Origin of the sequence: Kitasatospora sp. NPDC057965 (genome assembly GCF_042887135.1) — a bacterium.
In the GTDB taxonomy this organism is placed as follows: Bacteria; Actinomycetota; Actinomycetes; order Streptomycetales; family Streptomycetaceae; genus Kitasatospora.
This window is the reverse complement of record NZ_JBHVPZ010000005.1, coordinates 346,030-403,700: the sequence shown is the minus strand read 5'-3', so window position 1 is coordinate 403,700 and position 57,671 is coordinate 346,030. Positions and strand designations below refer to the sequence as shown.

General features: G+C 75.7%; 9 protein-coding genes (2 of these 9 only partly in view). All 9 read left to right on the top strand.

The features are described 5' to 3' along the window. Positions 1-2,167 carry the 3' portion of a LuxR C-terminal-related transcriptional regulator gene (locus ACFVVU_RS08915; RefSeq protein WP_387788851.1) on the top strand. 734 nt of this gene lie to the left of the window's left edge, so only the last 2,167 of its 2,901 coding nucleotides appear in the window; its start codon lies off the left edge, out of view; it ends in the stop codon at positions 2,165-2,167. A 9-nt stretch (positions 2,168-2,176) separates the two neighbouring features. Then, positions 2,177-5,122, top strand: coding sequence for an AAA family ATPase (locus ACFVVU_RS08910; RefSeq protein ID WP_387788850.1), 2,946 nt, complete (start codon positions 2,177-2,179; stop codon positions 5,120-5,122). Beyond that, positions 5,094-7,832, top strand: coding sequence for an ATP-binding protein (locus tag ACFVVU_RS08905; RefSeq protein ID WP_387788849.1), 2,739 nt, complete (start codon positions 5,094-5,096; stop codon positions 7,830-7,832). Before ACFVVU_RS08910 ends, ACFVVU_RS08905 begins: the two co-directional genes overlap by 29 nt. Before the next feature lie 425 nt (positions 7,833-8,257). After that, a complete protein-coding gene (locus tag ACFVVU_RS08900) occupies positions 8,258-9,352 on the top strand; it encodes a cytochrome P450 (RefSeq protein WP_380687439.1) in 1,095 nt (364 codons plus the stop codon). An 8-nt stretch (positions 9,353-9,360) separates the two neighbouring features. Continuing rightward, the gene (locus ACFVVU_RS08895; protein WP_380687441.1) at positions 9,361-9,561 is read left to right on the top strand and encodes a ferredoxin; all 201 of its coding nucleotides are present in this window, start codon (positions 9,361-9,363) and stop codon (positions 9,559-9,561) included. Between the two features lie 119 nt (positions 9,562-9,680). Continuing rightward, on the top strand, positions 9,681-11,285 hold the full coding sequence (locus tag ACFVVU_RS08890; protein ID WP_380687445.1) for a GMC oxidoreductase: 1,605 nt from the start codon (positions 9,681-9,683) through the stop codon (positions 11,283-11,285). Positions 11,286-11,384: 99 nt separating this feature from the next. Next, positions 11,385-34,349 (top strand): type I polyketide synthase, encoded by a 22,965-nt coding sequence (locus ACFVVU_RS08885; RefSeq protein ID WP_387788848.1) that lies wholly within the window; start codon positions 11,385-11,387, stop codon positions 34,347-34,349. A 90-nt stretch (positions 34,350-34,439) separates the two neighbouring features. Continuing rightward, on the top strand, positions 34,440-45,242 hold the full coding sequence (locus ACFVVU_RS08880; RefSeq protein ID WP_387788847.1) for an SDR family NAD(P)-dependent oxidoreductase: 10,803 nt from the start codon (positions 34,440-34,442) through the stop codon (positions 45,240-45,242). Positions 45,243-45,266: 24 nt separating this feature from the next. After that, a protein-coding gene (locus ACFVVU_RS08875) for a type I polyketide synthase (RefSeq protein WP_387788846.1) crosses the window boundary here: on the top strand, positions 45,267-57,671 show its 5' portion. Its footprint extends 2,550 nt past the window's final position; the window shows 12,405 of its 14,955 coding nt (coding positions 1-12,405); it begins with the start codon at positions 45,267-45,269; the stop codon falls past the right edge of the window.

The following is a 57,671-nucleotide window of genomic DNA, read 5'->3' as shown; positions in this document are numbered from 1 at the left end:
GCTGGAACGGCTGCTCGGCAGGCTGCGCGCGGCCGGGGTGCGCCCCGACGAGCGCGGGCTGCACCGGCTGCGCGTGCTGGGCGAGGCGGTCGGCGTCGACGCGGCCCGCACCGCGCTGGCCGCCGAGCCGCGCCAGGTGCGCCAGGTGGCCGTGGCGCTGGCGGTCCTCGGCGGCGCCGACCCCGATCTGCTCGGGTCGCTCTGCGGGGTCGGCGGCAGCCGGCTGGCCCTCGCGCTGGACGGGCTGCGGCGCCTCGGGGTGATCGGGCCCGGTCCGGGGGCGCCGATGGCCGAGGCGGTGCGGGCGGCGGTGCTGGCCGAGCTGCCGGGCCCGGAGCTGGAGCGGCTGCGCCTGCGCGCGGCCCGGGTGCTCAACGACGCCGGGCGCCCGGCGGCCGAGGTGGCGGACCAGCTGGCCCTGCTGTCCGACCTGCCGGAGCCGTGGATGCTCACCGTGCTGCGTGAGGCGGCCGCCCAGTCGCCCGGTGGGGCGACCGCCCGGGCGGCGGCGCGTTACCTGCGCGGGGCGCTGGCCGCCGAGCTCGGCGGGACCGAGCGCCGCAACGTGCGGATCGAACTGGCGAGGGCCTCGGCCCGGGTGGCGCCGGCCGCCGCCCTGGAACAGCTGCGGCACGCCCTGCGGGAGAGCGACGGGGTGCGGGAGCGGGCGTCGATCGCCCTGGAGTACGGGCGGGCCGCCCTCGGCTCGCGCGACGTCCCCGAGGCGGTCCGGGTGCTCGGCGCGGCGCTCGTCGACCTGCGCCGGCAGCTGGGCGCCGACCCGCTCCCGGCCGACCGGGAGCTGCGGACCTCGCTGGAGTCCGCCCTGCTGGTTGCCGCCGTCAACGGGAGGTCGACGATGGCGCCGGTCGGGGCGCTGGTCGGCGGCTGGCCGGTGCCCCGCGGCGACAGTCCGGCCGAGCGTCAGCTGCTCTCCGGCATGAGCGTGTTCGCCGCGCTGACCGGCCGTCCGGCCCGGCAGGCCGTGGCGCTGGCCCGGCGGGCCCTGCGGGTGGAGGAGACCGTGCCCGCCGGGTGGGAGGCGCTCGCCTCCTCGCTGGTCCTCGGTCTGGCGGACGAGGTCGAGGAGGCCCTGGGGGCGCTGTCCCGCTCGCTGTCCAACGGCATCGCCCTGCACGAGCCCTGGATGCGGCTGTCCGTCCTGGCCGGGCGCGCCCACACCCTGCACGGAGTGGGCGACCTCGCCGGGGCGCAGACGGTCGCCCGCACGGCGGTCGCCCTCGCGGAGCGGGACGACCGGGCCACGGTCTGGCCGCTGCCCGCCGTCGAGCTGGGCAGTGTGCTGCTCTCGCGCGGCGAGGTCGCGGAGGCCGCCGCCGTGCTCGACCGGATCCGCCCGGCCGGCCTGGAACAGCAGATCTGGGAGTGGCACCAGTACCTGTACGTCGGCGGCAGGCTGCGGCGCGCGCTGGGCGACCTCGACGGCGCGGTGGAGCTGTGGCGGCGGTGCGGCCGGAGCCTGGCGGAGGCCGGGGTCGCCAATCCGGTGCTGGCGCCGTGGTGGCTGGCCGCCGCGACCACGCTGGCCGGCCAGGGCCGTACCGCGGCGGCGGCCGGGATCGTCGCCCAGGTCCAGGAGGCGGTGGACGGCTGGGACACCGCGCGCGCCCGCGGGCTCGGCCTGGTGGCCGCGGGCGTGATCGCCACCGGCGCGGCCCGCACCGAGCTGCTCGCCGAGGCCGTGGAGGTGCTCGAACAGTCCCCGGCCCGCCTCGTGCAGGCCGAGGCGCGCTACCGGCTCGGCCGCGAGCTGCTGCTGCGCGACGACCTGCCGGGCGCCCGCCGGCACCTGCGGCAGGCGATCGAGACGGCCACCCGGTGCGGCTACCACCTGCTCAGCGCCGCCGCGCGCCGGCTGCTCGCCGACGCGGGCGGCCGGATGCCGCAGGTCGCCGTCTCCCCGCTCGACACCCTCACCCGCAGCGAGCGGCGGATCGCCACCCTCGTCAGGACCGGCGTCAGCAACCGGGAGATCGCCGAGCAGCTGTTCATCACCCCCCGGACGGTGGAGATGCACCTCACCAACATCTATCGGAAGCTCGACGTGCGGGGCCGGACCGACCTGGTCCCGGCGACGGGATCCGGCGCGGCCCCCAGACATCGCCCGAGGAGCGTGGCGGAGCACGTCCGCGTACCGAGTCGCTAGGGGCGGGCAGTGGTCAAGGGGAGGACCGAAGAAGCGGCGCGCGGGACATCGGCCGGCACCTGCGGGCCGAGCGGGCGGCTGGTCGAGCGGGAACGGGAGCAGCGGCTGCTGGACGACCTGCTCTCCGGGCTGCGGGGCGGGCGCTCGGCGCTGGTCGAGGTGCGGGGCGTGCCCGGTGCCGGACGCAGCGCGCTGCTGCGCCGGGCCGAGGAGCTGGCCGTCGCGGCCGGGGTACGGGTCGCCGGCGCACAGGCGTGCTGGGAGGAGACCGGGGTGCGCCACGCGGTGGCGGCCCAGCTGCACGCGGCGATCGCGCCGCGGGACTCGCCACTGGCGCGGGAGCTGCTGCGGCCCGGCGCGGCGCCGGACGCAGCCGTGTCCGGGCGGCTCTGCCGCGCCTTCCTCGCGGCGGCCCGTGACCGGCCGCTGCTGGTCGTGGTCGACGACGTGCAGTGGGCCGACGTGGAGTCGCTGCGCCTCCTCCAAGCGCTGGCGCGGCGGCTGGCCGGTGCCCCGCTCCTGCTGCTGACCGCGCGCAGCGACGCGCTGCCGCCGGGGCCCGGCGAGCGGATCGAGCTGTGCCCGCTCGCCGACCCGGGGACCGTCGCCGCCCACACCCTCGTGCTCGACCCGCTGTCGGCGGCCGGGGCGGGCGAGCTGCTGGCCAGGGCGCTCGGGGGGCCGGTCGAGCCGGAGCTCGCCGAGGCCGCGGCGCTCGCCGTGGACGGCAACCCCGCCGTGCTGCGGGTGGTCGCCGACCTGCTCGCCCGGCCCGACCGCGACGCCGGGCCGGGCCGGGCGGCGGCGCCCGACCGGGTGGCGCGGCTGCGCGGGTACGCGGCGGAGGCGGTCCGCGACCGTGCGGTCCGCACCCTCGGCGTCCTGCCCGAGGGCGTACTGGACGTGCTGCGGGCGATCGCGGTGTGCGGGCCCGACGGCACCCCGGAGATGATCGCCGCCCTGATGTGGCCGCGGTCGGTGGACACCGCGCGGGCCCTGGAGTTCCTCTCCGGGACCGGCCTGCTGGCGCCGGGGGAGCGTCCGGCGTTCCGGTCCGAGCGGGCCGCCGAGGCCGCGCTGGCCGGCCTCGGCGCCGAGCGGCGCGAGGAACTGTTCGCCCGCGCGGCCGAGTTGGCGAACCGGGCGGCCCTCCCGGACGGCACGCCGGCCGGGATGCTGCTCGGCGCCCGGGTGATCGGCGCGCCCTGGGCGGTGGAGGTGCTGCGCCGGGAGGCGGCGCGGCTGCGGGTCGCCGGCGATCAGGAGGCCTCGGTCCGGCTGTTGCGGCGCGCGCTGCGCGAACCCGTGGGCCCGCGGCTGCGGGTGGAGATCCTCACCGAGCTGAGCGTTCTGGTGCTTCCCGCCGCGCCGGAGGGCAGCGACCGCTTCCTGCAGCAGGCGCTGCTCGACCCGGTGGACGCGAGCGCCGGGCCCGCCTGGGTGCGCGCGGCCGACCTGCTGGTGGCCCGGGGCGACTTCGCCTCGGCGGTGCCGCTGATCGCCGGCGTCTGCGCCGTCCCGGGCCTCGGAGGCCGTGCCCGCGCCGGGTTGCGGGCGCTGTTCTGGATCGCCCGGCACGGCCAGGACGGCGCGGTGCGGGAGCCGCACCGCCCGACGGTGGCCGAGCTGCCCCGCCGGCCCGTCGAGCCCGCCGAGGCGGGGGCCGCCGCCTGGCTGGCCGCGCTGCGCGGGCGGGACCTCACCCGGACCAGGGAGCTGGCCCGCGCCGCGCTGTCCCCGGCGGCGCTGGACGGCACGCCGCTGAGCGTCCAGGCGGCGGCCTGCCACGCGCTCGTGCTCACCGAGGACGTGGCCGAGGCACAGCTGGGCCTGGACGCCGTGCTGGCCCGCGCGCACCGCTCCAACGCCCGGGCGGTGGCCGCCCTGGCGCTGCTGATCAAGGCGCTGGCGACGCTGGGCGAGGACCGCGCCGAGGAGGCCGCGGCCCTGCTGGACCGGGCCGAGGAGGTTCTGCCGGCGCGCTGCGCGCACCCGCTGCTGGCCCCGGCACTGCCCGCCCTGCGGACGATGGCGCACCTGGCGCGGGGCGACCTGGCCGGGGCCGAGCGCTCGGCCGCGGCGGCGCGGCCGGAGGACGCCGGGGGCGGCATGGCCCGCGCCTACCTCGCCTATGCCCGGGGCCGGGTGCGGCTGGCCGCGGCGGACGCCGAGGGGGCACTGGGCGACCTGCAGGAGTGCGGGCGGCTGCTGCTCGCCCGGCAGGTGGCCAACCCCGCGCTGCTGCCCTGGCGTTCGGCGGCCGCACGGGCCCGGGCGCTGCTCGCGGACGAGGCCGGGGCGGCCGGACTGATCGCCGAGGAGCGCCGCCTCGCCCTGGTCTGGGGCGCGCCGCGCACGCTCGCGCGGGCGCTGCGGGCCGCGGGTGCCGTCGAGCGGGAGCCGGGCCGGGGCCCCGGCCCGGCGGCGCCCGGGCGGGCGCGTACGGCGGATCCCGGGGCCGGGCACCCGGCCGGGGGCGAACCCGCGAGCTGGCAGTACCGGCAGGCGCTGGTCGCGATGGGGGTGGCGGCGGTGTCCGGACCGGGGAGCATCGACGGTCTGCTGAGGAGCGGTCGCGCGCCGGCGGGTCCGGTTGCTCGGGCGGGGCGGACGGGGCGGCCCGCGCCGGGGGCCGCGGTGCCCCCGGCAGCCGGCCGGCCGCGGCCGCGACCCGGAGCAGAACCGGATGCGGAGGCGCGGCCGGGCCGGCCGGCGCTGACCACCGCCGAGCGGCGCGTCGCCGCGCTCGCCGCCGAAGGACTGGCCAACCGCGCCATCGCCGCCGAACTCTCGGTGACGCTTCGCACCGTCGAACTTCATCTGACCAAGGCCTACCGCAAGTTGGGCATCTCCGGGCGGCCGGAGCTGGCCCCGGCACTGGCCTCGGAGCCGGCCCCGGTGCCGGGACGCGACGAAAGGACCGAGGATGGCGCGCCTGTTCGGCCGGCGGCGTGAACTCGCCGCACTCACCGCGGCGATGGAGGCGGCCGGGCGGGGCCGGGGCTCGCTGCTCGTCGTCACCGGCGGGATCGGGACCGGCCGGACGGCGCTGCTGAGGGCGCTGCCGCCGCTCGCGCGCCGGCGCGGTCTGCGGGTGCTCAGCGCCAGCGGGGCCGTCCTGGAACGCGAGCTGCCCCTCGGGGTGGTGGACCAGCTGCTGGAGCCGCTGCTGCCCGGGGCGGCCCTGGAACCGCCGCACGACGCCCGGTTCTTCGCGGAACTGCTCGCCTCGGTGGCCGGGTTCAGCGCCCGCGAGCCGCTGCTGCTCCTGGTGGACGACCTCCAGTGGGCCGACGCCGACTCGCTGCGCTGGTTCGGCCGGCTGGCGCGGCGGCTGGCGAGCCTGGGCATCCTGCTCGTCGTCGCCGTCCGCGACGGCGATCCGGACGCGGAGCAGCCGCGGATCCACGCGCTGTCCGACAGCGCCTCGCAGGTCCTGCGGCTGGAACCGCTCCTCGCGGCGGACACGGCGGCGCTGGTGGCCGAGCGGCTGGACCGGCTGGCGGACCCGGCGCTGGCCACCGCCTGCCACGAGGCCTGCGCCGGCAACCCGATGCTGCTGACCGCCGTGCTGGCCGAACTGGTCGAGGCGGGCGGTGTGTTCGCCGACCCGGTGGAGGCGGTCGCGGGGCTGCGGCTGCCGGCCGTGCGCGAGCGGCTGCTCGTCGCGCTGGCGGCCCAGCCCGCACCCGTGGGAGCCCTGGCGAAGGCGCTCGCCGTGCTCGGCGAGGACGCGGACCCGGAACTCGCGGGCCGGCTGGCCGGGCTCGACGGCACCGGCTGCTCCGAGGCGGTCGGGGTGCTGTGCCGCCTCGGCCTGCTGAGCCGCGGCCGGACGCTGAACTTCGTCCACCGGTACGTCCGGGAGACGGTCGAGGAGTCGATGGCCCCGGCGGAGCAGGAGGACAGCCGCCGTCGCGCCGCCGTCCTGCTCCACGAAGCGGGCTACCCGGTCGAGCGGGCGGCGGCCCAGCTGCTGGCCACCACCTGGTGCCAGGACGGCTGGGCGGCCGAGGTCCTGCGCTCGGCCGCGGTGGCGGCGGTGCGCCGGGCCGCGCCGGCGGAGGCCGCGCGCTACCTGCGGCGGGTGCTGCTGGACGGGGCGGCGACCGGACCGGAGCGGGCCGCCCTGCTGCTGGACCTGGCCGCCATCGAACGGACCTTCGATCCGGCGGCGGCCATGCGGCACGTCGTACAGGCCCTGCTGCTGCTCCCGTCGGCCGAGCAACGGGCCCTGGCGGTACGGTGGCTGCCTCCCGCGCTGCTCGGCGGCTGCCCGCCGCCCAGCGTCGAACTGGTCGCGAAGGCGGCCGAGGAGCTGGCCGGGGCGCCCGCGCCGGCCGACGGCGACCGCGAACCGGCCCTGCGGATCGAGGCGCGGCTGCGGCACGTGACGGTGGCCGGCCCCGGACTGCTCGCCGGCTCCGTCGAGCGGCTGCGCGCGCTCGGCCCCACGCCGCCGCTGGAGACGGCGGCCGAGCGCGAGCTGGTCACCGTCCTGCTGCACGGCGCCACCGTGGCCCAGCGGCTGACCGCCGCGGAGGTCGCCCCGCTGGCGAACCGGATCCTGTGCTACGAGCCCGCCTCGCCGGCCCATGTGTACACCACTCTGCCGCTGCTGACCGACACCCTGATCGCGGCGGACTCGATCGAGACCCTCGGCCCCTGGCTGGAGGCCGCCGGGGAGGCGGCCCGCCGCGAGCGGGCCCCCGTGCCGCAGGCGCTCATCGGCCTGGAGCTCACCCAACTGCTGCTGGCTCAGGGCCTGTTCGCCCGGGCCCGGGCGCAGGCGCGCGAGGTGCTGGAGCTGGGGGCGGCGCGGTGGGCGCCGATCCAGTCGATGGCCGCCGTGGTCCGGGCCGCCATCGAGACCACCGACGGCGAGCTGACGGAGCGCCTGCTGGAGGCCTACGGCGAGAGCATCGACCACGGCCACAGTCCCTCGATGCTGCAACTGGTGCGCGCCTCGGGCGCGGCGGCCCGCGGCGACCTGCCCACCGCGCTGGAGTACGTGCTGGACTGGGGGCGTTCGGTCGAGCGGGCCGACTGGCGCAACCCCGCGGTGGTCCCCTGGCGGACCTGGGCGGCCGGCCTGTGGCTGCGGATGGGCCAGGGCACCCGGGCCCACGAACTGGTCGACGAGGAACTGGCCCGGGCACTGGCCTGGGGCGCGCCCGGGCCGATCGGACGGGCGCAGCGGGTCAAGGGCGAACTGACCGAGGGTGAGGGCGGCATCGAACTGCTGCGGGCCTCGCTGGCCACCCTGGAAGGGGCGGTCAACGGCATGGAACGGGCCAGGACCGGCGTGCTGCTCGGCCGGCGGCTGCGGGCGCAGGGGCAGCCGGAGGCCGAGGCGCACCTGCGCCGGGGCCGGGAGCAGGCGCTGGCCGGTGGCGCGCCCCGGCTGGCGGACCTGGCCGCGCGTGAACTGCGTGAGCTGGCCGAGTCGCTGGGGCCGGCCACGCTGACCCGGGCCGAGCGCCGGGTCGCCGCGCTCGCCGCCCAGGGGGTGTCCAACAAGGAGATCGCCGGCCGGCTGGAGGTGAGCACGCGGGCGGTCGAGAAGCACCTGACCCAGGCCTACCGCAAGCTGGACGTCGCGGGGCGGGCCGAACTCGCCGGGGTGGCGCACCTGCTGCCGAGTGACGCGGGGCCGCCGGCCTGAGCCGGTGGGACCCCGGTCACCCCGGGGCCGTACCGAACCGAAGCGCGCCGGGCCGCCCCGCGGCCGACCGTACCGAACCGAAGCGGCCCAGGTCACACCGTCCACCGACCGTACCGAACCGAACCGAAGTCCCCGCCGAACCCCCGGGTAACCGAACCCCGGCGCCGCCTCCACAGGGTTAGTGCCGCGGGTATTGGATTTCGTTGACAGTCTTCCTTTCGCCTTCATAGTGTCATGACCGCGGCTGACACGGCACATTGCGGCACGGGGTGAGGCGGCCCCCGTGCCCGTGCGAATCTTCGGGAACTCCTGGAAGGCGAAACATGACCGCGGCACAGCCCACGACTTTCACGACGGTCCGCGAGGGATTCTTCAATCCGCCGGCCGAGATCCGGAAACTGCGGGAAGCGGCCCCGATATCCCGGATGGCATTCGCGGACGGCCACCTCGGCTGGCTGGTGACCGGATATTCCACCGCCCGGGCGGTGCTCTCCGATTCCCGGTTCAGTGCCCGGGGCGAACTCAAGCACCCGCCGGTTCCGCGCTCCGCGGTGCTGGAGGAATCGCCGGCGGCCCCGCCCGGCATGTTCATCCAGCACGACGCCCCCGAGCACCAGCGCTACCGCAAGCTGCTCGTCGGCCAGTTCACCGTCCGCCGGATGCGCCTGCTCACCGAGTGGATCGAGCGGATCATCGAGGAGCGGCTGGACGAGATGGAGCGGATCGGCTCCCCGGCCGACCTCTTCGAGCACTTCGCGCTGGCGATCCCCACCCTGGTGATCACCGAACTGCTCGGCGTGCCCTACGAGGACCGCGCCAAGTTCCACCACGACGCCGAGGTGTGGAGCAGCTTCGGCGCCTCCATCGAGGACGTCACGGCGGCCTTCGGCAGCCTCGGCTCGTACCTGTACGGCCTGGTCCTGGCGAAGCGGGCCGAGCCCGGCGACGACCTGCTCAGCGGCCTGATCACCGGTGAGGGCGACCTCACCGACGAGGAGGTCACCTCGATCGCCTTCCTGCTGCTGGTCGCCGGCCACGAGACCACCGCCAACCAGATCGGTCTGAGCACCTTCGCCCTGCTCAACCACCCCGAGCAGCTGGCCGCGCTGCGCGCCGACCCCTCGCTCGTGGAGGGCGCGGTGGAGGAACTGCTGCGTTACCTGAGCATCGTGCACCACGGCCCGACGCGCGCCGCGCTGGAGGACGTCGAGATCGACGGCACCCTGATCAAGGCCGGCGAGGTGGTCATGATCTCCCTGGCGGCGGCCAACCGCGACCCCGAGCGGTACCCCGACCCCGAGGACCTGGACATCACCCGGGAGATGGCCAACCACCTCGCCTTCGGCCACGGCGTCCACCAGTGTCTGGGCCAGCAGCTCGCCCGGATCGAGCTGCGCTCCGGCCTGACCGCGCTGCTGCGCCGCTTCCCCGGGCTGCGCCTGGCCGTGCCGGCCGAGGAGGTCGGACTCCGCCACGACATGCAGGTCTACGGCGTCTACCGACTCCCGGTGGCCTGGTAGCCCGTCCGATGCGGATCGAGATCTCCGAGGACCTCTGCTGCAGCTCGGGCATGTGCACGCTGACCGCGCCCGAGGTGTTCGACCAGGACGACGCGGACGGCACCGTCGTCCTGCTCGACCCCGAGCCGCCCGCCGCCCTCCACCCCGCCGTCCGCGAGGCCGCGCACCGCTGCCCGTGCACGGCCATCACGGTGCACGAGAACGGCTGAACGCCGGCGGCCGAACGCCCAGACCCCGTTTCCACGAGGACCCGGTTCCCCGGGTCGGAAGGCCAGGTACCGAGAGCGTGTCCGAGAACCAGAGCCTGTCCCGTCGCCGCCTGCTCGGCATGGCAGCGCTGAGCGCCGCCGCCCTCAGCGGCACCACCACGATCGCCACCGGCCGGCGCGCCTTCGCCGCCCCGGCCTCCTCCTCCGGCACCGGCGCCACCTTCGTGCCGGCGGTGGTGATCGGCACCGGCTACGGTGCGGCGGTCTCCGCGCTGCGCCTCGGTGAGGCCGGTGTCCAGACGCTGATGCTGGAGATGGGCCAGCTGTGGAACCAGCCCGGCCCGGACGGCAACGTCCACTGCGGGATGCTCAGCCCGGACAAGCGCTCCAGCTGGTTCAAGACCCGCACCGAGGCCCCGCTGGGCTCCTTCCTCTGGCTCGACGTGGTCAACCGCGACATCGAGTCCTACGCCGGCGTGCTGGACCGGGTCGCCTACGACCAGATGTCCGTCTACGTGGGGCGCGGCGTCGGCGGCGGCTCGCTGGTCAACGGCGGCATGGCCGTGCAGCCGCGGCGCAGCTACTTCGAGGAGGTGCTCCCGCAGGTCGACGCCGCCGAGATGTACGCGCGGTACTTCCCGCGCGCCAACACCATGCTCAAGGTGAACCACATCCCGAAGGACTGGTTCGAGCAGACCGAGTGGTACCAGTACGCCAGGGTCTCGCGGGCGGCCGCCGCCCGGGCGGGCCTGGGCACCGTGTTCGTGCCCAACGTCTACGACTTCGGCCACATGCAGCAGGAGGCGGCCGGCACCGCGCCCAAGTCCGCGCTGGCCGGCGAGGTCATCTACGGCAACAACCACGGCAAGCAGAGCCTGGACAAGACCTACCTGGCCGCCGCGCTCGGCACCGGCAAGGTCACCATCCAGACCCTGCACCGGGTACGGACGATCACCCGGCAGGCGGACGGCACCTACCTGCTCGGCGTGGACCGGATCGACACCGCCGGGAAGGTCCTGGAGACCAGGCAGGTCTCCTGTCGCCACCTCTTCCTGGGTGCCGGCAGCCTCGGCTCCACCGAACTGCTGCTGCGCGCCCGCGACACCGGCACGCTGCCGAACCTCAACGCCGAGATCGGGGCCGGCTGGGGGCCCAACGGCAACATCATGACCGCGCGCGCCAACCACCTGTGGGACACCACCGGCGCCCGCCAGTCCTCGATCCCCGCGATGGGCATCGACGACTGGGACAACGCGGCCGCCCCGGTCTTCGCCGAGATCGCGCCGATGCCGGCCGGCCTGGAGACCTGGGTCAGCCTCTACCTGGCGATCACCAAGAACCCCCAGCGCGGCACCTTCGTCTACGACGCCGCCACCGACCGGGCGAAGCTCCAGTGGACCCGCGCCCAAAACGCGCCCGCCGTGGCCGCCGCCAAGTCGCTGTTCGACCGGATCAACGCGGCCAACGTCACGATGTACCGCTACGACCTCTTCGGCGGCTCGGCGAAGAACTTCGCCGACGACTTCTGCTACCACCCGCTCGGCGGCTGCGTGCTCGGAAAGGCGACCGACGCGTACGGCCGGGTCGCCGGTTACCAGAACCTCTACGTCACCGACGGTTCGCTGATTCCGGGATCGATCGGCGTCAATCCTTTCGTGACCATCACCGCGCTCGCCGAGCGCAATATCGAGCGCATCATCCAGCAGGACATCACGGTCGTCTAGGCCGGCCGGCCTCGGCGGATTTCCTCCCGGGCGCGGCGCTGCGTCCGTGCGGAAAAGCACGGTTCTGGCTGTCATTCATCAGGTCGATGGAGCATGGTAATGAGCGAGTTCGATTCGGTTGTGCCCGCGTCCGGAACGGCGACCGGGGAAGCGATCGCGGTCATCGGTGCGGCCCGTCGCCCGGCGCGGCCGTCGGGCGAGATCGATGCGGAGTTCTTCGGCCTGCCGTCCGCCGGGCCCGCGGTGGCGGGCCCGGGCCGGGCCGTGCTGCTGGAACCGCTCTGGGAGGCCCTGGAGGACGCCGGTGTCGTCCCCGCGACGGCGGCGGGCCAGGGCGTCGGTGTCTTCCTCGCCCTGCCGCCGGCGGTGAAGGACGAGTCCGAGGTGTCGGACTCCGACTCCGACGTCGCCTCTGTCCTCGCCTTCGCCGAGCTGGTGGGCACCGTGCTGCGTTTGGCCGACGGCGGCGCGGCCGTCACCGTCACACGGTCCGCGCGGGCGGCCGTGGACGCCGCCCGCGCGAGCCTGCGGGGCGGCGGGCGCGGTCTCGCGCTCGTCGCGGGCCCGGACCCGCTGCTCCCCGGGGCGGAGGAGCCGGACGGGTCGTCGGAACCCGGCGGCCACGCTGCCGTCCTGCTCAAACCGCTCGCCCGGGCGCTCGCCGACGGCGACCGGATCCACGCGGTGCTCCACGGGGACGGCCGCCTCGTGACGCCCGAGACCGACGCCACCGAGACCGGGGCCACCCAGATCGGGGCCATCGAGACCGAACCCGCGGCCGCCCCGGCCCCGGTGGCCTGGGTCGTCTCCGCGGCGGACCCCGAGGCGCTGCGCGCCCAGGCGCAGCGCCTCCACGAGCACCTGACGGCCCGTCCCGAGCTGCGCCCGGCCGACGTGGCCCACGCCCTCGCCACCACCCGCCACCGGTTCGCCCACCGCGCCGTCGTCCTCGGCGAGGACCGCGCTGAACTGCTCGCCGGACTGGCGGCCACGGCACACGGCGACCTCGCCGCCAACCTGGTCCGGGGCACCGCCGGCCCGGCGCGGACCGCCTTCGTGCTGCCGCCCCAGGGCGCGCAGTGGGTCGGCATGGGCGCCGGACTCCTCGACACCTGCGCCCCGTTCCGCGAGGCCGCCGAGGCGTGCCGGGAAGCCCTCGCCCCCCACCTGGACTTCGACGTGCTCGACGTGCTGCGCGACGCCCCCGGCGCGCGGCCCCTGGCGGGCGTGGACGTCATCCAGCCCGCGCTCTTCACCTTCCAGGTCGCCCTCGCCGAGACCTGGCGCGCCTGCGGAGTGCGGCCCGACGCCATCGCGGCGCACAGCCTCGGCGAGCCCGCCGCCGCCCACCTCGCGGGCGCGCTCACGCTGCCCGACGCGGCCCGGGTGATCGCCGTCTGGAGCCGCGCGGAGGCGACGCTGGCGGGCCGCGGCGCGATGGTCATGGTGCCGCTGTCCGAGGCGCAGCTGGCGCCCCGCCTGGCCCGGCACGACGGCCGCCTGGCGGTCAGCGCGTACAACGGCCCCACCTCCGTGGTGGTCTCCGGCGACACCGACGCCGCCCTCGACCTGCTCGCCGAGCTGAACGCCGAGGGGGTGCGCGCCCGGCAGGTGGCCGTGGACGTCGCCGCGCACTCACCCCACATCGAGGACCTCCGCGACCAGATGCTGGACGGCCTGGCCGACCTGCGCCCGCGCACCGCCCACACCCCCCTCTACTCCTCGCTGGACGGCGCCCGCATCGACGGCCGGGAGGCGGACGCCGCCCACTGGTACGCGCTGCTGCGCCGGCCCGTCCGCTTCGAGCGGACCACCGCCGCGCTGCTCGCCGACGGCCACGACCTGCTGATCGAGATCGGCCCGCACCCCTCACTGACCGCGGCGATGCAGGAGAGCGCCACCCTCGCCGACAGCCCGGCCGTCGCGCTCGGCTCGCTGCGCCGCGACCAGGGCGGGCCGCGCCGCCTGCACACCGCGCTCGCCGAGGCCCACGTCCGGGGCGCGGACGTCGACTGGACGGCGGCCTTCGACGCCCCGGCCCGGCGCCACGTCCCGCTGCCCACCTACGCCTTCCGCCGGCCCGGCGACGCTCCCGCCCCGGCGGCCGGGCGCCCGGGCCTGCGCGAGCGGCTGCTCGCCCTGCCCGCGAGCGAGCACGAGCGCGTCGCCACCGACCTGGTCCACGCCGTGACCGCCGCGCTGCTCGGCCGTGCCGCCGGCGGGGCCGGCGTCGACCGGACCTTCCGCGACCTCGGCCTCGACTCGGTCGGCGCCGTCGAACTGCGCAACCGGCTGGGCGAGGCCACCGGACTGACCCTCCCGCACACCGTGGTCTTCGAACACCCCACCCCCGGCTCCCTGGCGCGCCGCCTGGTGGCCGAGGCGCTCGGCCGGGGCGAGCGGACGGCCGACGACGAGACGGTGGCCGCCTGGGACGAGCCGATCGCGATCGTCGCGATGAGCTGCCGCCTGCCCGGCGGGATCGACACGCCCGAAGAGCTGTGGCGGGTGCTCAGCGCCGGCGAGGACACCGCCTCCGCCCTCCCGCGCGACCGCGGCTGGGACGTCGACGCGCTCTACGACCCCGAGCCTGGCCTGGCCGGGCACTACTACCAGCGCGAGGGCGGCTTCCTGCACGACGCCGCCGACTTCGACCCCGAGTTCTTCGGCATCTCGCCGCGCGAGGCGCTGGCCATGGAACCGCAGCAGCGCCTGCTGCTGGAGACCGCCTGGGAGACGTTCGAGCGGGCCGGCATCGTCCCGCGCAGCCTGCGCGGCAGCCGCACCGGCACCTTCGTCGGCGTCATGACCCCGGACTACGGCCCGCGCCTGCACCTGGCCGACGAGGAGCTCGGCGGCTACCTGCTGACCGGCAGCACCGCCAGCGTCGCCTCCGGACGCCTCGCCTACTCCTTCGGCCTGGAGGGGCCGGCGGTGACGGTGGACACCGCCTGCTCGTCCTCCCTGGTGGCGCTGCACCTGGCCGCGCAGTCGCTGCGCTCGGGCGAGTGCTCGCTGGCACTGGCCGGCGGCGCCACCGTCATGCCCACGGTGGGCATGTTCCTGGAGTTCAGCCGCCAGCGGGCGCTCGCGCCCGACGGCCGCTGCAAGGCCTTCTCGGACCGGGCGGACGGCTTCGGCCTCGCCGAGGGCACCGGCATGGTCCTGCTGGAGCGGCTGTCCGACGCCCGGCGCAACGGCCACCCCGTGCTGGCGGTGCTGCGCGCCACCGCGATCAACCAGGACGGCGCCAGCAACGGGCTGACCGCTCCCAGCGGCAGCGCCCAGCAGCGCGTCATCCGCCAGGCCCTGGCCGGGGCCGGGCTCACTCCGGCCGACGTCGACGCGGTGGAGGCGCACGGCACCGGCACCACGCTCGGCGACCCGATCGAGGCGCAGGCGCTGCTGGCGACGTACGGTCAGGACCGGCCCGGGGAACGTCCGCTGTGGCTCGGCTCGCTCAAGTCGAACATCGGCCACACCCAGGCCGCGGCGGGCGTCTCCGGCGTCATCAAGACGGTCCTGGCGCTGCAGCACGGAGTCCTGCCGAAGAGCCTGCACGCGGCCGAGCCCTCCACCCGGATCGACTGGGCGTCGGGCGCGGTGCGGCTGCTGGCCGAGCCGGTCGACTGGCCCTCCCTCGACCGCCCGCGCCGGGCCGGCGTCTCCTCGTTCGGCATCAGCGGCACCAACGCCCACGCCATCCTCGAACAGGCACCGCCGGCCGACCAGGACGACCAGGACGACCCGGACGAGCCCGCCGAGCTTGCCGAGCTTGCCGAGCCCAACGAGCCCTCGGCCGAGGACGGCCCGCGGAGCGCGGCGCAGCCCGTGCCGTGGCTGCTGTCCGCCCGCGGCCCCGAGGCGCTCGCCGCCCAGGCCCGCGCCCTGCTCGCGTTCGCCGACGCCCACCCCGGGCTGCGCCCCGACGAGGTCGGCCACGCCCTGGCCCGCACCCGCACCGCCTTCGAGCACCGCGCGGTGGTGGTCGGCGCCGGACACGCCGAACTGACCGCCGGACTGCGGGCGCTGGCCGACGGCGGCGACGCCCCGAACACCGCCCGGGGCCTGGCCGTCGAGGGACGGCGGGTGGTCTTCGTCTTCCCCGGCCAGGGCTCGCAGTGGGCCGGCATGGCGGTCGACCTGCTGGACGGCTCGGCGGTCTTCCGCGAGCGGATGCGCGCCTGCGCCACGGCGCTCGCCCCGTACGTGGACTGGTCGCTGGAGGACGTGCTGCGCGGCGCGCCGGGCGCGCCGACGCTGGAGGCCGCCGCCGTCGTGCAGCCCGTGCTGTGGGCCGTCATGGTGTCGCTGGCGGAGCTGTGGACCTCCTGCGGCGTCCGGCCCTCGGCCGTCGTCGGCCACTCCCAGGGCGAGATCGCCGCCGCCTGCGTGGCGGGCGCCCTGGACCTCGACGACGCGGCCCGGGTCGTCGCGCTGCGCAGCCAGGTGCTGGGCCGGCTCGCCGGACTCGGCGGCATGGTGGCCCTGCCGCAGTCGCTGCCGGAGGTCACCGAGCGGCTGGCCCGCTGGGAGGGGCGGATCGGCGTCGCCGCCGTGAACGGTCCCCGCTCGGTCGTGGTCTCCGGTGACGCGGACGCGCTGGACGAATTGATGGCGGGCTGCGAGCTCGACGGCGTACGGGCCCGGCGGGTGCCGGTGGACTACGCCTCGCACTGCGCCCACGTCGAGGCGATCGAGGACGAACTCGCCGAGGCCCTGGCGGGCATCACGCCGCGCGCCCCGCAGGTGCCGTTCTACTCCACCGTCACCGGCGAGCCGGTCGAGGCCGCGCTGCTGGACGCCGCCTACTGGTACCGCAACCTGCGCCGCACCGTACGGTTCGAGCCCGCCACCCGGCGGCTGCTGGACGACGGCCACCAGGTGTTCGTCGAGGTCAGCCCGCACCCGGTGCTCGCCATCGGCGTCCAGGAGAGCGCCGAGGCCGCCGGGACGCCCGTCGAGGTGGTGGGCTCGCTCAACCGTGGACAGGGCGGCCCGGACCGCTTCCTGCGGGCCCTGGGCGAGGCCCACGTCCGCGGGGTGGACGTCGACTGGCCGGCGGTCTTCCCCGGCAGTCCCGCCCGCACTCCCGCCCTGCCCACCTACCCGTTCCAGCGCCGGCGTCTGTGGCTGGACCCCGAGGCGCCCGCCAGCGCGGCCCCGGCGGTCCGCGACGCGGCCGAGACCCGCTTCTGGGAGGCCGTCGAGAGCGAGGACCTCCAGGCCCTGGCCGACACCCTGGCGCTGGACGCCGACGCCGCGCTCGCCGACCTGCTCGGCGGCCTGGCCGCCTGGCGCCGGCAGGCCGACGAGACCGCCACGGTCGACGGCTGGCGCTACCGGATCGACTGGCAGCGCCTGCCGCGCACCCCGGCGGCGGTGACCGGGAACTGGCTGGTCGTCGCCGCCGCGTCCGCGGACGAGCGGCCCCGGCTCACCGCGATCCGCGGTGCGCTGTCCGCGCACGGCGCGCGCAGCCACCTGCTGGCCGTCGAGGCGACCGAGGACCGCGGGCAGCTGGCGGCCCGGCTGGGCGCGCTGGACACCACCGGCTTCACCGGAGTGCTGTGCCTGCTGGCGGAGGAGGAGCACGAGCTGGCGGACCACCGGGTGACGGCCGGCCTCGCCGCGACCGTCGCCCTCGTCCAGGCGCTCGGCGACGCCGACCTCGGCGCCCCGCTCTGGTGCCTCACCTCGGGCGCCGTCTCCACCGGACCGGACAACCCGGTCCGCAGCCCGCTGCAGGCCCAGCTGTGGGGCCTCGGGCGGGTGGTGGGCGCCGAGTACCCGCACCGCTGGGGTGGGGTGATCGACCTGCCGGAGCAGCTGGACGACCGGGCGCTCGCCGTGCTGACCGGTGCCCTGGGCGGGTCGCGCGGCGAGGACGAGCTGGCGGTCCGCGACGGCGCCGCGCTCGGCCGGCGCCTGGTCAGGGCCGCCGCGAGCGCCGCCCCCGCCCGGGCCGGACTGCGCCCGCGCGGCACCGTCCTGCTCACCGGCGGCACCGGCACCCTCGGCGCCCACGTGGCCCGCTGGCTGGCGCACGAGGGGGCCGAACACCTGGTGCTGACCAGCCGCGCCGGTCAGGCCGCGCCGGGCGCCGCCGAACTGCGGGCCGAACTGGAGGCCGTCGGTACCCGCACCACGATCGTCGCCTGCGACGTCGCCGACCGGGAGCAGCTGCGCGAACTGCTCGACTCGCTCGCCGGGGAGCCGGGGGAGCACGGGGACCTGGCGGTTCCGCCCCTCACCGGCATCGTGCACGCCGCCGGCGTACTGGACGACGGCGTGCTCGACGCGCTGACCGTCGAGCGCCTGGAGCGGGTCCTGCGCCCCAAGGTGGACGCCGCCGTCAACCTGCACGAGCTCACCGCCGACCGCGACCTGGACTTCTTCGTCCTGTTCTCCTCCGTCGCCGGCGTCGTCGGCAACGCCGGCCAGGGCGGCTACGCCGCGGCCAACGCCTTCCTGGACGCGCTCGCCCACCGCCGCCGCGCCCAGGGCCTGCGCGCCACCGCCGTCTCCTGGGGCTCCTGGGGCACCGGCGGCATGATGGGCAGCGCCGTCGAACAGCACCTCAGCCGGCGCGGCATCGTCCCGATGCGGGCCGATCTCGGCATCGAGGCGCTGCGCCGCGCCATGGAGCACGACGACACCGCGGTCACCCTCGCCGACATCGCCTGGGACCGGTTCGTGGCGGCCTTCGCCGTCACCGGCCGCTACCCGCTGCTGGACGACCTGCCCGAGGCGCGCCGGCTGCTGGACGGCGGGCGGGCCGCGGCGGACGTCGACGGCGGCGCCGGGGCGGCGGGCGGCGCGGGCCGGCCGGGGCTCGCCCAGCGGCTGGCGGGCCTGTCCGAGGCCGAAGGGGCGCGTACGGTCCTGGACCTGGTGCGGGCCCAGGCCGCCACCGTGCTCGGCCACGCCGGCCCGTCCGCCGTCCAGCCCGGGCGCGCCTTCCGCGAGGTCGGCTTCGACTCGCTGACCGCCGTCGAACTGCGCAACCGGCTGTCCGCGGCGACCGGCATGCGGCTGCCGACCACCGTCGTCTTCGACCACCCCACCCCCGCCGCCCTGGCCGACTACCTGCACGGCGAGGCCGGCGGGCAGCGGGCGGAGAGCAGCGGGGCGGCGCGCCCGGCGGCCCCGGGCGCCGACGGGGAGCCGATCGCGATCGTCGCGATGAGCTGCCGGTTCCCCGGCGGGGTCCAGTCGCCCGAGCAGCTGTGGCGGCTGCTGGCCGACGGCACCGACGCGCTGGGCGGATTCCCGGAGGACCGCGGCTGGGACCTCGACACCCTCTACCACCCCGACCCGGAACACCTCGGCACCACCTATGCCCGCGAGGGCGGCTTCCTGCACGACGCCGCCGAGTTCGACGCCGGCTTCTTCGGAATCTCGCCGCGTGAGGCGCTGGCGATGGACCCGCAGCAGCGGCTGCTGCTGGAGACCTCCTGGGAGGCCTTCGAGCGGGCCGGAATCGACCCGGCCACGCTCAAGGGGACGCCGTCCGCCGTCTTCGTCGGCTCCAACGGCCAGGAGTACGCCTCCGGCCCGGGCCGGACCCCGGAGGGTGTCGAGGGCTACCTGCTCACCGGACGCGCCGCCAGCGTCATGTCCGGCCGGCTGGCCTACGTCTTCGGCCTGGAGGGGCCGGCGGTGACGGTGGACACCGCCTGCTCCGCCTCGCTGGTGGCCCTGCACCTGGCGGTGCAGGCGCTGCGCTCGGGTGAGTGCTCGCTGGCGCTGGCCGGCGGCGCGACCGTGATGGCCGACCCCGGCGTCTTCGTGGAGTTCAGCCGGCAGCGCGGGCTGGCCGCCGACGGCCGCTGCAAGGCCTTCGCGGCGGCGGCGGACGGCACCGGCTGGGGCGAGGGCGTCGGCATGCTGCTGCTGGAGCGGCTGTCGGACGCCGAGCGCAACGGGCATCCGGTGCTGGCGGTGGTGCGGGGCTCGGCGATCAACCAGGACGGTGCGTCGAACGGTCTGACGGCGCCCAACGGGCCGTCGCAGCAGCGGGTGATCCGTGCCGCACTGGCGAACGCGGGGCTGTCGGCGGCGGACGTGGACGCGGTGGAGGCGCACGGCACCGGCACCACGCTGGGCGATCCGATCGAGGCCCAGGCGCTGCTGGCGACGTACGGGAAGGACCGTGAACGCCCGCTGTGGCTCGGGTCGTTGAAGTCCAACATCGGGCACACCCAGGCGGCGGCCGGGGTGGCCGGCGTGATCAAGATGGTGCTGGCCCTGCAGCACGGGGTGCTGCCGAAGACCCTGCACGTGGACGAGCCGACCCCGCACGTGGACTGGTCGGCGGGCGCGGTGCGGCTGCTGACCGAGCCGGTGGAGTGGTCCCCGTCGGACGGCGACCGCCCGCTGCGGGCCGGCGTGTCGGCGTTCGGGGTCAGCGGGACCAACGCCCACGTCATCCTGGAAGCGGCTCCGGCCTCGGCCGTGGTCGACGGCGACGAACCCCGGGAGCCGGTGCACCTCCCGCTGCCCTGGGTGGTGTCCGGAAAGGACACCGACGCCCTGCCGTCCCAGGCCCGGCGGCTCGCCGCCCACCTCGACGAGCACCCCGAGCTGGACCTCGCCGACCTGGCGTTCTCGCTTTCCACCGGCCGGGCCGCGCTGGAGCGGCGCGCGGTGATCGTGGGCCGGGACCGGGACGAACTGCTGGCCGGGCTGGCCGCGTTGGCGAACGAGCGGCCGGCGCCGCAGCTGCTGCGCGGCGCGGTCGGGCCGGACGGCGCCCGGGTGGCGCTGCTCTTCTCGGGGCAGGGGAGTCAGCGGCTGGGGATGGGGCGTGAGCTGTCCGCGTCCTTCCCGGTGTTCGCGGAGGCCTTCGACGAGGTCTGCGCCGCCGTGGACGCTCACCTCGAACGGCCGTTGCGTGAGGTGGTGTTCGGGGAGGACGCGGAGCTGCTCAACCGGACCGAGTTCACGCAGCCGGCGTTGTTCGCGGTGGAGGTGGCGCTGTTCCGGCTGGTGGAGTCGTGGGGTGTGCGGGCGGACTTCCTGGCCGGGCACTCGATCGGTGAGCTGGCCGCGGCGCACGTCGCGGGAGTTTTCTCGCTGGCCGATGCCGCCGAACTGGTGGTGGCGCGCGGCCGGTTGATGCAGGAGCTGCCGTCGGGTGGTGCGATGGTGGCGGTGCAGGCCTCGGAGGACGAGGTGGCGCCGCTGCTGGAAGGCCGTGCGGACCTGGTGGGCATCGCCGCCGTCAACGGCCCCACGTCGGTGGTCATTTCCGGCGCCGAGGAGACCGTGGCGGAGGTCGTCGACCTGCTCGCCGCCGACGGCCGGCGCACCAAGCGGCTCACCGTCTCGCACGCCTTCCACTCGCCGCTGATGGAGCCGATGCTGGCGGGCTTCCGCGCGGTCGCGCAGCGCGTGACCTTCGCCGCGCCCGCCCTGCCGATCGTCTCGACGCTCACCGGAAGGTTCACCACCGCCGAGGAGTTGGCCGACCCCGAGTACTGGGTGCGGCACGTCCGCCACGCCGTCCGGTTCGCCGACGCCGTCGGGACACTGGCGGCCGAGGGCGCGACGGCTCTCCTGGAGATCGGCCCCACCGCCGTGCTGACCCCGATGGCCCGGGAGACGCTGGCGGACGGACCCGCCGTCCTGGTGCCCGCCCTGCGCAGGGAGCACGCCGAGGCCGAGGCCTTCACCACCGCCCTCGCCCACCTGTACGCCAACGGTGTCGCCCTCGACTGGAACGCGGTCCTCGCCGACCGCGGTGCCCGACGCGTCGACCTGCCGACCTACGCCTTCCAGCGCCGGCACTACTGGCTCCGGATGCCGACGGCCGCCGACGCGACCGCGATCGGCCAGGCCGAGGCCGAACACCCCATGCTGGGAGCCGTGGTGGGCCTTCCGGACGGCACCACGGTGCTGACCGGCCGGCTCTCGCAGGCCACCCACCCCTGGCTGACCGACCACGCCGTCTCCGGCGTGGTGCTGGTCCCCGGCACGGCCTTCGTCGAACTCGCCGTCCGCGCGGGCCGGCAGGTCGGCCACGAGCGGGTCGAGGAGTTCACCCTGGAGGCCCCGCTGGTGCTGCCGGAACACGGCGGCGTCCAGCTGCGGCTCACCGTCGGCCCCGAGGACCACGACGGGCGACGCTCCCTCGACCTGCACTCCCGGCCGGAGGACCGGCTCGACGAGCAGGAGTGGACCCGCCACGCCGCCGGGACGCTCGCGATCGGGCCCGCACCGGCCGAACCGTTCGACCTGAGCGCCTGGCCGCCCCCGGGTGCCACCCCGGTCGACACCGGCGACCTCTACGACCGGCTGGCCGAGCTGGGCTTCGGCTACGGCCCGGTGTTCCGCGGCCTGCGCGGGGCCTGGCGGCAGGGCGAGCACCTGTTCGCCGAGGCCGCCCTGCCCGCCGTGGCCGCCGCGCAGGCGGGCGCCTTCGGCCTTCACCCCGCCCTGCTCGACTCCGCGCTGCACGCCTCCTGGCTCGGCCTGCTCTCCGGCACCGAGACCGGACAGGGCCTGCTGCCGTTCTCCTGGGGCGAGGTGGACCTGCGGGCCGGCGGCGCCGCCGTCCTCCGCATCAAGCTGACCCCGGCCGGACCGGACACGGTGTCGGTGCTCGTCGCCGACGGCGCGGGCCTGCTGGTCGCCACGGTCGGCCGCCTGGTCCTGCGCCCGGTCGACGCCGAGCAGCTGCGCGCTGCGGCCGGGGCCCGCCAGGACGCGCTGTTCCGGCTCGACTGGGTGAGCGCGCCGCCGAGCGAGGCGGTCCCCGCGTCGGCGGTCCTGACGCTGGAGGCCTCCACCGCCGAGGCCGAGCTGTCCGCGCTCGCGCGGGCCGTCGACGGCGGCGCGCCGGTGCCCTCCTACGTGGCGGTCGTCTCCGCGGCGCCCGACACGACCGAACTGCCGGACGTCGCAGGCCTGGCCGGCACCGTCCGCGCGGCCGCCCACCGCACGCTGCGGCTCGTGCAGAGCTGGCTCGCCGACGAACGGTTCAGCGCCGCCCGTCTGGTGGTGGTGACCCGTCACGCCACCGCACCCGACGGCGCACCCGACACGCTCGACCCGGCCGAGGCCGCCGTCTGGGGCCTGCTGCGCTCGACCCAGTCGGAACACCCGGACCGGTTCGTGCTGGTCGACCTGGACCGGGACACCGAAGCGGCCGAGGCGCTGCCCGCCGCGCTGGGCAGCGGTGAGCCGCAGCTCGCCGTGCGGGCCGGCGGCCTCCTGCTGCCCCGCCTGGCGAAGACCGCCGGCCCGGGACCGGACACCGGCCGGGCATTCCGGGCCGACGGCACCGTACTGATCACCGGCGCGACCGGAACGCTCGGCCGCCTGGTGGCGCGCCACCTGGTCACCGAGCGCGGCGTCCGGCACCTCCTGCTGGTGGGCCGGCGCGGACTCGCGGCCGAGGGAGCGGAACAGTTCGAGGCGGAGCTCGCGGCCCTCGGCGCCGAGCCCGTCACCGCCGCCTGCGACGTGGCGGACCGCGACGCGCTCGCCGCACTGCTCGCGACCGTCCCCGCCGACCGCCCGCTGTCGGCCGTGGTGCACGCGGCCGGCGTGACGGACGACGGCGTCGTCTCCGCCCTCACACCCGAACGGATGGACCGGGTGCTGCGCCCCAAGGTGGCGGCGGCGCTCAACCTCCACGCGCTGACCCGGCACCTGGACCTGTCCGCGTTCGTGCTGTTCAGCTCGGTCTCCGCCACGCTCGGCGGCGCCGGGCAGGGCAACTACGCGGCGGCGAACGCCTTCCTGGACGCGCTCGCGCAGCGACGCCGGGCGGCCGGACTGCCGGGCGTCTCGCTGGCCTGGGGCCTGTGGGCCGAGGGCAGCGGCATGACCGGCAAGCTCGCCACCGCCGACCTCGCCCGGATCCGGCGGATGGGCCTGGCCGCGATGGACTCCGCCGACGCGCTCGCCCTGTTCGACGCCGCGTGCGCGACCGACGGCGATGTGCTCTTCCCGGTGCGGCTGGACACCGCCGGGCTGCGCGTCCGGGCGGCGGACGGGGAGGTCCCGGCCCTGCTGCGCGGACTGGTCAGGGCCGGCAGCCGGCGGAGCAGGGCCGTCGACGCCCCGGCCGTGGGCGACTCCGGCACGCTGGCCGGCCGCCTGGCCCCGCTGGCCGAGGCCGAGCGGCTGCGCGTCCTGCTGGATCTGGTCCGGCTGCAGATCGCGACCGCGCTCGGCCACGCCTCCCCGGAGCAGGTCGATCCCGAACGCGCCTTCAAGGACCTGGGCTTCGACTCGCTGACGGCGGTGGAGCTGCGGAACGCGTTGAACGTGGTCTGTGGGGTGCGGTTGCCGGCGACGCTGGTGTTCGATCATCCGACGCCGGGGGCGTTGGCGCGGTACCTGCTGGCCGAGTTGGTGGGCTCGTCGGTGGCCGAGCGGGAGGTTTCCGGTTCCGCTCTGGCGTCGGTGGACGGTGAGGCGATCGCGATCGTCGGTATGAGCTGCCGCTACCCGGGCGGGGTCGCCTCGCCGGAGGAGTTGTGGCGGTTGGTGGCTGAGGGTGGTGATGCGATCGGGGGGTTCCCGGCGGACCGTGGCTGGGATCTGGAGGGGCTGTACCACCCGGATCCGGAGCATGCCGGTACGAGTTACACGCGTGAGGGTGGATTCCTCTATGGGGCCGGGGAGTTCGATCCGTCGTTCTTCGGGATCTCGCCGCGTGAGGCGCTGGCGATGGACCCGCAGCAGCGGCTGCTGCTGGAGACGTCCTGGGAGGCGTTCGAGCGGGCGGGGATCGACCCGACCTCGGTGAAGGGCTCGCGGACCGGCGTCTTCGCCGGAGTCATGTACCACGACTACGGCTCACGCCTGCCCGTCGCACCCGAAGGCTTCGAGGGGTACCTGGTCAACGGCAGCGCGGGGAGCATCGCCTCCGGCCGGGTGGCCTACACCTTCGGCCTGGAGGGGCCGGCGGTGACGGTGGACACGGCCTGCTCCTCGTCGCTGGTGGCGCTGCACCTGGCGGCGCAGGCACTGCGCTCCGATGAGTGCTCGCTGGCGCTGGTCGGCGGTGTCACCGTGATGGCCACGCCGAGCATCTTCGTGGAGTTCAGCCGGCAGCGCGGGTTGTCGGTCGACGGCCGCTGCAAGGCGTTCGGCGCCGGGGCGGACGGTACCGGGTGGGCCGAGGGCGTGGGCATGCTGCTGGTCGAGCGGCTGTCGGACGCGCGCCGCAACGGGCACCCGGTGCTGGCGGTGGTGCGCGGCTCGGCGGTCAACCAGGACGGCGCGTCCAACGGCCTGACGGCGCCGAACGGGCCGTCGCAGCAGCGGGTGATCCGCCAGGCGCTGGCGAACGCGGGGCTGTCGGCGGCGGACGTGGACGTGGTGGAGGCGCACGGGACCGGGACGACGCTGGGCGATCCGATCGAGGCCCAGGCGCTGCTGGCCACGTACGGGCAGGACCGCGAACGGCCGCTGTGGCTGGGATCGTTGAAGTCGAACATCGGTCACACCCAGGCCGCGGCGGGTGTGGCGGGTGTGATCAAGATGGTGATGGCGATGCAGCACAGGGTGCTGCCGAAGACCCTGCACGTCGATGAGCCCTCGCCGCACGTGGACTGGTCGGCGGGCGCGGTGCGGTTGCTGTCGGAGCCGGTGGAGTGGCCTTCCGGCGATCGTCCGCGCCGGGCCGGGGTCTCCTCGTTCGGGGTCAGCGGCACCAACGCGCACGTCGTGCTGGAGCAGCCCCCGGCGGCGGTCGTCGACCAGCGGCCGGAGGACGAGCCGGCGTCGGATCTCGCCGTCGCCTGGCCGCTGTCGGCGAAGGATCCGGCCGCGCTGCGGGGCCAGGCCGAGCACCTGCTCGCACACCTCGCCGAGCGTCCGGAGCTGGGACTCGCCGAGGTCGGCCGGTCGCTGGCCACCTCGCGCGCCGCGCTGACGCACCGCGCGGTGGTGGTGGGCCGGGACCGGGAGGAACTGCTCCAGGGCCTGTCGGCGGTGGCGGAGGACCGGCCGTCGGCCGCCGGCCTCGTGACGGGCGAGGCAGGGGCCTCGGGCGGCCGGCTGGCGTTGCTCTTCTCGGGGCAGGGGAGTCAGCGGGTGGGGATGGGGCGTGAGCTGTCCGCGTCGTTCCCGGTGTTCGCGGAGGCCTTCGACGAGGTCTGCGCCGCGGTCGACGTCCACCTCGAACGGCCGTTGCGTGAGGTCGTGTTCGGCGAGGATACGGAACGTCTCAACCGGACCGAGTTCACCCAGCCGGCCTTGTTCGCGATCGAAGTCGCGCTGTTCCGGCTCGTCGAGTCGTGGGGCGTGCGGGCGGACTTCCTGGCCGGTCACTCGATCGGCGAGTTGGCCGCCGCGCACGCCGCGGGCGCCCTCTCGTTGGCGGACGCCGCCGAACTGGTGGTGGCGCGTGGCCGGTTGATGCAGGAGTTGCCGTCGTTTGGCGCGATGGTGGCGGTGCAGGCCTCGGAGGGCGAGGTGGTGCCGCTCTTGGTCGGCCGTGAGGACCTGGTGGGCATCGCGGCCGTGAACGGGCCTACGTCGGTGGTCATTTCGGGCGCGGAGGAGGCCGTGGCAGAGGTCGTCGCCCTGCTCGCCGCCGCCGGCCGGCGCACCAAGCGGCTCGCGGTTTCGCACGCCTTCCACTCGCCGCTGATGGAGCCGATGCTGGCGGGCTTCCGCGAGGTCGCCGAGCGCGTCACGTTCGCCGAGCCGACGAGGCCGATCGTCTCGACGCTCACCGGGCAGCTCGTCACCGCCGAGGAGTTGGCCGACCCGGAGTACTGGGTGCGGCACGTTCGCCAGGCGGTCCGGTTCGCGGACGCCGTCCAGACGCTCGCGGCCAAGGGTGTGACGGCGTTCCTGGAGGTCGGCCCGGGCGGTCTGACCTCGATGGTTCAGGAGACGTCGGCGGACGCCGTCGCCGTCCCGGCCCTGCGCGCCGACCGCGCCGAGGCCGAGGCCTTCACCACCGCCCTGGCCCAGCTCCACACCCACGGCATCACCCTCGACTGGGACGCCGTCTTTGCCGGTCGCGGCGCCCGACGCGTGGACCTGCCGACCTATGCCTTCCAGCGCCGCCACTACTGGCTGGAGGCGCCCGCGACCGCCGGGGACGTGACCTCCGTCGGCCTGGCCGCGGCCGAGCACGCCCTGCTGGGAGCGGCGGTGAGCCTGCCCGACGGCGGCGTTCTGCTCACCGGCCGTCTGTCGCTCCCCACCCACCCCTGGCTGGCCGACCACGCCGTGTCCGGTGTGACCCTGCTGCCCGGCACGGCCTTCCTGGAGATGGCCGTCCGGGCCGGCGACGAGGCCGGGTGCGACCGGGTGGACGAACTGACCCTCGCCGCACCGCTGGTGCTCCCCGCGCGGGACGCGGTGCAGCTACGGGTGACCGTCGGAGCCGCCGACGCGACCGGGCGGCAGGCACTGGAGATCCACTCGCGCTCCGAGGACGGCGCGGCGGCGGATGCCCCGTGGACCAGCCACGCCACCGGCCTCCTCGCGCGGGCCGTGGACGCGGTCTCGCCGGACACCGTCGACGCGGCCGTCTGGCCGCCCGCCGGTGCGACGGCGGTGGACATCGACGGCTGCTACGAGCGACTGGAGGAGGCCGGCTTCGGCTACGGCCCGGTGTTCCGGGGCCTGCGTGCCGTGTGGCGGCACGGGTCGGCGCTCCTGGCCGAGGTCGCGCTGCCCGAGGATGTCCCGGTGGCCGGCTTCGCCCTGCACCCGGCCCTGCTCGACTCCGCCCTGCACGCGATGGGCCTGGGTGGGTTCCTCGCCGACGGCCCCGAGGGGCGGCTGCCGTTCTCGTGGAGCGGGGTGGGCGTGTCCGCCACGGGCGCGACCGCGTTGCGGGTCCGGCTGGCCCCGGTGACCGGCTCCGCTTCCGGAGCGCACGCCGTGTCGCTGTCGATCGCGGACGGCGAAGGCCGGCCGGTGGCCTCGGTGGAGGCGCTGGGCCTGCGGTCGGTGACGGGCGAGCAGCTCGCGGCCGCCGGATCGGCGGTGGCGGGCTCGCTCTACCGGGTGGAGTGGGTGCCGGGGTCGGTGGCGGCGGGTGAGGTTGTCGAGGTGGAGGTCCGTGAGGGTCTGGAGGCTCCGGGGGCCGATGCGGAGGTGCCCGGGCGTCTGGCGGTGGTGTGCCCGCCGTCGGGTGCGGGTGCCGAGGGTGTGCGTGCGGTTGTCGGCGGCGTGTTGGAGCTGTTGAAGGAGTGGGTGCGCGAACAGCGCTTCGAGGGTTCGCGGTTGGTCGTGGTGACCTGTGGCGGGGCCGGCGAGGGTGCTGTTGATGCGGGTCAGGCGGCGGTGTGGGGTCTGGTGCGGTCGGCGCAGTCGGAGCATCCGGGCCGGTTCGTGCTGGTGGATGTGGAAGCGGAGGCCGGGGACGTCGGGGTGGCGGTGTCGGCGGCCGTGGCGTCGGGTGAGCCGCAGGTCGCGGTGCGTGGTGGCCGGGTGCTGGTGCCGCGTCTGACGAGGGTGGCTGCCGTTGAGAGCGCTGCTGTTCCCTTGGCCGAGGGTGGCACGGTGCTGGTGACGGGCGCCTCGGGCACGCTGGGGCGTCTGGTGGCGCGGCATCTGGTCGCCGGGCACGGCGTGCGGCGGCTGCTGTTGGTGAGCCGCCGCGGGGCGCTGGCGCCGGGTGCGGCGGAGTTCGAGGCCGAACTCGCCGCTCTGGGCGCGGAGGCGGTCACGGCGGCCTGTGACGTGGCGGATCGTGACGCGCTGGCCGCGCTGCTGGCGGCCGTCCCGGCGGAGCACCCGCTGACGGGGGTGGTGCATGCGGCGGGTGTGACGGACGACGGGCTGGTCGAGTCGTTGTCGTCGGAGCGGGTCGACCGGGTGTTCCGTCCGAAGGTGGATGCGGCGCTGCATCTGGACGAGTTGACGCGGGGCCTGGAGCTGTCGGCGTTCGTGCTGTTCTCCTCCGCTGCCGGTGTGCTGGGCAGTGCGGGGCAGGGCAACTACGCGGCGGCGAACGTCTTCCTGGACGCGCTCGCGCGGCGACGCCGGGCGGCCGGGCTGCCGGCGGTGTCGATGGCCTGGGGCCTGTGGGCCCAGGACAGTGCGCTCAGCGGCGAGCTGAGCGAGGTGGACCGGCGCCGGATCTCCCGGTCCGGGATGGCCGCGATCGAGACCGAGGACGGCCTGGCGCTCTTCGACGCTGCTCTTCGCAGTGCGGATCCGGTGGTCGTGCCCATCCGGCTGGAGACCGCCACGCTGGCCGCCCAGGCCCGCTCCGGGGCACTGCCGGCGCTGCTCAGCGGCCTGGTGCGCACCCCGCTGCGGCGCACGCTCGACGGCTCCGCCACGACGGTGACCGGTTCGACGTTGGCCCGGCGACTGGCGGGCCGCCCCGCCGCCGAGCAGCTCGACATCGTCCAGGCCCTGGTGCGCGAGCAGGCGGCCACGGTCCTGGGGCACGAGTCGGCGGCCACCGTCGCGGTGGACCGCCAGTTCAGGGAGCTGGGCTTCGACTCGCTGACGGCGGTGGAGCTGCGGAACGCGTTGAACGCGGTCTGTGGGGTGCGGTTGCCGGCGACGCTGGTGTTCGACCATCCGACGCCGGAGGCGTTGGCGCGGTACCTGCTGGCCGAGTTGGTGGGCGCGTCGGGGGCCGAGCGGGAGGTTTCCGGTCCTGCTCTGCCGTCGGTGGACGGTGAGGCGATCGCGATCGTCGGTATGAGCTGCCGCTACCCGGGCGGGGTCGCCTCGCCGGAGGAGTTGTGGCGGTTGGTGGCTGAGGGTGGTGATGCGATCGGGGGGTTCCCGGCGGACCGTGGCTGGGATCTGGAGGGGCTGTATCACCCGGATCCGGAGCATGCCGGTACGAGTTACACGCGTGAGGGTGGATTCCTGTACGGGGCTGGGGAGTTCGATCCGTCGTTCTTCGGGATCTCGCCGCGTGAGGCGCTGGCGATGGACCCGCAGCAGCGGCTGCTGCTGGAGACGTCCTGGGAGGCGTTCGAGCGGGCGGGGATCGACCCGACCTCGGTGAAGGGCTCGCGGACCGGCGTCTTCGCCGGCGTCATGTACCACGACTACGCGTCGCAGCTCGCGGAGGTGCCGGACGGCCTCGAAGGCCACCTCGGTATGGGGACCTCCGGCAGCGTGGCGTCCGGCCGGGTGGCCTACACCTTCGGTCTGGAGGGGCCGGCGGTGACGGTGGACACGGCCTGCTCCTCGTCGCTGGTGGCGCTGCACCTGGCGGCGCAGGCGCTGCGCTCCGGCGAGTGCTCGCTGGCGCTGGTCGGCGGTGTCACCGTGATGGCGACACCGAACACCTTCATCGAGTTCAGCCGGCAGCGCGGGTTGTCGGCGGACGGCCGCTGCAAGGCGTTCGGCGCCGGGGCGGACGGTACGGGCTGGGCCGAGGGCGTGGGCATGCTGCTGGTCGAGCGGCTGTCGGACGCGGAGCGCAACGGGCATCCGGTGCTGGCGGTGGTGCGGGGTTCGGCGGTGAACCAGGACGGTGCGTCGAACGGGCTGACGGCGCCGAACGGGCCGTCGCAGCAGCGGGTGATCCGCCAGGCGCTGGCGAGTGCCGGGCTGTCGGCGGCGGACGTGGACGTGGTGGAGGCGCACGGGACCGGGACGACGCTGGGTGATCCGATCGAGGCCCAGGCACTGCTGGCGACGTACGGGCAGGACCGCGAACGGCCGCTGTGGCTCGGGTCGATCAAGTCGAACATCGGTCACACGCAGGCCGCGGCGGGTGTGGCGGGTGTGATCAAGATGGTGATGGCGATGCGGCACGGGGTGCTGCCCCGCACGCTGCACGTCGATGAGCCCTCGCCGCACGTGGATTGGTCGGCGGGCGCGGTGCGGCTGCTGACCGAGCCGGTGGAGTGGCCTTCCGGTGATCGTCCGCGCCGGGCCGGGGTCTCCTCGTTCGGGGTCAGCGGCACCAACGCGCACGTCGTGCTGGAGCAGCCCCCGGCGGTGGTTACCGACGAACGGCCGCCGAGTGCGCCGGTGCGCGACGGGGCCGTCGTGCCGTGGACACTGTTCGCCAAGGACGAGCCCGCGCTGCGGGCGCAGGCGCGACGCCTGGCCGCGTTTGTCACCGAGTACCCGGAGCTCGACCCGGTGGACCTCGGCTACTCGCTGGCAACCTCGCGCGCCGCGCTGGAGCACCGCGCGGTGGTGGTGGGCCGGGACCGGGAGGAACTGCTCCAGGCCGTGGCCGCGACAGCCGAGGACCGGCAGCCCGTCGGGTCGGCGCGGGGCTCTGCCTCGCCGGACGCCGGGCTCGCGGTTCTCTTCTCGGGGCAGGGGAGTCAGCGGCTGGGGATGGGACGTGAGCTGCACGCCGCGTTCCCGGTGTTCGCGGAGGCCTTCGACGAGGTGTGTGCAGCCTTGGACGTTCACCTTGAACGGCCTTTGCGTGAGGTGGTGTTCGGGGAGGACGTGGAGCTTCTGGGGCAGACCGAGTTCACGCAGCCAGCGTTGTTCGCGGTGGAGGTGGCGCTGTTCCGGCTGGTGGAGTCGTGGGGTGTGCGGGCGGACTTCCTGGCCGGGCACTCGATCGGCGAGTTCGCCGCCGCCCACGTGGCCGGCGTCCTCTCGCTGGCGGACGCCGCTGAACTGGTGGTGGTGCGTGGCCGGTTGATGCAGGAGCTGCCGTCGGGTGGTGCGATGGTGGCGGTGCGGGCCTCGGAGGGCGAGGTGCTGCCGCTGCTGGAAGGCCGCGAGGATGTGATCGGTATCGCGGCCGTCAACGGCCCTTCCTCGGTGGTGCTTTCGGGCGCCGAGGACGCGGTGGCGGAGGTCGTCGAGCTGCTGGCGGCCGACGGTCGGCGGACGAAGCGGCTCACGGTTTCGCACGCGTTCCACTCGCCGCTGATGGAACCGATGCTGGCGGGCTTCCGCGAGGTCGCCGAGCGCGTCACGTTCGCCGAGCCGACCCGCCCGATCGTCTCGACGCTCACCGGGCAGCTCGTCACCGCCGAGGAGTTGGCCGACCCGGAGTACTGGGTGCGGCACATCCGCCAGGCGGTCCGGTTCGCGGACGCCGTCCAGACGCTCGCGGCCAAGGGTGTGACGGCGTTCCTGGAGGTCGGCCCCGGCGGCCTGACCTCGATGGTCCAGGAGAGCCTGGCCGAGACCGTCGCCGTCCCCACCCTGCGCGCCGACCGCGCCGAGGCCGAGGCCTTCACCACCGCCCTCGCCCAGCTCCACACCCACGGCATCACCCTCGATTGGGACGCCGTGTTCAGCGGCACCGGCGCCCGGCGCGTGGACCTGCCGACCTACGCCTTCCAGCACGAGCGGTACTGGTTGGAGTCGGGCCGGCCGGCGGGTGACATCACGGCGGCGGGTCTGACAGCGGCCGAGCACCCCTTGCTGGGAGCGGCGGTGGCGCTCGCGGGCGGTGAGGGTGCGCTGCTGACCGGCCGGTTGTCGCTGGCGGCGCAGCCGTGGCTGGCGGACCACGTCGTGACGGGCGCGGTCCTGCTGCCCGGGACGGCGCTGGTGGACCTGGTGCTGCGGGCGGGTGACGAGGTGGGCTGCGACCTGCTGGAGGAGCTGACCCTCCGGGCGCCGCTGGTCCTTCCCGAGCGGGGCGCGGTGCAGCTGCAGATCACGGTCGGCGGCGCCGACGAGACCGGCCGCCGCGCGGTGAGCGTGTACGCGCGGGCGGAGGCGGGCGACGGCGCCGAACCGTGGATCTGCCACGCGACCGGAGCGGTCGCACCGGGGCGGGGCGAGGCGTTCGACCTCGTGGAGTGGCCGCCGAGTGCGGCGGAGGCCGTGGCGACCGAGGGCTGCTACGACCGCCTCGCCGAACTGGGCCTGGACTACGGCCCGGTGTTCCGGGGGCTGCGCAAGGTGTGGCGGCGCGGGGAGGAGGTGTTCGCCGAGGTCGTGCTGCCGGAGGACACGGAGGCCGGCGGCTTCGGTGTCCACCCGGCGCTGCTGGACGCGGCCCTGCACGCGGTCGGCTTGGGCGGGCTGCTTCCCGACACCGGTCAGGGGCGGATCCCGTTCTCCTGGAGCGGGGTGCGGCTCGCGGCGACCGGCGCACACGCGCTGCGCGTGCGGCTGGCCCCGGCCGGGCAGGACGCCGTCTCGCTGCTGGTCGCCGACACCACCGGCCGCCCCGTCGCCTCGGTCGATTCCCTGGTCCTGCGCCCCTTCTCCGGCGAGGAGTTGAGCGCTGCCCGCAGTGGCCGGCCGGACTCGCTCCACCGCGTCGACTGGACGGTGCTGCCCGTCGAGTGGCGGTCGATGGGCGAGTCGTGGGCCGTCATCGGAGAGGACGACGGCCTGCGCGCCGCCGTCGAGGAGACCGGAGCACGCGCCGACTTCCACCCGGACCTGCCCGCCGTGCTGCGGCGGCTGGAGAGCGGTGGCCGGGCGCCCGAGGTGGTCCTGGCCGCCGTGGGCGGCAAGGCCGACAGCGACCACCCCGCCGAGCACGTGCACCGCAGCGTCCACCGGATGCTGGAGCTGTTGCAGCGGTGGGTGTCCGACGAGCGGCTCACCGACTCCCGGCTCGTGGTGCTGACCGGCAACGCCGTGGTCGCGCGGGACGGCGACAAGGAGGTCGACCCGGCCCAGGCCGCCGTCCGGGGCCTGGTGCGCTCCGCGCAGTCGGAACACCCGGGCCGCTTCCTCCTGGTCGACCTGGACCGGGACGCGGACTCGGTGCGCGCCCTGCCCGCACTGCTCGACGCGGGCGAGGAGCAGGTCGCGGTGCGCGACGGCCAGGTGCTGGTGCCCCGGCTCGCAAGGATCGGGACGACGGACGAGGATCCCGCCGTCCCCTTCGTCGAGGGTGGCACGGTGCTGGTGACGGGCGCGTCGGGCGCGTTGGGGCGTGTGGTGGCGCGGCATCTGGTGGCCGAGCGGGGTGTGCGGCGGCTGTTGCTGGTGAGCCGTTCGGGTGCGGGTGCCGAGGGCATGGCCGACTTGGTCGGGGAGTTGACGGCGGCGGGTGCCGAGGTCGCTGTCGAGGCCTGCGACGTGGCGGATCGTGACGCGCTGGCCGGCCTGCTGGCGGCCGTCCCGGCGGAGCATCCGCTGACGGGGGTGGTGCATGCGGCGGGTGTGACGGACGACGGGCTGGTCGAGTCGTTGTCGTCGGAGCGGGTCGACCGGGTGTTCGGTCCGAAGGTGGATGCGGCGCTGCATCTGGACGAGTTGACGCGGGACTTGGAGCTGTCGGCGTTCGTCCTCTTCTCCTCCGCTGCCGGTGTGTTCGGCAGTGCGGGGCAGGGCAACTACGCGGCGGCGAACGCGTTCCTGGACGCGCTCGCGTTGCAGCGGCGGGCGGCCGGGCTGCCCGCGGTGTCGCTGGCCTGGGGCCTGTGGGCCGAAGGCAGTGGGATCACCGGTCGGATGACGGCGGCGGACCACGCCAGGACGGCCCGCGGTGGAGTGCTGCCGCTCGCCACCGAGGAAGGCCTGGCGCTCTTCGACGCCGCCGCCTCCGGCCGGGTCGGGACGACCGTCGTGCCGCTGCGGCTGGACCCCGCGGGTCTGCGGGCCCAGGCCGCGGACGGCTCGCTGCCCGCGCTGCTGCGGGGGCTGGTGCGGACGCCGGCCCGGCGGGCCGCCACGAGCGCGACGCCGGACGCGGCGGTGACGCTGGCGGCCCGGCTGACCGGCCTGGGCGAGGCCGAGCAGCAGAAGCTGCTGCTGGACGTGGTCTGCGAGCACGTGGCATCCGTCCTCGGGCTCGCCTCGCCCCAGGCGGTGCGTCCCGAACGGCAGTTGCGCGAACTCGGGTTCGACTCGCTGACCGCGGTCGACCTGCGCAACCGCCTCGCCACGGCGAGCGGACTGCGGCTGCCGCCCACGCTGATCTTCGACTACCCGACGCCCAACGAGCTCGCCGAGTACCTGCGCGCCGAGACCGCGCCGGCGGCGCCCGGGGTCGGTGCGCTGCTCGCCGAACTGGACGACCTGGAGGCGACGTTGAGCACGGTGGCACCGGACGACGAAGGCCGGACGGCCGTCGCCTCGCGGCTGCGGGCGCTCGCGGCGCTGTGGGCGGACGCCGCCCCGGCGGAGCGGACCGGAATCGCCGACGAGCTCGGCGGAGCGACCGACGACGAGATGTACGACTTCATCGGCAAGGAGTTCGGCATCTCCTGACCCCCGGAGAGTTGGCGGACAACTCCCTTTCCCCACAACGAATCTGCCGGATCCCGGCTCCACGAGATATCTGCAAGAGGGTGGCCTCAGGTGAACAACGAGGATAAGCTCCGCTACTTCCTCCGACGTGTGACGGCGGACCTGCACGAGGCCCGCGAGCGGCTCCAGAAGATCGACGACTCCCAGCAGGAGCCGATCGCGATCGTGGCGATGAGCTGCCGCTATCCCGGCGGCGTCGACTCGCCGGAGGACCTCTGGCGACTGCTGGCGGACGGCGGCGACGCGATCTCGGAGTTCCCCGCCGACCGCGGCTGGGATCTGGACGCGCTCTACGACCCCGACCCCGACACCCGCGGCACCAGCCATGTGCGGGAGGGCGGATTCCTCGACGGCATCGACCTCTTCGACGCCGGCCTCTTCGAGATCTCACCCCGTGAGGCCCTCACCATGGACCCGCAGCAGCGGCTGCTGCTGGAGACCTCGTGGGAGGCTTTCGAGCGGGCGGGGATCGACCCGACCTCGCTGCGGGGCAGCCGGACCGGCGTGTTCGCCGGCGTGATGTACCACGACCACTCGGCCGTCCTGCAGCAGGCCGTCGAGGACGTCGAGGGCTACATCGGGACGGGCAGCGCCGCCAGCGTCGTCTCGGGCCGGGTGGCCTACACCTTCGGCCTGGAGGGGCCGGCGGTGACGGTGGACACGGCGTGCTCCTCGTCGCTGGTGGCGCTGCACCTGGCGGTGCAGGCGCTGCGGCAGGGGGAGTGCGCGCTGGCGCTGGCCGGCGGTGTCACCGCGATGTCCAACCCCACGGCGTTCGTGGACTTCAGCCGCCAACGCGGGCTGGCCGCGGACGGCCGCTGCAAGCCCTTCGCGGCGGCGGCGGACGGCACCGGGTGGGCCGAGGGTGTCGGCGTGCTGCTGCTGGAGCGGCTGTCGGACGCGGAGCGCAACGGGCATCCGGTGCTGGCGGTGGTGCGGGGTTCGGCGGTGAACCAGGACGGTGCGTCGAACGGGCTTACGGCGCCGAACGGGCCGTCGCAGCAGCGGGTGATCCGGCAGGCGCTGGCGAACGCGGGGCTGTCGGCGGCGGACGTGGACGTGGTGGAGGCGCACGGCACCGGGACGACGCTGGGCGATCCGATCGAGGCGCAGGCGCTGCTGGCGACGTACGGGCGGGGCCGCGAACGGCCGCTGTGGCTCGGGTCGTTGAAGTCCAACGTCGGCCACACCCAGGCGGCGGCCGGGGTGGGCGGCATCATCAAGATGGTCCAGGCGCTGCGGCACGAGCTGCTGCCGAAGACCCTGCACGTGGACGAGCCGACGCCACACGTCGATTGGTCGGCGGGCGCGGTGGAGCTGCTGACCGAACCGGTGGCCTGGCCGGCGGGCGAGCGTCCGCGGCGCGCTGCCGTCTCCTCCTTCGGCTTCAGCGGGACCAACGCGCACGTCATCGTCGAGCAGGCCCCCGAAGCCGGGGCGGGCGAGCCGGCCACCGGGGCCCCGCAGGTCCCCGGGCCGCTCCGGCCGCTGGTTCCCGTGCTGCTCGCGGCCAAGAGCCCGGCGGCGCTGCGCGAACAGGCCGCACGCCTCCTCGCCCGTACGGATGCCGACCCCGGGCTCACGGTGGCGGACCTCGGCTTCTCCACCGCGACGACGCGGGCCGCTCTCGACCACCGGGCGGTGATCGTCGCGGCGGACCGCGAGGACCTGTGCGAGGCCCTGGGCGCGCTAGCGCGGGACGAGCCCGCCGCGGGCGTGGTCACCGGGGCGGTGGCCCCTCGGAGTCTGGCTGCCCTGGTCTTCTCGGGGCAGGGGAGCCAGCGGCTGGGGATGGGGCGTGAGCTGTCCGCGTCCTTCCCGGTGTTCGCGGAGGCCTTCGACGAGGTCTGCGCCGCCGTGGACGCTCACCTCGAATGGCCGTTGCGTGAGGTGGTGTTCGGGGAGGACGCGGAGCTGCTCAACCGGACCGAGTTCACTCAGCCGGCGTTGTTCGCGGTGGAGGTGGCGCTGTTCCGGCTGGTGGAGTCGTGGGGTGTGCGGGCGGACTTCCTGGCCGGGCACTCGATCGGTGAGCTGGCCGCGGCTCACGTCGCGGGAGTGTTCTCGCTGGCCGATGCCGCCGAACTGGTGGTGGCGCGCGGCCGGTTGATGCAGGAGCTGCCGTCGGGTGGTGCGATGGTGGCGGTGCAGGCCTCGGAGGACGAGGTGGCGCCGCTGCTGGAAGGCCGTGCGGACCTGGTGGGCATCGCCGCCGTCAACGGCCCCACGTCGGTGGTCATTTCCGGCGCCGAGGAGACCGTGGCGGAGGTCGTCGACCTGCTCGCCGCCGACGGCCGGCGCACCAAGCGGCTCACCGTCTCGCACGCCTTCCACTCGCCGCTGATGGAGCCGATGCTGGCCCGCTTCCGCGAGGTCGCGCAGCGCGTGACCTTCGCCGAGCCGACCCGCCCGATCGTCTCCACCCTCACCGGGAAGCTCCTCACCGCCGAGGAGTTGGCCGACCCCGACTACTGGGTGCGCCACGTCCGGCACGCCGTCCGGTTCGCCGACGCCGTGCAGACCCTGGAGGACCAGGGAGCGACGGCGTTCCTGGAGATCGGCCCCGGCGGCCTGACCTCGATGGTCCACGAGAGTCTGGCCGAGACCGTCGCCGTCGCGGCCCTGCGCGCCGACCGCGCCGAGGCCGAGGCCTTCACCATCGCCCTGGCCCAGCTCCACACCCACGGCATCACCCTCGATTGGGACGCCGTGTTCAGCGGCACCGGCGCCCGGCGCGTGGACCTGCCGACCTACGCCTTCCAGCACGAGCGGTACTGGCTCGACACCCGCCCGGCCGTCGGTGACCTCACCGGCTCGGGCCTGTGGTCGGCGGACCACCCGCTGCTGGCAGCGGCGGTCACGCTGGCCGACGGTGACGGTGTGCTGCTGACCGGCCGGCTGTCGCTCGCGACGCACGCGTGGCTGGCGGATCACGTCGTGATGGGAACGGTCCTGCTGCCCGGCACGGCGCTGGTGGAGTTGGCGATCCGGGCCGGCGACCAGGTGGGCTGTGACCGTGTCGAGGAGCTGACCCTGGAGTCGCCGCTGGTGCTGCCCGAGCAGGGCGGTGTTCACGTCCAGGTCCAGGTGGACGGCGCCGACCCGTCGGGCCGTCGCGCCGTGCGGCTCTACTCACGGCTGGACGACGCCACCGCCGCCGTGCCGTGGACCTGCCACGCCACCGGTGTGCTCGCGACGGCCCAGCCGTCGACGGCGGAGCGCGTGGAGTCCGAGCCGGCCGCGTGGCCGCCCGCGGGCGCCGTCGGGGTCGACGTCGACGGGCTGTACGACCGTCTCGCCGAACTGGGCCTGGCGTACGGCCCCGTGTTCCGGGGTGTGCGGGCCGGGTGGCGACGTGGCGACGAGGTCTTTGCCGAGGTCGCGCTGCCGGAGGGCGTCGCGGCGACGGGCTTCGGTGTGCACCCCGCTCTGCTGGACGCGGCCCTGCACGCCGTCGGCCTGGGCGACTTCGTCGCGGAGCCGGACGAGGGGCGGATTCCGTTCGCGTGGAGCGGGGTCAGCGTGTCCGCCACCGGGGCGACGGCGCTGCGGGTCCGGCTGACCCCGGCGGCCGGCTCCGGCGTCGGCACGGGCACGGTCGCGCTCCTGGCTGCGGACGGTACCGGCCGGCCGGTGCTGTCGGTCGAGTCGTTGATGTTGCGCCCGGTGGCCGCGGAGCAGCTGGCCGCCGCGCGCGACGAGCAGCGCGACACGCTCTACCGGGTGGAGTGGGTGCCGGGGTCGGTGGCGGCGGGTGAGGTTGTCGAGGTGGAGGTCCGTGAGGGCCTGGAGGCTCCGGGGGCCGATGCGGAGGTGCCCGGGCATCTGGTGGTGGTGTGCCCGCCGTCGGGTGCGGGTGCCGAGGGTGTGCGTGCGGTTGTCGGCGGCGTGTTGGAGCTGTTGAAGGAGTGGCTGGGAGAGGAGCGCTTCGAGGGTTCGCGGTTGGTCGTGGTGACCCGTGGCGGGGCCGGCGAGGGTGCTGTTGATGCGGGTCGGGCGGCGGTGTGGGGTCTGGTGCGGTCGGCGCAGTCGGAGCATCCGGGCCGGTTCGTGCTGGTGGATGTGGAACCGGGGGCCGGGGACGTCGGGGTGGCGGTGTCGGCGGCCGTGGCGTCGGGTGAGCCGCAGGTCGCGGTGCGTGGTGGCCGGGTGCTGGTGCCGCGTCTGACGAGGGTGGCTGCCGCCGAGAGCGCTGCTGTTCCCTTGGCCGAGGGTGGCACGGTGCTGGTGACGGGCGCCTCGGGCACGCTGGGGCGTCTGGTGGCGCGGCATCTGGTCGCCGGGCACGGCGTGCGGCGGCTGCTGCTGGTGAGCCGTTCGGGTGCGGGTGCCGAGGGCATGGCCGAGTTGGTGGCGGAGTTGACGGCGGAGGGTGCCGAGGTCGCTGTCGAGGCCTGTGACGTGGCGGACCGTGACGCGCTGGCCGGCCTGCTGGCGGCCGTCCCGGCGGAGCACCCGCTGACGGGGGTGGTGCACGCGGCGGGTGTGACCGACGACGGGCTGATCGCGTCCTTGTCGTCGGAGCGGATCGACCGGGTGTTCCGTCCGAAGGTGGATGCGGCACTGCATCTGGACGAGTTGACGCGGGACTTGGAGCTGTCGGCGTTCGTGCTGTTCTCCTCCGCCGCCGGTGTGTTCGGCAGTGCGGGGCAGGGCAATTACGCGGCGGCGAACGCGTTCCTGGACGCGCTCGCGCGGCGGCGCCGGGCGGCCGGGCTGCCCGCGGTGTCGCTGGCCTGGGGCCTGTGGGCCCAGGACAGTGCGCTCAGCGGCGAGTTGAACGAGGTGGACCGGCGCCGGATCTCCCGCTCCGGGATGACCGCGATCGAGACCGAGGACGGCCTGGCGCTCTTCGACGCCGCCCTGCGCACAGCGGATCCGGTCGTGGTGGCGGCGCGTTGGGACGCCCGGGTCCTGCGGAAGTCGGCCCGATCCGGGGAGCTGCCGGTCGTGCTGCGGAACCTGGTGCCCGCCTCGGTGCGTCGCGTCGCCGCTTCCGAGGCCGGGCGGTCCGGGGCGTCGTCGGCGACGGCGCTCCGGTTGGCCGGGCAGTCCGAAGCGCAGCAGTACGAGCTGCTGGTGGAGCTGGTGCGCACCCATGCCGCCGCGGTCCTGGGCCACGGCCGCGCCGAGTCGATCCAAGCGGCGCAGGCGTTCCGCGAGTTGGGATTCGACTCGCTGACGGCCGTCGAACTCCGCAACCGGCTCGGTGCCGCCACCGGTGTGCGACTGCCGGCCGGCCTGGTCTTCGACTACCCGACGCCCGCCGCGCTGGCCGGCTTCCTGCGGGATCAGCTGGCCGAAGCACCGCGCCCCGCAGCTGCCGCCGTCACCGCGGCCCGGGCGGACGAGCCGATCGCGATCGTCGCGATGAGCTGCCGCTACCCCGGCGGAGTGAGCTCGCCGGAGGAGCTGTGGCAGCTGCTGGCCTCGGGCACGGACGCCATCTCCGAGTTCCCCGTCGACCGCGGCTGGGACCTCGGCCTGCTCTCCGCCGACGGTCCCGACGAGGCCGGCACCAGCCACACCCGCGAGGGCGGGTTCCTGCACGACGCGGGCGAGTTCGACGCGGCCTTCTTCGGGATCTCGCCGCGTGAGGCGCTGGCGATGGACCCGCAGCAGCGGCTGCTGCTGGAGACGTCCTGGGAGGCGTTCGAGCGGGCGGGGATCGACCCGACGTCGGTGAAGGGCTCGGACACCGGAGTCTTCGCCGGGGTGATGTACCACGACTACGCCTCCTCGCTGCAGACGGTCCCCGAGGGTGTGGAGGGCTTTCTCGGCACCGGAAACTCGGGCAGCGTCATCTCGGGGCGGCTCTCCTATTCCTTCGGCCTGGAGGGGCCGGCGGTGACGGTGGACACGGCGTGCTCGTCCTCGTTGGTGGCCCTGCACCTGGCCGTGCAGGCGCTGCGCTCGGGCGAGTGCTCGCTGGCGCTGGCCGGCGGCGTCACCGTGATGGCCGGGCCGGGGGCGTTTGTCGAGTTCAGCCGGCAGCGCGGGCTGGCGCCGGACGGCCGCTGCAAGGCGTTCGGCGCCGAGGCCGACGGAACGGGCTGGGGCGAGGGCGTCGGCATGCTGCTGGTGGAGCGGCTGTCGGACGCCGAGCGCAACGGACACCCGGTGCTGGCGGTGGTGCGCGGCAGCGCCATCAACCAGGACGGTGCCTCCAACGGTCTCACGGCACCCAACGGCCCCGCCCAGCAGCGGGTGATCCGGCAGGCGCTGGCCAACGCCGGGCTCGCTCCCACGGACATCGACGCGGTGGAGGCACACGGCACGGGCACCCGGCTGGGTGACCCGATCGAGGCGCAGGCGCTGCTGACGACGTACGGGCAGGACCGTGAACGGCCGCTGTGGCTGGGCTCGTTGAAGTCGAACATCGGTCACACCCAGGCGGCGGCCGGGGTCGGCGGCGTGATCAAGATGGTCCAGGCGCTCCGGCACGAGGTGCTGCCCAGGACCCTGCACGCGGAGCGGCCGTCCCCGCACATCGACTGGTCGAGCGGTGCGGTGCGACTGCTGACCGAACCGGTCGCATGGCCCTCCGGCGACCGTCCGCGCCGGGCCGGCGTCTCCTCGTTCGGCTTCAGCGGGACCAATGCGCACATCATCATCGAGCAGGCCCCGGCGGCGTCGGCCCCGCGCCGTGAGGCGGAGCGGGGTGACGGCGGCGTCATGGCGCCGTGGATGCTGTCGGCGAAGTCTCCCGAAGCCCTGCGGGACCAGGCGGCACGGCTGCTCGCGTTCGCCCGGGAGCGTGACGACCTGGTGGCGGCCGATGTGGCGTACGCGTTGGCCACGTCCAGGGCGGTGCTGGAGCACCGCGCGGCGGTGGTCGCGCCGGATGTGGCGGCGGCGCTGGAGGGCCTGCGTGCGCTGGTGGACGGTGAGTCGTCCGGGGCGGTGGTCCGTGGTGTCGCGGTGCCGGGAGCGAAGGTCGCGCTGCTCTTCTCGGGGCAGGGGAGTCAGCGGGTGGGGATGGGGCGCGAGCTGGAGGCGGCCTTCCCGGTGTTCGCGGAGGCCTTCGACGAGGCCTGCGCCGCGGTCGACGCCCACCTTGAACGGCCGTTGCGCGAGGTGGTGTTCGGCGAGGAAGCGGAGCTGCTGGACCGGACGGAGTTCACTCAGCCAGCGCTGTTCGCGATCGAGGTCGCGCTCTTCCGCCTGGTGGAGTCGTGGGGCGTGCGGGCGGACTTCCTGGCCGGTCACTCGATCGGCGAGTTCGCCGCCGCCCATGTCGCGGGCGTGCTCTCGCTGGCCGACGCAGCCGAACTGGTGGTGGCGCGTGGCCGGTTGATGCAGGAGCTGCCGTCGGGTGGCGCGATGGTGGCGGTCCGGGCCGCCGAGCACGAGGTGGCGCCGCTGCTGGCCGGCCGCGAGGACCTGGTGGGCATAGCAGCGGTCAACGGCCCTGTCTCGGTGGTCCTTTCGGGTGCCGAGGACGCCGTGACGGAGGTCGCCGAGCTGCTCGCGGCCGCCGGCCGCCGCACCAAGCGGCTCGCCGTCTCGCACGCCTTCCACTCGCCGCTGATGGAGCCGATGCTGGCCCGCTTCCGCGAGGTCGCGCAGCGTGTCACCTTCTCCGAGCCGACCCGCCCGATCGTCTCGACGCTCACCGGACAGCCGCTCACCGCCGAGGAGTTGGCCGACCCCGAATACTGGGTTCGCCACGTCCGCCACGCCGTCCGGTTCGCCGACGCGGTGAAGACCCTGGAGGACCGGGGAGCGACGGCGTTCCTGGAGGTCGGCCCCGGCGGTCTGACCTCGATGGTCCAGGAGACGTCGCCCGACACCGTCGCCGTCCCGGCCCTGCGCGCCGACCGCCCCGAGGCCGAGTCCTTCACCACCGCCCTCGCCCGGCTCCACACCCACGGCATCACCCTCGACTGGAACGCCGTCTTCGCCGGCACCGACGCCCGACGCGTCGACCTGCCGACCTATGCCTTCCAGCGCCGCCGCTTCTGGCTGGAGTCCGGTCCGGCGGTCGGCGACGTCACCTCGGCGGGCCTGTCGGCGGCCGAGCACCCCTTGCTGGGAGCCGCCGTCACACTGGCCGGCGGCGAGGGCGTGCTGCTCACGGGTCGGCTGTCCCTGCCCACCCATCCCTGGCTCGCCGATCACGCGGTGCTGGGCACCGTACTGCTTCCCGGCACCGCTCTGGTGGACCTCGCGCTGCGGGCCGCCGACGAGGTGGGTTGCGACCTCCTGGAGGAGCTGACGATCCAGGCGCCGCTCGCCCTGCCCGAGCAGGCCGGTGTCCAGCTCCAGGTGGTCGTGGCCCCCGCCGACGGCGCCGGCCGCCGCACGCTGACGATCTACTCCCGCGCGGCCCACCCTGACGCGCCCGACCAGCCGTGGACCGGTCACGCCACGGGCGTGCTCGGTGCCGGCGGCCCGGGCGCGCAGTTCGAGCTGCCCGCCTGGCCCCCGCCGGGGGCGGGCGTGCTCGACACCGAGGCGCTGTACGAGCGGTTGGCGGGTTCCGGGCTCGACTACGGCCCGGTGTTCCGGGGCCTGCGGGCGGCCTGGCGGCAGGGTGACACCGTGTTCGCGGAGGTCGCCCTGCCCGAGGGCACGCAGACCGCCGGGTTCGGTGTCCACCCGGCGCTGCTGGACGCGGCGCTGCACGCCGTCGCCCTGGGCGGGCTGCTGCCCGACACCGGCCGGACCCGCGTTCCCTTCTCCTGGAGCGGGGTGCGCCGGTACGAGTCCGGCGCGGTCGTGCTGCGGGTGCGGATCGCCCCGGCCGGAGCGGACGCGGTGTCCCTGCTGGCCGCGGACGGGGCGGGGCGGCTCGTCGCCTCGGTCGACTCCCTCGTCCTGAGGCCGGTCTCCGCGGAGCAGTTGGCCGCTGCCCGCACCGGGCAGCCGGACGCGCTCTACCGGGTGACCTGGGCGCCCCTCCCGCTCGCCGAACCCGCGCGCACCGCCGGCGAACCGTCGCCGTGGGCGCTGGTGGGCGGCGCGGAGAACGGACCGGCCACGGCCCTGCGTGCCGCCGGCCGCGCCCCCGAGGTCCACGCCGACCTGTCCACCCTCTTCGCCGGGCCGGCCCTGCCCGACACCGTGGTCGCGCTGCTGCCCCCGGCCCCCGGCGCGGCGCCGGGTGGTCCGGAGGCGGCCCGGGTCACGACCGGGTACGTGCTGGCGCTGGTGCGCGAGTGGCTGGAGGGGGCCGGTTCCGACGCCGCCCGGCTGGTGGTGCTGACGCAGGGCGCCGTCGCACCCGACGTCCCGGCCGACGGCGCACCGGAGCGGCCGGATCCGGCCCAGGCGGCGGTCTGGGGCCTGGTCCGCTCCGCGCAGTCCGAGCACCCGGGCCGCTTCGTCCTGGTCGACCTGGACGACGACGAGCAGTCCGCGCACGCCCTGCCGGCCGTGCTGGCGGCCGCCGCGACGGCGGACGAACCGCAACTGGCGGTACGGGCGGGCCGGACGTTCGTGCCCCGGCTGGCGCGTACGGCGGCCCCCGACCCGACGACCTCCGACACGTCGGCAGCCGGCACAGCGACGGAGGCCGCAGACGGCACCGTCCTGGTGACCGGCGCGACCGGGGCGCTGGGCCGGCAGGTGGCGCGGCACCTGGTCGCGGTCCACGGTGCGCGGCACCTGCTGCTGACCAGCCGGCGCGGGCCGGAGGCGGACGGCGCGGGCGAGTTCGAGGCCGAACTGGCCGCCCTGGGCGCCCGGGTGACGACGGCGGCCTGCGACGTGGCCGACCGCGCCGCGCTCGCCGCGCTGCTCGACTCGGTGCCGGCCGAGCACCCGCTGACCGCCGTCGTGCACGCCGCCGGTGTGCTGGACGACGCGCTGGTGGACTCGTTGACGGCGGAGCGGCTGGACCGGGTGTTCCGTCCGAAGGTCGACGCGGCCTTCCACCTGCACGAGCTGACCCGGGACCGCGCGTCGACCGCGTTCGTGCTCTTCTCCTCCCTCGCCGGCACGCTCGGCACCGCGGGGCAGGCCAACTACGCGGCCGCCAACGCCTACCTGGACGCGCTGGTGGAGCTCCGCCGCGCGCAGGGCCTGCCGGGCGTCTCGCTCGCCTGGGGGCCGTGGGCCGGAGACGAGGGGATGCTGGGCGAGGCGGGCGCCGAGACGCTCGGGCGGATGGCCCGCGGCGGGGTGGCACCGCTGTCGGGGCGCGAGGGCCTGGCCCTCTTCGACACGGCCCGCGCGGCGGCCACGACCGGTGGCCCCGGCGTCCTCCTCCCGGTGCGGCTGAACCTCGCCACCCTGCGCGCCCGGGCCGGGAGCCATCCGCTGCCCGCCGTGCTGCGCGGCCTGGTGCCGGTCCCGGCCCGTCGGCCGGACCGGCCGGGCGCGGGCGCGGGCGAGCTGGCCGAGCAACTGGCCGGGGCGTCGCAGGACAAGCGCCGGCGGATCCTGCTGGCCACCGTCCGCGGTGAGGTCGCCGCCGTCCTGGGCCACGCCTCCGCCGAGGCGGTGGGCGCCGGCCAGGCGTTCCGCGACCTCGGCTTCGACTCGCTCACGGCCGTCGAACTGCGCAACCGCCTCGGCGCCGTCACCGGACTGCGCCTGCCGGCGAGCCTGCTGTTCGACCACCCGACGCCGACCGCCCTGGCGGAGCACCTCGGCGCCTCGCTGCCGGCCGGGGGAGAGGCGCAGCCGCCGTCCGTGCTCGCGGAGATCGACCGCCTCGAAGCCGCGCTGGCCGCCTCCCCGTCCGACCGCGGGCTGCGCAGCACCGTCACCATGCGCCTGGAGGTCCTGCTGGCGAAGTGGAACGGGGCACAGGACGGGCAGCGCGGCGCCGACCACGACACCTCCGCGGTCGAATCGGCCACCGACGACGAACTCTTCGAGCTGCTGGACAACGAGCTCGGCACCTGACCGACCGGCAATCGACGGCAAGCGATGGCAAGCGATGGCAAACCGACCGGCACGTACTCCCCTCGGCATCGCGGAACGGAATTTCAGATGACTGACGAGAACAAGCTCAGGGACTACCTCAAGCGTGCCACCGTCGACCTGCGCCATGCGCGTCAGCGGCTGCGGGAGGTCGAGAGCCGGAACCACGAGCCGATCGCGATCGTGGCGATGAGCTGCCGCTTCCCCGGCGGGGTCAGCTCGCCCGAGGACCTCTGGCAGCTGGTCGCGGAGGGCGGCGACGCGATCTCCGGCTTCCCGGCCGACCGCGGCTGGGACCTGGAGTCGCTCTACCATCCGGACCCCGGGAACCCCGGCACCACCTACACCCGCGAGGGCGGCTTCCTGCACGACGCGGCCGAGTTCGACGCCGGCTTCTTCGGCATCGGCCCGCGCGAGGCGCTGGCGATGGACCCGCAGCAGCGGCTGCTGCTGGAGGCGTCCTGGGAGGCGGTGGAGCGGGCCTCGATCGACCCGCGCTCGCTGCGCGGCAGCGACACCGGAGTCTTCGCCGGCGTCATGTACCACGACTACGCCTCCCGGCTGCCGCAGTTGCCCGAGGGCATCGAGGGCTACGTGAGCACCGGCAACTCGGGCAGCGTGGTCTCCGGCCGGATCGCCTACACCCTGGGGCTGGAGGGCCCGGCGGTGACGATCGACACCGCCTGCTCGTCCTCGCTGGTCGCCCTGCACCTCGCCGTCCAGGCGCTGCGTCAGGGCGAGTGCTCGCTGGCCCTGGCCGGCGGCGTCACCGTGATGGCCGGGCCGACCACGTTCACCGAGTTCAGCCGCCAGCGGGGCCTGTCGCCCGACGGCCGGTGCCGGGCGTTCTCCGCCTCGGCGGACGGCACGGGCTGGGGCGAGGGCGTCGGCGTGCTGCTGGTGGAGCGCCTCTCGGACGCGCGGCGCAACGGGCACCCGGTGCTGGCGGTGGTGCGCGGCAGCGCGGTGAACCAGGACGGCGCCTCCAACGGTCTGACGGCGCCGAACGGGCCGTCCCAGCAGCGTGTCATCCGGCAGGCGCTGGCCAACGCCCGGCTGTCGCCCGCCGAGGTGGACGCGGTGGAGGCGCACGGCACCGGCACCGCGCTCGGCGACCCGATCGAGGCGCAGGCGCTGCTGGCGACCTACGGTCAGGACCGGCCCGCCGACCGGCCGCTGCGGCTGGGTTCGATCAAGTCGAACATCGGCCACACCCAGGCCGCGGCCGGTGTCGCCGGTGTGATCAAGATGGTGCAGGCGATCCGGCACGGGGTGCTGCCGCCCACGCTGCACGTCACGGAGCCCTCGCCGCACGTCGACTGGTCGGCCGGCTCGGTGACGCTGCTGACCGAGGCGACCGCCTGGCCCGAGACGGGCGCGCCCCGGCGGGCCGGCGTGTCGGCCTTCGGCGTCAGCGGCACCAACGCGCACCTCGTCCTCGAACAGCCGGAGCCCCAGCCGGACACGGAGGGGGAGCCGGCCGACGGAGAGCCGTCGGCGCCCGGGCAGGCGCTGCCGCTGATCCCCTGGGTGCTGTCCGGCAAGGACCAGGCCGCCCTCGTCGCCCAGGCCGGACGCCTGCACGCACACCTCGCCGCGGAGCCGGAACTCGACGCCCTCGACGTCGCCCTCTCCCTGGCCACCTCCCGCTCGGCCTTCGAGCACCGCGCCGTGCTGCTCGCCGCCGACCGGGCCGGGCTCGACGGGGCGCTGGCCGCGCTGGCCGCCGGCTCGCCCGAGCCGGACCTGGTGCGCGGCGTCGCCGAGGACGTCCGCCAGGTCGCACTGGTCTTCCCCGGCCAGGGCTCGCAGTGGGCCGGAATGGCCGTCGAACTGCTCGACGCCTCCGCGGTGTTCCGCGAGCGGATCGGCCAGTGCGAGGACGCCCTCGCCCCCTACGTGGACTGGTCGCTGACGGCCGTGCTGCGCGGGGAGGAGGGAGCGCCCGGACTGGACCGGGTGGACGTCGTGCAGCCGGTGCTGTTCGCCGTGATGGTCTCGCTGGCCGAGCTGTGGCGCTCCTACGGGGTGAGCCCCGAGGCGGTGGCCGGGCACAGCCAGGGCGAGATCGCCGCCGCCTGCGTGGTGGGCGCGCTCTCCCTGCGGGACGCCGCGAAGGTGGTGGCGCTGCGCAGCCGCGCGCTGACCGTCCTGGCCGGCCTGGGTGGCATGATGTCCGTCAACCTGCCGCTGGAGAGCCTGACCCCGCGCCTCGCGCCCTGGGGCGAGCGGCTGTCGGTGGCCGCCGTCAACAGCCCCTCGTCCATCGTCCTGTCCGGAGACCCGCAGGCGCTGGCCGAACTGCGCGACGGCCTGGTCGCCGACGACGTCCGGGCCCGGATGATCGCCGTCGACTACGCCTCGCACTCGGCGCAGGTCGAAGCGGTGCGCGAGCGGGTGCTGGCCGAGCTCGCGGACATCGTTCCGCGCTCCTGCGACGTGCCGTTCTACTCCACCGTGACCGGCACGGCGCTGGACACGGCCGAGCTGGACGCCGACTACTGGTACCGGAGCCTGCGGCAGACCGTGCGGTTCGAGGAGGTCACCCGCGCGCTGGTGGCCCACGGCCACGGCGTCCTGATCGAGGTCAGCGCCCACCCGGTGCTGACGATCGGCATGCAGGAGACCGTCGACGCTCTGGGCGGCGGGGCCGTGGCGCTGGGCACCCTGCGCCGCGGCGAGGGCGGCCCGGCCCGGGTGCTGCGCGCCGTCGCGGAGGCCCACGCACACGGGGCCGGAGTCCACTGGCCGGCGGTCCTCGCCGGCACCGGCGCCCGCACCGTCCCGCTGCCCACCTACGCCTTCCAGCACCAGCGGTACTGGCTGGACGCCCCGCACACTGCCGGTGACGCCGCCGGCCTCGGGCTCGGCGCGGCGGACCACCCGCTGCTGGGCGCCGTCGTCACGCTGGCGGACTCCGACGGCCTGCTGCTCACCGGCCGGCTCTCCGCGCACACCCACCCCTGGCTCGCCGACCACGTCGTGCTGGGCACGGTGCTGCTGCCGGGCACGGCCTTCGTCGAGCTCGCGATCCGGGCCGGCGACCAGGTCGGCTGCGGCCTGCTGGAGGAACTGACCCTGGAGGCGCCGCTGCTGCTGCCCGATCACGGCGGCGTGGTGGTGCAGGTCTCGGTCGGCCCCCCGGACGGGAACGGCCGGCGCTCCTTCGGCCTGTACTCGCGGCCCGAGGACGCCCCCGCCGAGGACGAGTGGACCCGCCACGGCACCGGCGTGCTGGGCACGGGCCCCGCCGACGCGGGCGAGGACCTCACTCACTGGCCGCCCGCCGACGCCACCGCGATCGACCTCACCGGCTTCTACGACCGCCTCGCCGAGCGCTCCTTCGACTACGGCCCGGTCTTCCAGGGCCTGCGGGCCGCCTGGCGGCGCGGCGAGGAGGTCTTCGCCACCGTCGCCCTGCCCGCCGAGGCGCGGCCCGAGGCGGCCCGGTTCGGCCTGCACCCGGCGCTGCTGGACGCGGCGCTGCACGCCGTGGGCTTCGGCCCGCTCGGCGACATGGGCACCGGACGGCTGGCGTTCTCCTGGGAGGGGGTGCGCCTGCACGCCACCGGCGCCGCCGAACTGCGCGTGCGGCTGGCCCCCACCGGCACCGACGCCGTGTCGGTGACCGTCGCCGACGGCACCGGCCGGGCGGTGGCCGGGGTCGGCACGCTCTCCTTCCGCACGGTCGGCGACGAACAGCTGCGCCCGGCCCGCGGCGGACACCACGACGCCCTCTACCGGGTGGACTGGACGGCGCTGCCCGTGCCGGCCACCGAACCCGAGGGCCCCTGGGCGGTGCTCGGTGACGACGCCTCGGCGGCCGTCCGGGCGCTGCTCGACGGTCCCCGGCCGCCGCGGGCCTTCGCCACCCCGGCGGCACTGACCGAGGCCGTGGCGACGGGCGCAGCGCCGCTGCCCGAGGTGGTGGTGGCCGTCCTGCCCACCGGCGGGGCCGGCGCGCAGGCCGTCCGGGCGACGGCGCGCGACACCCTCGCACTGCTGCACGACTGGCTGGCCGAGGAGCGCCTCGCCGGCTCCCGGCTGGTGCTGCTGACCAGCGGCGCGGTGGCCACCGGGGCCGGGGCCGACACCCCGGGCCTGGACCACGCGCCGGTCTGGGGCCTGGTCCGCTCGGCGCAGTCCGAGCACGCCGACCGGCTGGTCCTGGCGGACATCGACGACCACCCCGACTCCTACCGGCTGCTGCCCGCCGCGATCGCCACCGGCGAGCCGCAACTGGCCCTGCGCGCCGGGACGGCGGCCGTCGCCCGGCTGGCCCGCGTCCCGCTGCGCACCGCGCCGGACGCCGCCGGGGACGTCACCGCGGCGCCGCTCGACCCGAACGGCACCGCCCTGATCACCGGCGGCACCGGCGCGCTGGGCGGGCTGGTCGCCGAACACCTCGTCACCGAGCACGGCATCCGCCACCTCGTGCTGACCGGCCGCCGCGGACCCGACGCCGAGGGCGCGGCCGAGCTGCGCGCGCGGCTGACGGCCCTCGGCGCGTCCGTCACCCTCGCCGCCTGCGACGCGGCCGACCGCGACGCCCTCGCCGACCTGCTGGCGGGCATCCCCGAGGACCGGCCGCTGACCGCCGTCGTGCACGCGGCCGCCGTGGTCGCGGGCGGCCTGGTCGACTCGCTGACCCCCGAGGAGCTCGACCAGGTCCTGCGCCCCAAGGTCGATGCGGCACTCAACCTGCACGAACTGACCCGGGACGCCGACCTGGCCGCCTTTGTCCTCTTCTCCTCCTTCGCCGGCACCCTCGGTGGCGCCGGCCAGGGCGCCTACGCGGCGGGCAACGCCTTCCTGGACGCGCTGGCCCACCACCGCGCGGCCGAGGGGCTCGCCGCCTCCTCGCTGGCCTGGGGCGTCTGGGAGGAGCGCGGCGCGCAGACCCGGCTGGCGGACGGCGACCTCCAGCGGATGGCCCGTGCCGGCCTGGTGCCGCTCGCGGCCGACGAAGGCCTGCGCCTGCTCGACCTCGCCCGCACCCTGGACGACCCGGTCCTCGCGCCGGTGCGGCTGGACCTCGCCGCGATGCGCGCCCGGGCGGCCGGCGGCACCGTGCCCGCCCTGCTGCGCGGCCTGATCAGGACACCGGTCCGGCGGGCGGCCGGGGCGGCGGCCGGTGAGGCCTCCGCCGAGCTGGGGCGGCTGGCCGCACTCGCGCCGGCCGAGCGCCGGGAGGCGCTGCTCGCCCTGGTCCGCGGCCAGGCCGCGGCCGTGCTCGGGCACAGCGCCGCCGAGCTGGTCGACCCCGGCCGGGCGTTCCGCGAGCTGGGCTTCGACTCCCTCGCCGCGCTGGAACTGCGCAACCGGCTGATCGCCGCGACCGGTGTGCGGCTGCCGGTCACCGCGGTCTTCGACCACCCGAGCCCGGCCGCCCTGGCCGGGCACCTGCTGGAGGAGGCCTTCGGCGGTGAGCAGGACCTCGTCACCGCCACCCCCGTCCGCACCGGCCGCTCCGGCGACGACGCGGAGCCGATCGCGATCGTCGCGATGAGCTGCCGCTTCCCGGGCGGGGTCGCCGACCCCGAGGAGCTGTGGCAGCTGGTGGCCGAGGGCCGCGACGCGATCACCGCCCTCCCGGCGAACCGCGGCTGGGACCTGGACGGCCTCTACGACCCGGACCCCGACGCCCCGGGCCGCTGCTACACCCGCGAGGGCGGGTTCCTGCACGACGCCGACGAGTTCGACGCGGCGTTCTTCGGGATCTCGCCGCGCGAGGCGCTGGCGATGGACCCGCAGCAGCGGTTGCTGCTGGAGACGTCCTGGGAGGCGTTCGAGCGGGCCGGCATCGACCCGGCCGCCCTGCGCGGCAGCCGGACCGGCGTCTTCACCGGCACCAACGGCCAGGACTACGCGGCCGGGCTGCGCGAGGCGGACGCGGAGGGACTCGAAGGACACCTGCTCACCGGAAACTCGGCGGCGGTCGTCTCCGGCCGCCTCGCCTACACCTTCGGCCTGGAGGGGCCGGCGGTGACGGTGGACACGGCGTGCTCCTCGTCGCTGGTCGCCCTGCACCTGGCGGCGCAGGCGCTGCGCTCGGGCGAGTGCGAGCTGGCCCTGGCCGGCGGTGTCACGGTGATGTCGACCCCGGGCGCGCTCATCGCCTTCAGCCGACAGCGCGGCCTGTCCGAGGACGGGCGCTGCCGGGCGTTCGGGGCCGGCGCCGACGGCACCGGCCTCGCGGAGGGCGTGGGCATGCTGCTGGTCGAGCGGCTGTCGGACGCGCGCCGCAACGGGCACCCGGTGCTGGCAGTGGTGCGCGGCTCGGCGGTCAACCAGGACGGCGCCTCCAACGGTCTGACCGCGCCGAACGGTCCCGCGCAGCAGCGGGTGATCCGGCAGGCGCTGGCGAGTGCCGGGCTGTCGGCGGCCGAGGTGGACGCGGTGGAGGCGCACGGGACCGGTACGACGCTGGGCGACCCGATCGAGGCTCAGGCCCTGCTCAGGGCCTACGGGCAGGACCGGCCCGAGGAGCGGCCGCTCTGGCTCGGGACGGTCAAGTCCAACATCGGCCACACCCAGGCGGCCGCCGGGGTGGCGGGTGTCATCAAGATGGTGATGGCGATGCGGCACGGGGTGCTGCCGCCCACCCTGCACGTGGACGAGCCGTCGCCGCACGTGGACTGGTCGAGCGGTGCGGTGCGGCTGCTGACCGAGCCGGTGGACTGGCCGTCCGGCGACCGTCCGCGCCGGGCCGGCGTCTCGTCGTTCGGGGTCAGCGGGACCAATGCGCACGTCATCGTCGAGCAGGCCCCGGTCGTGTCGGCCCCGCGCCGTGAGGCGGAGCGGGGTGACGGCGGCGTGACGGCGCCGTGGGTGCTGTCGGCGAAGTCTCCCGAGGCCCTGCGCGACCAGGCCGCGCGGCTGCTCGCGTACGCGCAGGGGCGCAGCGACGTGGTGGCGGCGGATGTGGCGTACGCGTTGGCCGCGTCCAGGGCGGTGCTGGAGCACCGGGCGGCGGTGGTCGCGCCGGATGTGGCGGGGGCGCTGGAGGGCCTGCGTGCGCTGGTGGACGGTGAGCCGTCCGGGGCGGTGGTCCGTGGTGTCGCGGTGCCGGGAGCCAAGGTCGCGTTGCTCTTCTCGGGGCAGGGGAGTCAGCGGCTGGGGATGGGGCGCGAGCTGGAGGCGGCCTTCCCGGTGTTCGCGGAGGCCTTCGACGAGGCCTGCGCCGCGGTCGACGCCCACCTCGAACGGCCGTTGCGTGAGGTCGTGTTCGGCGAGGACGCGGAACGTCTCAACCGGACCGGGTTCACTCAGCCGGCGTTGTTCGCGGTGGAGGTGGCGCTGTTCCGGCTGGTGGAGTCGTGGGGTGTGCGGGCGGACTTCCTGGCCGGGCACTCGATCGGCGAGTTCGCCGCCGCCCACGCGGCCGGCGTCCTCTCGCTGGCGGACGCCGCTGAACTGGTGGTGGCGCGTGGCCGGTTGATGCAGGAGTTGCCGTCGGGGGGTGCGATGGTGGCGGTGCAGGCCTCGGAGGGCGAGGTGGTGCCGCTGTTGGTCGGCCGTGAGGACCTGGTGGGTATCGCGGCCGTGAACGGGCCTACGTCGGTGGTCATTTCGGGCGCGGAGGAGGCCGTGGCGGAGGTCGTCGCCCTGCTCGCCGCCGCCGGCCGGCGCACCAAGCGGCTCGCGGTTTCGCACGCCTTCCACTCGCCGCTGATGGAGCCGATGCTGGCGGGCTTCCGCGAGGTCGCCGAGCGCGTCACGTTCGCCGAGCCGACCCGCCCGATCGTCTCGACCCTCACCGGACAGGTGGTCACCGCCGAGGAGTTGGCGGACCCGGAGTACTGGGTGCGGCACGTCCGGCACGCGGTCCGGTTTGCGGACGCCGTCCAGACGCTCGCGGCCAAGGGTGTGACGGCGTTCCTGGAGGTCGGCCCGGGCGGTCTGACCTCGATGGTTCAGGAGACGTCGGCGGACGCCGTCGCCGTCCCGGCCCTGCGCGCCGACCGCACCGAGGCCGAGTCCTTCACCACCGCCCTGGCCCAGCTCCACACCCACGGCATCACCGTCGACTGGACCTCCGCCCTCACCGGCACCGACGCCCGGCACCTCGACGACCTGCCGACCTACGCCTTCCAGCGCGCGTCCTACTGGCTCAAGGCGTCCGCGCCGACGGCCGACGGAGCCGCCGCGACGGACCCGGCCGACGCGGAGTTCTGGGACGTCGTCGAGCGCGCTGACCTGGCCTCGCTGTCCGAGCGGCTGGAGGTGGACGGGGAGGCGCCGCTCAGCTCGGTGCTCCCGGCGCTGTCCAGCTGGCGCCGCCGTCAGCGCGAGCACTCGGTGGTGGACGGCTGGCGCTACCAGGTCCGGTGGAAGCCGCTGACCGTCCGTGGTGACGCCGAACTGACGGGCAGCTGGCTGCTCGTGGTCCCGGCCGGCGCGCAGGACCACCCGGTCGCCGTGGCGGTCCGGGCGGCGCTCGGCGCGCACGGCGCCGACGTCGTCGAGCTGTCCGTGACGGGCGACGACGACCGTGCGGCGCTCGCCGGGCGGCTGGCCAAGACGGTCGACGCCCCGCCCGCCGGTGTGCTGTCGCTGCTCGCCCTCGGTGAGGACGCGCACCCCGGTCACCCGGTGCTGCCCCTGGGGCTGGCGCTGACCACCCTGCTGGTGCAGGCCCTGGGCGATGCCGGGGTGGACGCGCCGCTGTGGTGCGCCACCCGGGGCGCGGTGGCGGTCGGCCGGTCGGACGGCGCCCAGAGCCCGTCCCAGGGCATGATCTGGGGTCTGGGCCGCTCCGTGGCGCTGGAGCACCCGCAGCGCTGGGGCGGGCTGGTCGACCTCCCGGAGGCGCTGGACGACCGCTCGGCGCGCCGGCTCGTCGCCGTCCTCGCTGCCGGGGGCGAGGAGGACCAGCTCGCCGTCCGCTCCTCCGGCACCTTCGTCCGCCGCCTCCACCGCGCCGCCCCCGCCACGACGGGCACGGGCGCCGCCGAGCGCGCCTGGCGCCCCCGGGGCACGGTGCTCGTCACCGGCGGACTGGGCGCGCTGGGCACCCAGGTGGCCCGGCACCTCGCGCAGCGCGGCGCCGAGCACCTGGTGCTGACCGGCCGGCGCGGACCGTCCACCGCCGGGGCCGCCGAACTCGCCGCCGAGATCGAGGCGTTGGGCGTGCGGGTGACCGTCGCGGCCTGCGATGTGTCGGACCGCGACGCGGTGGCCCGGCTGCTCGCCGACCTCCCCGAGGCCGACCGGCCGACCGCCGTGGTGCACGCCGCCGGCATGCCCCAGTTCGCCCCGGTGGAGCGCACGACGCTGGCGGACCTCGCCGAGGTGGTGGCCGCCAAGGTGGCCGGCGCCGTGCACCTGGACGAGCTGCTGGGGGACCGCCCGCTGGACGCGTTCGTGCTCTTCTCGTCCGTCGCCGGCGTGTGGGGCAGCGGCAGCCAGGCCGGCTACGCCGCCGCCAACGCCTTCCTGGACGCCCTGGCCCAGCGGCGCCGGGCCCGGGGCCTGGCCGCGACCGCGGTGGCCTGGGGCCCGTGGGCGGAGGGTGGCATGGTGGACGGCGAGGAGGCCGAGGCCCATCTGCGCCGCCGAGGCCTGCCCGCCATGGCGCCGCCGCCCGCGATCGCCGCTCTCCAGCGGGCCCTGGACCAGGACGAGACGGCGGTCGTGGTGGCCGATGTGCGCTGGGCGCGCTTCGCCCCCGCCTTCACCGTCACCCGCCCGAGCCCGTTCTTCGGCGAACTGCCCGAGGTGCGGCGGGTGCTGACCGAAACCGAGGAAGCGCAGGCCCGGTCCGGTGCCGGACTGCCCTCCCTCGGAAAGGAGTTGGCGGCGCTGCCGAGCGCGGAGCGCGACCGCGTCCTGCTCGACCTGGTCCGCAGCGAGGTGGCCGGGGTGCTCGGCCACGCGGGCCCCGAGGCGGTCGCGCCCGAACGGGCTTTCAAGGACCTGGGGTTCGACTCGCTCACCGGCGTCGAGCTGCGCAACCGGCTGAACGCCGGCACGGGGCTGCGGCTGCCGACCACCCTGGTGTTCGACCACCCCAACGCGGCGGACCTCGCGGCCTTCCTGGCCACCGAGCTGTCCGGGGCGCAACCCGACGCCGCCGACGCACCCGTGACGGCGGCGACCGCGACCACGGCCGAGGAGCCGATCGCGATCGTCGCGATGGGCTGCCGCTTCCCCGGCGGCGTGCGGTCCCCCGAGGACCTGTGGCGGCTGCTCGTGGACGAGGCGGACGCGGTCGGCCCGTTCCCGACCGACCGGGGCTGGGACACCGAGGCCCTCTACGACCCGGACCCGGAGAAGGCGGGGACCAGCTACGTCAACCAGGGCGGCTTCCTGCACGACGCCGCCTCCTTCGACGCCCGGTTCTTCGGGATCTCGCCGCGCGAGGCGCTGGCCATGGACCCGCAGCAGCGCATCCTGCTGGAGGTGGCCTGGGAGACCCTGGAGCGGGCCCGGCTCGACCCCGCCTCGGTGCGCGGCAGCCGGACCGGCGTCTTCGTCGGCTCCGGCTACCAGGGCTACGGCGCCGGGCTCGCCGAGCTGCCCGAGGGCGTGGAGGGGCACCTGCTGACCGGCAGCTCCTCCTCCGTGATGTCCGGCCGGATCGCCTACACGCTCGGGCTCGAAGGCCCGGCGGTGACGGTGGACACGGCCTGCTCGTCCTCGCTGGTCGCCCTGCACCTGGCGACCCAGGCGCTGCGGCAGGGCGAGTGCTCGCTGGCCCTGGTCGGCGGCGCGGCCGTGATGTCCAGCCCGAACGCCTTCATCGAGTTCAGCCGGCAGCGCGGGCTCGCCGCCGACGGCCGTTGCAAGCCCTTCGCGGCGGCGGCCGACGGTACGGGCTGGGGCGAGGGCGTCGGCATGCTGCTGGTGGAGCGGCTGTCGGACGCCGAGCGCAACGGACACCCGGTGCTGGCGGTGGTGCGCGGCAGCGCGGTGAACCAGGACGGCGCCTCCAACGGCCTGACCGCACCCAACGGCCCCGCCCAGCAGCGGGTCATCCGCCAGGCCCTGGCCAACGCCCGGCTCTCCACCGCCGACATCGACGCCGTGGAGGCGCACGGCACCGGCACCGCGCTCGGCGACCCGATCGAGGCGCAGGCGCTGCTCGCCACCTACGGGCAGGACCGGCCGGAGGAGCGGCCGCTCTGGCTCGGCTCGATCAAGTCGAACCTCGGCCACACCCAGGCCGCTTCGGGCGTCGCCAGTGTGATCAAGACGGTGCTGGCGATCCGGCACGGTTCACTGCCGCGCACCCTGCACGTGGACGAGCCGACGCCGCACGTCGACTGGTCGGCGGGCGCGGTGCGGCTGCTGACCGAGCCGGTCGCCTGGCCGGCGGCCGACCGTCCGCGGCGCGCCGCCGTCTCCTCCTTCGGCGTGAGCGGCACCAACGCGCACACCATCATCGAGCAGGCGCCCGCCGATGCCGCCACCGGCGCCGCCGCGCCGGCCCCGTCCGGCGCGGACGCGCCGTGGAGCCTGCCGTGGGCGCTGTCGGCGAAGGACGAGCCGGCCCTGCGTGAGCAGGCGCACCGGCTGCTTGCCGCCCTGGACACCGATCCGACGGCGCCCCCGGCCGACCTCGCCCTCTCCCTGGCCGTCTCGCGGACCGCCATGGACCACCGGGCGGTCGTCGTGGGACGCGACCGGGCCGACCTCGTCGCCGGCCTCGGCGCGCTGGGCCGGGGCGAGTCGGCGGCCGGCCTGGTGCGCGGGGTCACCGCACCCGCCCGGGGGCGGCTGGCCCTGCTCTTCTCGGGGCAGGGGAGCCAGCGGCTGGGGATGGGGCGCGAGCTGGAGGCGTCCTTCCCGGTGTTCGCGGCGGCCTTCGACGAGGTCTGCGCGCATCTGGACGTCCACCTCGAACGGCCGTTGCGTGCGGTGGTGTTCGGCGAGGAAGCGGAGCTGCTGAACCGCACGGAGTTCACCCAGCCGGCGTTGTTCGCGGTGGAGGTGGCGCTGTTCCGGCTGGTGGAGTCGTGGGGGGTGCGGGCGGACTTCCTGGCCGGTCATTCGATCGGTGAGCTGGCCGCCGCCCACGTCGCGGGTGCGATCTCGATGGCCGACGCAGCCGAACTCGTGGTGGCACGCGGCCGGTTGATGCAGGAACTGCCGCCCGGCGGCGCGATGGTGGCGGTCCGGGCCGCCGAGCACGAGGTGGTGCCGCTGCTGGCCGGCCGTGAGGACCTGGTGGGCATAGCAGCGGTCAACGGCCCGTCCTCGGTGGTCCTTTCGGGTGCCGAGGACGCCGTGGCGGAGGTCGCCGAGCTGCTCGCGGCCGACGGCCGTCGCACGCATCGGCTCGCCGTCTCGCACGCCTTCCACTCGCCGCTGATGGAGCCGATGCTGGCCCGCTTCCGCGAGGTCGCGCAGCGTGTCACCTTCTCCGAGCCGACCCGCCCGATCGTCTCCACCCTCACCGGGGAGCTC

Excerpts from the sequence above, each read along its gene's own strand:
- ACFVVU_RS08900 (WP_380687439.1), top strand. The coding sequence starts at position 8,258 with ATGGCATTCGCGGACGGCCACCTCGGCTGGCTGGTGACCGGATATTCC.
- ACFVVU_RS08905 (WP_387788849.1), top strand. The coding sequence starts at position 5,094 with ATGGCGCGCCTGTTCGGCCGGCGGCGTGAACTCGCCGCACTCACCGCG.
- ACFVVU_RS08890 (WP_380687445.1), top strand. The coding sequence starts at position 9,681 with ATGGCAGCGCTGAGCGCCGCCGCCCTCAGCGGCACCACCACGATCGCC.
- ACFVVU_RS08885 (WP_387788848.1), top strand. The coding sequence starts at position 11,385 with ATGAGCGAGTTCGATTCGGTTGTGCCCGCGTCCGGAACGGCGACCGGG.
- ACFVVU_RS08895 (WP_380687441.1), top strand. The coding sequence starts at position 9,361 with ATGCGGATCGAGATCTCCGAGGACCTCTGCTGCAGCTCGGGCATGTGC.